Origin of the sequence: Kitasatospora sp. NPDC101235, assembly GCF_044767505.1 — a bacterium.
GTDB lineage: Bacteria > Actinomycetota > Actinomycetes > Streptomycetales > Streptomycetaceae > Kitasatospora.
Genome location: NZ_JBIWNZ010000011.1, coordinates 164348 through 220494, shown reverse-complemented (window position 1 = coordinate 220494; position 56147 = coordinate 164348). Strand labels below are relative to the sequence as shown.

The 56147-nt window shown below is 73.9% G+C and carries 52 protein-coding genes and 1 pseudogene (1 of these 53 cut by a window edge); 36 read left to right on the top strand and 17 right to left on the bottom strand.

Going from position 1 to position 56147, the window contains the following annotated elements; all coding sequences use genetic code 11:
* The 4 genes from ACIRRH_RS20450 to ACIRRH_RS20435 form a co-directional block, all read left to right on the top strand.
* Positions 1 to 617: the 3' portion of a TIGR03842 family LLM class F420-dependent oxidoreductase gene (locus ACIRRH_RS20450; protein ID WP_403069047.1), read on the top strand. 397 nt of this gene lie to the left of the window's left edge; the window shows 617 of its 1014 coding nt (coding positions 398-1014); its start codon lies off the left edge, out of view; it ends in the stop codon at positions 615 to 617.
* A gap of 140 nt (positions 618 to 757) precedes the next feature.
* The gene (locus ACIRRH_RS20445; protein WP_403069044.1) at positions 758 to 2314 is read left to right on the top strand and encodes an NCS1 family nucleobase:cation symporter-1; all 1557 of its coding nucleotides are present in this window, start codon (positions 758 to 760) and stop codon (positions 2312 to 2314) included.
* A 261-nt stretch (positions 2315 to 2575) separates the two neighbouring features.
* Positions 2576 to 2842: a GlsB/YeaQ/YmgE family stress response membrane protein gene (locus ACIRRH_RS20440; protein WP_403069041.1), complete on the top strand. Its 267-nt coding sequence runs from the start codon at positions 2576 to 2578 to the stop codon at positions 2840 to 2842.
* A 206-nt stretch (positions 2843 to 3048) separates the two neighbouring features.
* Positions 3049 to 3312 (top strand): GlsB/YeaQ/YmgE family stress response membrane protein, encoded by a 264-nt coding sequence (locus tag ACIRRH_RS20435; RefSeq protein ID WP_403069038.1) that lies wholly within the window; start codon positions 3049 to 3051, stop codon positions 3310 to 3312.
* On the opposite strand, the gene ACIRRH_RS20430 is transcribed toward ACIRRH_RS20435, so the two are convergent.
* The 5 genes from ACIRRH_RS20430 to ACIRRH_RS20410 all read right to left on the bottom strand — a co-directional run bounded on the left by ACIRRH_RS20430 (position 3279) and on the right by ACIRRH_RS20410 (position 7415).
* A complete protein-coding gene (locus tag ACIRRH_RS20430; RefSeq protein WP_403069036.1) occupies positions 3279 to 4268 on the bottom strand; it encodes an ADP-ribosylglycohydrolase family protein in 990 nt (329 codons plus the stop codon). The genes ACIRRH_RS20435 and ACIRRH_RS20430 overlap by 34 nt on opposite strands.
* A gap of 107 nt (positions 4269 to 4375) precedes the next feature.
* The gene (locus ACIRRH_RS20425) at positions 4376 to 4963 is read right to left on the bottom strand and encodes a TetR family transcriptional regulator (protein WP_403069033.1); all 588 of its coding nucleotides are present in this window, start codon (positions 4961 to 4963) and stop codon (positions 4376 to 4378) included.
* Positions 4964 to 5021: 58 nt separating this feature from the next.
* The gene (locus ACIRRH_RS20420; protein ID WP_403069214.1) at positions 5022 to 5957 is read right to left on the bottom strand and encodes an aldo/keto reductase; all 936 of its coding nucleotides are present in this window, start codon (positions 5955 to 5957) and stop codon (positions 5022 to 5024) included.
* 185 nt (positions 5958 to 6142) lie between these two features.
* Positions 6143 to 6427 carry a (4Fe-4S)-binding protein gene (locus tag ACIRRH_RS20415; protein WP_403069212.1) on the bottom strand — a complete coding sequence of 95 codons (285 nt, stop codon included), beginning with the start codon at positions 6425 to 6427 and terminating at the stop codon, positions 6143 to 6145.
* Between the two features lie 82 nt (positions 6428 to 6509).
* Complete coding sequence (locus ACIRRH_RS20410) at positions 6510 to 7415, bottom strand: class I SAM-dependent methyltransferase (protein WP_403069030.1); 906 nt, start codon at positions 7413 to 7415, stop codon at positions 6510 to 6512.
* 235 nt (positions 7416 to 7650) lie between these two features.
* On the opposite strand from ACIRRH_RS20410, the gene ACIRRH_RS20405 reads away from it, so the two are divergent.
* From ACIRRH_RS20405 to paaE, 8 genes are all read left to right on the top strand, one after another.
* Positions 7651 to 9081: a sensor histidine kinase gene (locus ACIRRH_RS20405; RefSeq protein WP_403069028.1), complete on the top strand. Its 1431-nt coding sequence runs from the start codon at positions 7651 to 7653 to the stop codon at positions 9079 to 9081.
* The gene (locus ACIRRH_RS20400; RefSeq protein ID WP_403069025.1) at positions 9078 to 9737 is read left to right on the top strand and encodes a response regulator; all 660 of its coding nucleotides are present in this window, start codon (positions 9078 to 9080) and stop codon (positions 9735 to 9737) included. Before ACIRRH_RS20405 ends, ACIRRH_RS20400 begins: the two co-directional genes overlap by 4 nt.
* 798 nt (positions 9738 to 10535) lie before the next feature.
* A complete protein-coding gene (locus tag ACIRRH_RS20395; RefSeq protein ID WP_403069023.1) occupies positions 10536 to 12125 on the top strand; it encodes a M20 family metallopeptidase in 1590 nt (529 codons plus the stop codon).
* A gap of 354 nt (positions 12126 to 12479) precedes the next feature.
* Positions 12480 to 13520, top strand: a complete 1041-nt coding sequence (gene paaA / locus ACIRRH_RS20390; protein WP_403069209.1) for a 1,2-phenylacetyl-CoA epoxidase subunit PaaA — start codon at positions 12480 to 12482, stop codon at positions 13518 to 13520.
* On the top strand, positions 13517 to 13834 hold the full coding sequence (paaB, locus tag ACIRRH_RS20385) for a 1,2-phenylacetyl-CoA epoxidase subunit PaaB (protein ID WP_359825581.1): 318 nt from the start codon (positions 13517 to 13519) through the stop codon (positions 13832 to 13834). The genes paaA and paaB overlap by 4 nt, the downstream gene beginning before the upstream one ends.
* A gap of 13 nt (positions 13835 to 13847) precedes the next feature.
* Positions 13848 to 14762: a 1,2-phenylacetyl-CoA epoxidase subunit PaaC gene (gene paaC / locus ACIRRH_RS20380; RefSeq protein WP_403069019.1), complete on the top strand. Its 915-nt coding sequence runs from the start codon at positions 13848 to 13850 to the stop codon at positions 14760 to 14762.
* A 23-nt stretch (positions 14763 to 14785) separates the two neighbouring features.
* Positions 14786 to 15355 (top strand): 1,2-phenylacetyl-CoA epoxidase subunit PaaD, encoded by a 570-nt coding sequence (gene paaD, locus ACIRRH_RS20375; RefSeq protein WP_403069206.1) that lies wholly within the window; start codon positions 14786 to 14788, stop codon positions 15353 to 15355.
* On the top strand, positions 15356 to 16543 hold the full coding sequence (paaE, locus tag ACIRRH_RS20370; protein ID WP_403069016.1) for a 1,2-phenylacetyl-CoA epoxidase subunit PaaE: 1188 nt from the start codon (positions 15356 to 15358) through the stop codon (positions 16541 to 16543).
* A 3-nt stretch (positions 16544 to 16546) separates the two neighbouring features.
* On the opposite strand, the gene ACIRRH_RS20365 is transcribed toward paaE, so the two are convergent.
* Together ACIRRH_RS20365 and ACIRRH_RS20360 are read right to left on the bottom strand one after the other, a co-directional pair.
* Entirely contained in the window at positions 16547 to 17701 is a 1155-nt protein-coding gene (locus ACIRRH_RS20365; RefSeq protein ID WP_403069013.1) for an NAD(P)-binding domain-containing protein, read from the bottom strand.
* A 125-nt stretch (positions 17702 to 17826) separates the two neighbouring features.
* Complete coding sequence (locus tag ACIRRH_RS20360) at positions 17827 to 18198, bottom strand: YbjQ family protein (RefSeq protein ID WP_063349920.1); 372 nt, start codon at positions 18196 to 18198, stop codon at positions 17827 to 17829.
* 126 nt (positions 18199 to 18324) lie between these two features.
* Between ACIRRH_RS20360 and ACIRRH_RS20355 the strand changes: the two genes are divergently transcribed.
* From ACIRRH_RS20355 to ACIRRH_RS20345, 3 genes are all read left to right on the top strand, one after another.
* Entirely contained in the window at positions 18325 to 19254 is a 930-nt protein-coding gene (locus tag ACIRRH_RS20355) for a hypothetical protein (protein ID WP_403069011.1), read from the top strand.
* Between the two features lie 202 nt (positions 19255 to 19456).
* Positions 19457 to 19948 (top strand): hypothetical protein, encoded by a 492-nt coding sequence (locus ACIRRH_RS20350; protein ID WP_403069008.1) that lies wholly within the window; start codon positions 19457 to 19459, stop codon positions 19946 to 19948.
* A 208-nt stretch (positions 19949 to 20156) separates the two neighbouring features.
* Positions 20157 to 20870, top strand: coding sequence for a peptidyl-tRNA hydrolase (locus tag ACIRRH_RS20345; RefSeq protein ID WP_403069005.1), 714 nt, complete (start codon positions 20157 to 20159; stop codon positions 20868 to 20870).
* A gap of 102 nt (positions 20871 to 20972) precedes the next feature.
* On the opposite strand, the gene ACIRRH_RS20340 is transcribed toward ACIRRH_RS20345, so the two are convergent.
* From ACIRRH_RS20340 to ACIRRH_RS20330, 3 genes are read right to left on the bottom strand one after another with little or no spacing between them, the layout of a single operon-like run.
* Entirely contained in the window at positions 20973 to 21716 is a 744-nt protein-coding gene (locus tag ACIRRH_RS20340) for a hypothetical protein (RefSeq protein ID WP_403069002.1), read from the bottom strand.
* Positions 21717 to 21745: 29 nt separating this feature from the next.
* Positions 21746 to 22543, bottom strand: coding sequence for an ABC transporter permease (locus tag ACIRRH_RS20335; RefSeq protein WP_403068999.1), 798 nt, complete (start codon positions 22541 to 22543; stop codon positions 21746 to 21748).
* The gene (locus ACIRRH_RS20330) at positions 22540 to 23457 is read right to left on the bottom strand and encodes an ABC transporter ATP-binding protein (RefSeq protein ID WP_403068996.1); all 918 of its coding nucleotides are present in this window, start codon (positions 23455 to 23457) and stop codon (positions 22540 to 22542) included. Before ACIRRH_RS20330 ends, ACIRRH_RS20335 begins: the two co-directional genes overlap by 4 nt.
* 199 nt (positions 23458 to 23656) lie before the next feature.
* Here ACIRRH_RS20330 and ACIRRH_RS20325 point away from each other — a divergent pair, with 199 nt between their 5' ends.
* Both ACIRRH_RS20325 and ACIRRH_RS20320 read left to right on the top strand, forming a co-directional pair.
* Complete coding sequence (locus ACIRRH_RS20325; protein ID WP_403068993.1) at positions 23657 to 25000, top strand: sensor histidine kinase; 1344 nt, start codon at positions 23657 to 23659, stop codon at positions 24998 to 25000.
* 59 nt (positions 25001 to 25059) lie between these two features.
* A complete protein-coding gene (locus ACIRRH_RS20320; protein ID WP_403068990.1) occupies positions 25060 to 25719 on the top strand; it encodes a response regulator in 660 nt (219 codons plus the stop codon).
* Positions 25720 to 25749: 30 nt separating this feature from the next.
* On the opposite strand, the gene ACIRRH_RS20315 is transcribed toward ACIRRH_RS20320, so the two are convergent.
* From ACIRRH_RS20315 to modA, 3 genes are all read right to left on the bottom strand, one after another.
* The gene (locus tag ACIRRH_RS20315; protein WP_403068987.1) at positions 25750 to 26826 is read right to left on the bottom strand and encodes an ABC transporter ATP-binding protein; all 1077 of its coding nucleotides are present in this window, start codon (positions 26824 to 26826) and stop codon (positions 25750 to 25752) included.
* A gap of 157 nt (positions 26827 to 26983) precedes the next feature.
* Positions 26984 to 27796, bottom strand: coding sequence for an ABC transporter permease (locus ACIRRH_RS20310; protein WP_403069204.1), 813 nt, complete (start codon positions 27794 to 27796; stop codon positions 26984 to 26986).
* 92 nt (positions 27797 to 27888) lie between these two features.
* Entirely contained in the window at positions 27889 to 28725 is an 837-nt protein-coding gene (gene modA, locus ACIRRH_RS20305) for a molybdate ABC transporter substrate-binding protein (RefSeq protein ID WP_403068985.1), read from the bottom strand.
* Between the two features lie 387 nt (positions 28726 to 29112).
* Here modA and ACIRRH_RS20300 point away from each other — a divergent pair, with 387 nt between their 5' ends.
* From ACIRRH_RS20300 to ACIRRH_RS20270, 7 genes are all read left to right on the top strand, one after another.
* Positions 29113 to 30180 carry an RNA ligase (ATP) gene (locus ACIRRH_RS20300; RefSeq protein ID WP_403068982.1) on the top strand — a complete coding sequence of 356 codons (1068 nt, stop codon included), beginning with the start codon at positions 29113 to 29115 and terminating at the stop codon, positions 30178 to 30180.
* Positions 30181 to 30301: 121 nt separating this feature from the next.
* Positions 30302 to 31714, top strand: a complete 1413-nt coding sequence (locus tag ACIRRH_RS20295; protein ID WP_403068980.1) for a cytochrome P450 — start codon at positions 30302 to 30304, stop codon at positions 31712 to 31714.
* Positions 31715 to 32094: 380 nt separating this feature from the next.
* Positions 32095 to 32958, top strand: a complete 864-nt coding sequence (locus ACIRRH_RS20290) for an MHYT domain-containing protein (protein ID WP_403068977.1) — start codon at positions 32095 to 32097, stop codon at positions 32956 to 32958.
* 107 nt (positions 32959 to 33065) lie between these two features.
* Positions 33066 to 35987, top strand: a complete 2922-nt coding sequence (locus tag ACIRRH_RS20285; RefSeq protein ID WP_403068974.1) for a nitrate- and nitrite sensing domain-containing protein — start codon at positions 33066 to 33068, stop codon at positions 35985 to 35987.
* A gap of 26 nt (positions 35988 to 36013) precedes the next feature.
* Entirely contained in the window at positions 36014 to 36394 is a 381-nt protein-coding gene (locus ACIRRH_RS20280; protein WP_224282477.1) for a roadblock/LC7 domain-containing protein, read from the top strand.
* Between the two features lie 143 nt (positions 36395 to 36537).
* Positions 36538 to 36867 (top strand): DUF742 domain-containing protein, encoded by a 330-nt coding sequence (locus ACIRRH_RS20275; protein ID WP_403069201.1) that lies wholly within the window; start codon positions 36538 to 36540, stop codon positions 36865 to 36867.
* Between the two features lie 106 nt (positions 36868 to 36973).
* Positions 36974 to 37546 carry an ATP/GTP-binding protein gene (locus tag ACIRRH_RS20270; protein ID WP_224282476.1) on the top strand — a complete coding sequence of 191 codons (573 nt, stop codon included), beginning with the start codon at positions 36974 to 36976 and terminating at the stop codon, positions 37544 to 37546.
* 207 nt (positions 37547 to 37753) lie between these two features.
* On the opposite strand, the gene ACIRRH_RS20265 is transcribed toward ACIRRH_RS20270, so the two are convergent.
* Complete coding sequence (locus ACIRRH_RS20265) at positions 37754 to 38125, bottom strand: hypothetical protein (protein ID WP_403068972.1); 372 nt, start codon at positions 38123 to 38125, stop codon at positions 37754 to 37756.
* A gap of 329 nt (positions 38126 to 38454) precedes the next feature.
* Here ACIRRH_RS20265 and ACIRRH_RS20260 point away from each other — a divergent pair, with 329 nt between their 5' ends.
* Both ACIRRH_RS20260 and ACIRRH_RS20255 read left to right on the top strand, forming a co-directional pair.
* Positions 38455 to 38997: an RNA polymerase sigma factor gene (locus ACIRRH_RS20260; RefSeq protein ID WP_403068969.1), complete on the top strand. Its 543-nt coding sequence runs from the start codon at positions 38455 to 38457 to the stop codon at positions 38995 to 38997.
* 87 nt (positions 38998 to 39084) lie between these two features.
* Positions 39085 to 40077, top strand: a complete 993-nt coding sequence (locus tag ACIRRH_RS20255) for a hypothetical protein (RefSeq protein ID WP_403068966.1) — start codon at positions 39085 to 39087, stop codon at positions 40075 to 40077.
* A gap of 179 nt (positions 40078 to 40256) precedes the next feature.
* Here the strand turns inward: ACIRRH_RS20255 and ACIRRH_RS20250 are convergent, their stop codons facing one another.
* Positions 40257 to 41672 carry a cation:dicarboxylate symporter family transporter gene (locus ACIRRH_RS20250; protein ID WP_403068963.1) on the bottom strand — a complete coding sequence of 472 codons (1416 nt, stop codon included), beginning with the start codon at positions 41670 to 41672 and terminating at the stop codon, positions 40257 to 40259.
* A 196-nt stretch (positions 41673 to 41868) separates the two neighbouring features.
* Between ACIRRH_RS20250 and ACIRRH_RS20245 the strand changes: the two genes are divergently transcribed.
* The 4 genes from ACIRRH_RS20245 to ACIRRH_RS20230 all read left to right on the top strand — a co-directional run bounded on the left by ACIRRH_RS20245 (position 41869) and on the right by ACIRRH_RS20230 (position 47637).
* Positions 41869 to 43701, top strand: a complete 1833-nt coding sequence (locus ACIRRH_RS20245) for an ATP-binding protein (protein ID WP_403068961.1) — start codon at positions 41869 to 41871, stop codon at positions 43699 to 43701.
* On the top strand, positions 43698 to 44426 hold the full coding sequence (locus ACIRRH_RS20240; RefSeq protein WP_403068958.1) for a response regulator: 729 nt from the start codon (positions 43698 to 43700) through the stop codon (positions 44424 to 44426). Before ACIRRH_RS20245 ends, ACIRRH_RS20240 begins: the two co-directional genes overlap by 4 nt.
* A gap of 227 nt (positions 44427 to 44653) precedes the next feature.
* Positions 44654 to 46102 (top strand): diaminobutyrate--2-oxoglutarate transaminase, encoded by a 1449-nt coding sequence (locus ACIRRH_RS20235; protein ID WP_403068955.1) that lies wholly within the window; start codon positions 44654 to 44656, stop codon positions 46100 to 46102.
* Positions 46099 to 47637, top strand: coding sequence for a pyridoxal phosphate-dependent decarboxylase family protein (locus tag ACIRRH_RS20230; RefSeq protein ID WP_403068952.1), 1539 nt, complete (start codon positions 46099 to 46101; stop codon positions 47635 to 47637). Before ACIRRH_RS20235 ends, ACIRRH_RS20230 begins: the two co-directional genes overlap by 4 nt.
* Before the next feature lie 64 nt (positions 47638 to 47701).
* Here ACIRRH_RS20230 and ACIRRH_RS20225 read toward each other — a convergent pair whose 3' ends face one another.
* Positions 47702 to 48499, bottom strand: a complete 798-nt coding sequence (locus tag ACIRRH_RS20225; protein ID WP_403069198.1) for an inositol monophosphatase family protein — start codon at positions 48497 to 48499, stop codon at positions 47702 to 47704.
* Between the two features lie 365 nt (positions 48500 to 48864).
* Here ACIRRH_RS20225 and ACIRRH_RS20220 point away from each other — a divergent pair, with 365 nt between their 5' ends.
* Positions 48865 to 49251, top strand: coding sequence for a VOC family protein (locus tag ACIRRH_RS20220; RefSeq protein ID WP_403069195.1), 387 nt, complete (start codon positions 48865 to 48867; stop codon positions 49249 to 49251).
* 8 nt (positions 49252 to 49259) lie between these two features.
* Here the strand turns inward: ACIRRH_RS20220 and ACIRRH_RS20215 are convergent, their stop codons facing one another.
* On the bottom strand, positions 49260 to 49625 hold the full coding sequence (locus ACIRRH_RS20215; RefSeq protein ID WP_403068949.1) for a DUF6191 domain-containing protein: 366 nt from the start codon (positions 49623 to 49625) through the stop codon (positions 49260 to 49262).
* A 134-nt stretch (positions 49626 to 49759) separates the two neighbouring features.
* Here ACIRRH_RS20215 and ACIRRH_RS20210 point away from each other — a divergent pair, with 134 nt between their 5' ends.
* From ACIRRH_RS20210 to ACIRRH_RS20190, 5 genes and pseudogenes are all read left to right on the top strand, one after another.
* Entirely contained in the window at positions 49760 to 50518 is a 759-nt protein-coding gene (locus ACIRRH_RS20210) for a dienelactone hydrolase family protein (RefSeq protein WP_403068946.1), read from the top strand.
* A 247-nt stretch (positions 50519 to 50765) separates the two neighbouring features.
* Entirely contained in the window at positions 50766 to 51113 is a 348-nt protein-coding gene (locus ACIRRH_RS20205; protein WP_403068943.1) for a hypothetical protein, read from the top strand.
* Between the two features lie 112 nt (positions 51114 to 51225).
* Positions 51226 to 53223, top strand: a complete 1998-nt coding sequence (locus ACIRRH_RS20200; RefSeq protein ID WP_403068940.1) for a serine/threonine-protein kinase — start codon at positions 51226 to 51228, stop codon at positions 53221 to 53223.
* Positions 53224 to 53445: 222 nt separating this feature from the next.
* Positions 53446 to 53763, top strand: a pseudogene (locus tag ACIRRH_RS20195) (GNAT family N-acetyltransferase); the annotation flags it as partial.
* A gap of 500 nt (positions 53764 to 54263) precedes the next feature.
* A complete protein-coding gene (locus ACIRRH_RS20190; RefSeq protein WP_403068937.1) occupies positions 54264 to 55901 on the top strand; it encodes a M4 family metallopeptidase in 1638 nt (545 codons plus the stop codon).
* Positions 55902 to 56147: the final 246 nt, after the last annotated feature.

Genomic DNA, 56147 nt, shown 5'->3' with positions numbered 1-56147 from the left:
GCACCGAGATGCACCTGCCGTGGGTCCGAGCCGGCGCGTCCCTGCCGATCTGGATGGGGGCGTACGGGCCGAAGGCACTGAATCTGACAGGGCGCCAGGCCGACGGCTTCATCCTCCAGCTGGCCGACCCGTACCTCACCGAGTTCATGATCAAGGCGGTGCGGGCCGCCGCCGTGGAGGCCGGCCGGGATCCGGACTCGCTCACCATCTGCGTCGCCGCCCCGGCCTACGTCACCGCCGACGACTCGCCCGAGGCGCTCGCCCACGCCCGGGAGCAGTGCCGCTGGTTCGGCGGGATGGTCGGCAACCACGTGGCCGATCTGGTCAGCCACTACGGCGAGCACTCCGACCTGGTGCCGGAGGCGCTCACCGACTACATCAAGGGCCGCCAGGGCTACGACTACAGCCACCACGGCCGGGCCGGGAACCCGGACACCGCCTTCGTCCCGGACGAGATCGTCGACCGCTTCTGCCTGATCGGCCCGGCGGAGCTGCAGCGGGCCCGGTTGGCGGAGCTCCGCTCGCTCGGCGTCGACCAGTTCGCCGTCTACGCCATGCACGACGCCATCGAGACCACCATCGACGCGTACGGGACGCACGTCATCCCGCACCTGTGACGCCCACCCGGGGCGCCCGGCGCGGGGCGTCCCGACTGTTCCATCGATCGTGAACCAGCCTGAGAACCTGCCCGTGGACCCGACTGTGAACCCCATCTGAGCCGAGCCGCGGATTCGCCCGCGGTGGACGGGAGTTGTTCATGACCGACACCGAGACCAGCGGCGGCAGACAGTGGCATCACCCCGACGGCCGGGTCGAACTCGACCCGGTCACCGGGGAGCTGCCCCCCAACGGCTTCACCAGCGACGACCTGCGGCCGGTCCCGGTGGCGCGGCGCACCTGGACCACGTACAACTTCCTCGCGCTCTGGGTCGGCATGGCCCACAACATCCCCTCCTGGACCCTGGCTTCGGGCCTGGTCGCGCTCGGCATGGACTGGAAGCAGGCGGTGCTGACCATCGCGCTCGCCAACCTCGTCGTGCTGGTTCCGATGCTGCTCACCGGTCACGCCGGCACCAAGTACGGCATCCCGTTCCCGGTATTCGCCCGCGCCGCCTTCGGGCTGCGCGGCGCCAACCTGCCCGCCCTGCTGAGGGCGGCGGTGGCCTGCGCCTGGTTCGGCATCCAGACCTGGATCGGCGGCGAGGGCATCTTCCTGCTGGCGGGCAAGCTGTTCGGCGAATCCTGGCGCACGGCAGGGGAGTTCGGCGGCTACCCGTGGACGCAGTGGCTCTCGTTCCTGCTGTTCTGGCTGATCGAGATGGCCGTCATCGCGCGGGGGATGGAGGCGCTGCGACGGTTCGAGAACTGGGCGGCGCCGTTCGTCATCGTCGGTGCGCTCGCGCTGCTGGCGTGGATCACCGTCAAGGCGGGCGGGTTCGGGCCGCTGCTCGACCAGCCCTCCAGGCTGGGGTGGGGCGGCGGCTTCTGGAAGGTCTTCTTTCCGGCACTGATGGGCATGATCGGGTTCTGGTCCACGCTCTCGCTGAACATCCCCGACTTCACCCGCTTCGGCGGCAGCCAGCGGGCCCAGATCCGAGGGCAGGCGCTCGGCCTGCCGACCACGATGACGCTCTTCGCGTTCCTGTCCGTGCTGGTCACCTCGGGCTCCGAAGCGGTCTACGGGGTGCCGGTGTGGGACCCGATCCAGCTGGCGGCCAGGATGGAGAACCCGGTCGGCATCCTGTTCGCGCTGCTGACCGTGCTGGTCGCGACGCTGTCGGTGAACATCGCCGCCAACGTCGTCTCGCCCGCCTACGACCTCGCCAACCTGTTGCCGCGCCTCGTCACCTTCCGCACCGGGGCGCTGGTCACGGGGGTGGTCGGGATCGTGATCTTCCCGTGGCGGCTGATCTCCGACCCGCACGTGTACATCTTCACCTGGCTGGGCGTGGTCGGCGGCCTGCTCGGCACGGTGGGCGGAGTGCTGATCGCGGACTACTGGGTGCTGCGGCGCACCCGCCTCCGGCTCGCCGAGCTGTACCGGCCGGGAGGGGCGTACTGGTACGCGGCGGGCTGGAACTGGCGGGCCGTCGCGGCGCTGCTGGTGGGTGGCGTGCTGGCCGTCGGCGGCTCGTACTCCACCCTCGACGTCAACGGCGCGAAGCAGGGCCCGTTCCCGGCGGACGGCCTGATCCCCGTCCTCAAGCCGCTCGCCGACTACGGCTGGGCCGTCGGGCTGACGGCGGCGGCCGTGGTGTACCTGGGGCTGAGCGGGGTGTTCGGGAGGGGCGCTGCGGAGGAGGGGGAGGACTGACGGATGACGGCGAACAGCTGACAGATTTCGAAATCTGTCAGCTGTTCGCTGTTCGTCGTCGCCTGTTGCTCGTCGCCCGGCCGCTGCCGCCGCCCGTTCGACGGCGGTGAGGGCCTTTGCCGCACCGCCCTCGGTGGCCGGTTCGCCAGGTGGCGGAGTCGGGTGAACCGGGTGCGGAACCGGAGGGCGGGGCGGTGGCGTCTTCGCGGGCAGAGCGGACGGGGCGGGGCCCGTCGCGCCTCGGACGGGAGGGGCTGACCGATGAGCATCGTCGCGTGGATCGTGCTGGGCCTGCTGGCGGGTGGGCTGGCCAAGCTGCTGCTGCCGGGGAAGGACCCGGGCGGCCTGATCGTGACCACTCTGATCGGCATCGCCGGGTCCTTCGTCGGCGGCTGGATCGCTTCGCACTTCCTGCACCGCTCGGTCACCGCGCACTTCTTCGAAGCGGCGACCTGGGTGTCGGCGATCGGCGGCGCCCTGGTGCTGCTGATCGTCTACCGTCTGCTGTTCGGCAACTCGCGCCGCTGACAGGCGAGTCCACCGCGGCCCCGGAGCCCCGGGCGGGCGGCGGGACCGCGCCGCAGGCGGGTCCGCCGCCCGGAGCGGCAGCGCCCGGGTGGCCGGTTCGACGCGGTCCTGCCGGGTGCTGGAACGGTGCGGGGTCCTCGTACGTCCTTCCGGTCGGACCCGGGGGCTCGGCGGGGTCGTCACACCGATGACGCAAGGGGCGGCGGATGAGCTGGATGGCGTGGATCGTGCTGGGCCTGGTGTCGGGGACCCTGGCCAGGATGGCGATGTCGAGGGGTGAGCGCGGTCTGATCAGCAGCACCCTGATCGGCATCACCGGCTCCTACATCGGCACCTGGATCGTTCTGCACTGGATGCACGGGACGGTGAAGGTGGGCTTGCTCGACGTCACGACCTGGGTGTCGGCGATCGGCGGCGCGATGGTCCTGCTCCTCGCCTACCGGGTGCTCCGCTTCATCGCACGGCGCTGACCGCCGGGCGCTGGACCGCCCGGAGTTCGCGGTTGCCGGTCGTCGGTCCGGGGCACCCCGGCGACCCGGAGCGGGAGTTGCTCGCGCGCGTCGACCCAGCCGGGCGGCACGTCCGCGAGCCCGGTCCTGGCGGCGACCACGCCGGCGGCGATGGCGCAGGTGGTGTCCATGTCGCCCCAGCCCTCCAGGGTCTGCCAGATGGTCTCGGACAGCGAGTCCAGGTGCCCGGCCGCGGACCAGAGGGCGAACGGCACGGTGTCCGGGGCGGAGATCAGCGCTCCCGAGCCGAGCACGCTGGCGGCGTGCCGGACACTGGTGTGCTCCGGCAGCCGGGCGGCGATCCGCAGCCCGGAGCGGACCTCGCTGTCCGGCAGGCGTTCGGCGATCTCGGTCAGCAACTCGGCCCGGCCGGGCGGGTTTCCGCCTCGGCTCCGGACCGCCAGCGCCGCCGCGAGCGCGACCGCCACCGCCCCGGCGATCGCCTCCGGGTGGAAGTGGGTGGTGAGCGCCTGCAGTTCGGCCTGCCGGACCACCGTGTCGAGGTCCTCGGCGAACCAGGCCCCCAGCGGGGCGACCCGCATCGCGGCGCCGTTCCCGTACGAGCCCTGGCCCTCGAACTGGCCCGCGGTGATGGCGCGCCAGTCCCCACCCGCGCCGATCCCGCGCAGCACCCGGTGCATCGACGGGCCGTACTTGCGCCCGTACTCGCGGGCGTACTCGGCGGCGAACTCCCGGGCGAGCGCGTCCGGTCGGACCTCTCCCGCACTGTGCAGGTGACGGACCAGTACGAGTGCCATGGCGGTGTCATCGGTCCAGTGCCAGGGCGCGGGCCGGACCAGCCGGGCGGCCAGTGCGGCGGGTGCCTCGTCCGGCGGGACCGAGAACCACCGGTCGCCGAAGGCGTCGCCGAGGGCGAGTCCCTCCAGGCTCTCCAGGACCGGGCCGGCCGCACACATGTCATCCTCCAGGTGAGATCAACTGTGCGCGGCAGTCTGCCGGACGGGCGAGGCTCCGGCGAGCGGATTTCCTCCCGACCGCCAACCCGCCAGAAACTGACTGACCGTCACTTCACCTTCAGGCCGCCGAGGACGAGCTTCCAGACGGCCTCGAACCGGTCGTCGGCCCCGGGGGCGGACCAGGTGGACGCGTAGGCCGGATCGTGGAAGGGGCCGGTGGCGTCGAAGACGGCGCGGGCGGTGTTGCGGATGTGGGCGAGCTTGAACTCCTTGTCCTCCATGCCTTCCTCGACGATCTGCGCGATCTGGTCGACCAGGGTGCCGACATGGGTGTCCACCAGGCCGCTGTTCTCCTCGACCAGCACCATGTAGGTGGCGAACAGCTCCGGGTCGTCCAGCGCCTTCTTCCGCTTGGCCGTGAACAGCGTCGTCAGCCAGCGGTGCAGCCGCTCGGAGGCGGGGCCGCCCTCGTTGGAGATGGTTGCCAGCTCGTGATGGGCCTGGTCGAGCCAGCGCTGGGTGACCGCCTCGCGCAGCGCGGCCTTGCTGGGGAAGTGGCGGTAGACGCTGCTGTGGCTGACACCGAGGATGCGGGCGACGTCCACGACGGTGGCCTTGGCCGGGCCGAACCGCCGGAGGACGTCCTCCGCCGCGATCAGGATCTGCTCGGCGGTGAGTGTGCTGTCCGTGGTCACGGGGAGGTCCGTCCTTAGGGTCGTGCGGTCGGGTCGTGCGGCGATGGTGCCGGAGCGGTCAGCGCTCGCTGTCCAGGTGGGCCATCTGTGCGGCAGCGTACCGGTCACCGGCGGCGGAGCCGGCGGGTACGGCGGCCTCGATGGCGGCGAGGTCGGCGCTGGTGAGAGCGACGTCGAGTGCGCCGAGGGCCTCGCTCGGCCGGTCCCGGCGGCGGGCGCCGACCAGCGGGACGACGTCCTGCCCGCGCGAGGCCACCCAGGCGATGGCGACCTGGGCGACGGTCGCACCCCTTGCCGTGGCGATCTCGCGCAGGGCCTCGACCAGCGCCAGGTTGTGGGCCAGGTTCTCGCCCTGGAAGCGCGGGCTGTGGCTGCGGAAGTCGGTGCCGCCGAGGGCGCGGTCCCGGTCCCAGTGGCCGCTGAGCAGGCCGCGGGAGAGCACCCCGTACGCGGTGATGCCGATGCCGAGCTCGCGGGCGGTGGGCAGGACGGTGGCCTCGATCGAGCGGGAGAGCAGCGAGTACTCGATCTGGAGGTCGCTGATCGGGTGGACGGCGGCGGCCCGGCGCAGAGTGTCGGCGCCGACCTCGGAGAGTCCGATGTGGCGGACGTAGCCGGCCTGCACCAGGTCGGCGATGGCGCCGACGGTCTCCTCGATCGGAACGTTCGGATCCAGGCGGGCCGGGCGGTAGACGTCGATGTGGTCGGTGCGCAGGCGGCGCAGGGTGTAGGAGAGCGCGTTCTTGGTGGCGGCGGGGCTCGCGTCGTAGCCGAGCCACTGGCCGTCGGGGGTGCGCTGGGCGCCGAACTTCACGCTGATCTGCACGCGGTCGCGATCGCGGCCGCGCAGCGCCTCGTGGATCAGCAGCTCGTTGTGGCCCATGCCGTAGAAGTCGCCGGTGTCGAGCAGGGCGATCCCGGCGTCGAGCGCGGTGTGGATGGTGGCGATGCTCTCGGCCTCGTCGGCCGGGCCGTACAGGTCGGACATGCCCATGCAGCCGAGGCCGAGGGCCGAGGTGACCAGCCCGGTGGTGCCGAGGGTGCGCCGGGCGGGGCGGGTGTTCGTGGACACGGGTGCTCCAGGGGGCGGGTGCGGTGCCGGGAACCGGGGGCAGGGTGACCCGGGTGCCACTATGGCACGACAGCGAACAGATTTCAAAATCTGTTCGCTGTCGTCTGTTATCTGAAAGTTGAAATCTGTCGATTGTCATTTGTTCGGGTTGGCGGCTCCGGGTCAGCCGGCCCCGCAGGCACCAGACCAGTCGCTGTGCGGCTGCCGCCGCTGAGCCCGCAGCCGCACAGCATCGCCCGTGGGGTCTCGCGCACCTCGCCGTCGGCGTCCGCCTCGGGCGCCGACGCGTCCGGGCTGATCCACGGGCGCCGCTCGGTGACGAACACCGTCGGCAGGCCGTGCACGCACTCGGCGGTGTGGCGGCAGACGTCCGCATCGAGGGTGACCGCGATGCCCGCGCCCTGATGCGTCCGCCCGCCGCCGTCCTTGTCCCCGCCCCGGCCCTTCTCGTTGTCCGGGCCCGGCCCCGGTCCATCATCGAGCGACCGGGGCCGCCCCGCTCATCGATTCGGCCGAGGTGGTCTTCGTGCCCCTCGTGCTTATGGCCCCGGCCGCGTCCCGGTCCCTCGCCTTCGCCGCGTCGGCCGCCGTCGCCGTGTCCGCCGGCTCGACGGCCGGGCTCCCGGCCGACCCCCAGGCCTCGCGTCCGCCTGGCGACCGCAGCAGGTAGGCGCGGGCGGGCGGCACATTGCGCCACGCCGTGCGCTCGCCGAGACCGTACGCCTCCTCGAACCGTCGCAGCAGCCGCACCACCGCCCGGTGGCGGGCGCCCCGGCGGGGGCCCGAGGTGAGGGTGCGCGCCGTCGTCGTGCCGAGGTACCCGAAGTACGTCAGCTCCCCGCCGGGCACCAGCAGTCGCAGGTAGAGGTCGAGGATGTCGCGCACCTGCGCGGGCTCGAAGTTGGTGAACGGCAGCCCGGACACGATCACGTCGTACCGTTCCGGGAACTCGTCCGTCCAGGCCCCCTCCGGCGTCGGCGGGTGGCATTCCGGAAGCTCCTCGACCCGGCAGGCCGACAGTCGCAGCCCGACACCGGGGCGGCGCGCGGCCAGTACCGGGTCCTCCCGCAGCCGGTCGGCGAACCGCGGGTTGGCCTCGACGACGTGCAACCGGTCGCCCGGTCGCAGCACTTGGGCCAGCCGACGGGTCACCACGCCGGTGCCGGCGCCGACCTCCAGCACCGAGATCGGACGGTTCGGGCGGCTGGTGACCGGCACCACCAGCGCGTTCACCAGCTCCGGGCCGCTCGGGGCCAGCGCGCCGGTGTCGTGGAAGGTGCGCAGCGCCTCGGCGAGGAACAGCAGGTGGTCCCCGCCGGTGGGCGAACTGTACCGGGGGGAAAGGGATTCGGGACGGTGGTGGAGTCGCTCGTTGGTCATGCCGTCGACGCTAGGCAGGGTGGAGGAGCCGCGAATCGGCCGGTCAGCGACGCTGACCCCCGACGAAAGTCGAGGGTGCGGTTACCCGGAAGACAGAGGCGTTGCGCGGCTGAGCGCCCCTAGCATCGAGCCCGACATGCCGAACGCCGGAGGTACGAAAGGCCGGACATGCCGAACGCCGGACGTGCGGAAGGCCCTCGGAACGAGGGAAGAGGAAAGGGAAAGGAGGAACGTCATGCGCAGAAGTGTGCTCGGCTGGTACGGGCCGGACCACCGGGCCGGGACCGACACGTTGCTGCTGCTCGGTCTGCTCGGCCTCACCACCGAGGAGGCCCTGGTCCAGTGGGCGCACTCCGACGGCCCGTTGCGCCTGCCCCGTACGGTCGTGGCCGCGCTCGCCTCGCTGTCGCTCGTCTTCGCCCGTCGCTACCCGGTGGCCTCGGCCGTGCTGCCGGTGCTCACCGGCGGGCTGTTCAACCGGGCCTTTCCCGGCCTGTTCAGCGTCTTCCACCTCGCCTACCTCGGCCGGAGCGGCCCGGCGATGGCGGGTGGCGCGGCCATCGCGGTGGTCAGCGCGACGGGTGCGGATTCGCTGGTCGGCTGGGCCGGCACCACCGGGTCCCAACTCCTGGTCCAGGCCGCCATGCTGGCGGTCGGCCTGTGGCTGCACGGCAGACGGGTGCTGATCCGCACCCTGCACGAGCAGGTCGACGTGCTGCGCCGCGAGCGGGAGCTGCGTGCCGAACAGGCCCGGGCCGCCGAACGTGCCCGGATCGCCCGGGAGATGCACGACGTGCTGGCCCATCGGCTCAGCCTCCTGGTGCTGCACGCCGGGGTGCTGCGCGACCAGGCCAGGGCCGGTACCGTCGCCGCCGACCCCGACCGGCTCACCCACCGTCTCGAACTGCTGCGCACCACCGCCGCCCGCTCGCTCGACGACCTGCGCGACGTCCTGGGCGCACTGCGGGCGGACCCACCGGCTCCGCCCGCCACGGGAGGCGAGCCGTCCGTTCCGGCCGACGCCGGGCGCGTCCCGGCGCCCGCCCTGCGCGACCTGACCGAACTCGTCGGCGAGGCGACCCAGGCCGGTCAGCGGGTCGAACTCGCCCTCTCCGGAGACCCGGAGACCGTCCCGACCACCCACCGGCTGGCCGTGCACCGGCTGGTTCAGGAGGCACTGACCAACGCCCGCAAGTACGCGCATGCCGCGCCCGTCGCCGTCCGTGTCGGCTACGGGGCGCCGGCGACGACGGTCGAGGTCCGCAACGGCCCGGGCGAGGCGCTGCCGGACGGGCCGGGTACCGGCGGCGGGTACGGGTTGGTGGGGCTGACCGAACGGGTCGGAGCCCTCGGCGGCCACCTCGACGCCGGCCCGGACGGCAGCGGCGGCTTCCGGCTCTCCGCCCGGTTACCCGCGCCGGACCGCCGGCCGCAGGCGGTGCCCGACCCGGCTCCTGCCGGTGGCGACGGTCCGGCTGCACAGCCGGGGCGAGCGCTGCCGCGGCCGGATCAGGGGAGACGAGGGGCGCGGCAGTCGCAGGAAGGGGGGCAAGGGGCGCAAGGGGTGCAACAGCCGGCGCCATCGAAACAACCGAAGCAGGAACCGAAGCAGGAGCCTGAGCAGGAACCGAAACAGGAACCGACGCAGCCGAAGGGCGCCGCATGATCCGAACAATGGTGGTCGACGACGATGCGCTGGTGCGCCTCGGCCTGGTCGATCTCCTGACCCAGGACCCGGCACTCACCGTGGTCGCCGAGGCCGCCGACGGGCTGCAGGCCGTCGAACTCGCCGGCAGCCGGCGGATCGACGTCGTGCTGATGGACATCCGGATGCCGCGGCTCGACGGGATCGCCGCCACTCGGCGGCTGCGTGAACTCCCCGGCGGCCCGCGGGTCATCGCCCTCACCACCTTCGACCTGGACGAGTACGTGTACCAAGTGCTCGCGGCCGGGGCGGACGGCTTTCTGCTGAAGGACACCCCGCCCGCGGAGATCGCCCGGGCCGTCCACGTCGTCGCGGGTGGTCAGGGGATGCTGCACCCGGCGGCCGCGCGGCGGCTGATCGACCGCTACCACCGGGTCGGGGCGCCCCGGTCGGTGGCCGCCCGCAACCGGGTCGCCGGGCTCACTCCGCGGGAGACCGACGTGCTGCGCGAACTCGCCGACGGGCTCTCCAACGCCGAGATCGCGGGCGTGCTCGGGATGCGCGAGAGCACCGTCAAGGCGCACGTCAGCCGGATCTTGACCGGGCTCGCGGTCGGCAACCGGGTCCAGGCGGCGCTGCTCGCACGGGATGCCGGGCTGGTGGGCGACGGTGGCTGAGGACGGCTGGCCGAGGCCGGCTGTGCCCGGACCGGGCACGGGGGTTCCGACCGTCCGTGCCCGTCCGTGCCCGAGCGTCCTCCCGCTGTTCCCGGGTACCGCCCGGTCGTGCCCCGGGGGTGGCGGCCGAGGCACGTCGGGGCTCGGTGGGGTACGTCGGGGCACGGCATCGGCCGGTGTTCATGCGGGCGTTCCCCGTATTTTCCCCCGGAGTCGGAGCGAGCGTCGGAGCGGGCTTCCCTGAGCCGCCGCGTGCCCCCGGTTCGTACCGCATGCTGAGCGGCTGTCACCCATCCGGCGTGGAAATGCCGTGCCTTGGCCGTTTGCGCTGCCGAACTCGGGCGGCGGGTCCATGGTGGAGATGGGCGCGATCCGGCGACCGCGCCCGCGCGCCGATCCAGGCCCGCGCGCCGAGCGCCCGCGCCGATCGTGGACGGGCGGCCTCCGAAGCGGGGCCCGGTACCGGCACGCTGGGAGCAGGGCCACCTCGCAGGAAACCGAACGGTTCTTCTAGGCTCACATCTCGGCTTCCCTGCGGCGGTCCGGCCACTGCGCCCGCCGCCAGGAGGCCGCCGTCCACGGGGCTCCGGGCGGACCGGGGCCACCGGATCGAGCGAGGAGGACGCACATGCCAAGCACGCCGCCCAACCGTTCCACCGTACTTGGGCCAGACGGGCCGATTCGGTGGGCCGCTCATCATGCCGGCCGGCCGGCGGGGTCCGGCCGGGCCTGGTACCCGGGCGGGAGTGGTCGGCCGGTAAGGCCGCTGAATACCGGCGGCGGCCGCGGAGGCGAGCGTTGAGTCCCCAGACCGTCGGGTCGCCGGCCGTGCCGGGCGCCGCAGCGGAACCCGACGGGACCCCGGTCGCCGTCCCGGTCGCCGTCCCGGCCGCCACCGACAGCGAGGTCCTCGCCGCAGCCGCCACGACCACCGCAGCCGGCACGGCAACTGCCGCTGCGGACCCGGCAACTATGGTTCCGGCTGCCTCGGTTCAGGCCGCCGCAGCCGCGGCCGGTGCCGCGAAGACCGCCGTGGCCAGGACGGCCGTCGCGAAGACCGCAGCCGCCAAGTCCGCTCTCACGAAGTCCGTCCTCACCAAAACCGTCGTCGCGAAGACGGCGGTGGCGAAGCCCGCTGTCGCGAAGCCCGCGACAGGATCGGCCGCCGCCGGCACCCCTGGGACCGCCGCCCCTGGGACCGCCACCGTCACCACGGCGCTGCCGGGTGCGCCGCAGGCGTTCAGCACCCGTGCCCGCACCCTTGCCGGAGCCGTCCGGCGCCGCTGCGCCGACCTGGCGCGGATCGAGTCACCGAGCGGAGATGCTCCCCGACTCGACGCCCTCGCCGAGGAGTTGGCCGCCGGCTTCCGGGCCACCGGTGCCACGGCGCGGCGCGAACCCGCACCGGCCGGTGACCACCTCGTGCTGGAGTGGGAGGGCCGGGACGAGTCCCTGCCGCACCTGCTGATCGTCGGGCACCACGACACCGTCTGGCCGGTCGGTACCCTCGCGGACTGGCCGGTGACCGAGGAGGGCGGCCGGCTCACCGGTCCAGGCGTGGTCGACATGAAGGGTGGACTCGCCATCCTGGAGGGCGCGTTGGCGCTGCTTGCGGACCTGGGCGAGCGCCCGCACCGGACCGTCCGCATGGTCGTCGTCTCCGATGAGGAGGTGGGCAGCCCGGACGGGCGGCGCCTGGTCGAGCGCCAGCTTCGTGGGGCCGCAGCGGTACTGGGGCTCGAACCGCCGCACCCTGACGGTCGGTTGAAGACCGCGCGGCGCGGCAGCACCCGGGTGAGGCTCACTGTGACCGGCCGCGAGGCGCACGCGGGCAATGACGCCCACGACGGGGTGTCCGCGGTCGACGAGCTGGTGGACCAGCTCGTGCTGGTGCGCGACCTCGCAGGCCAGCCCGGTACCGAGCTCAACGCCGGCCGGATCAGTGGTGGTTCGCGTGCCAACGTGGTCGCCGGCCGGGCCGAGGCCGAGCTGGGGCTGCGCTTCTCCACCGCCGAGGCGCAGCGCCGTACGCTCGACAACCTCGCCCGGCTCACCGCGCTGCGTCCGGGGGCCCGAGTCCGTACGGAGGTGCTCTCCAGCCGTCCTGCCTGGCCGGAGCGGACCGGCAACCCGTTGCTGCGGCACGTGCGTTCGCTGGCCGCGGCGCTCGGGCAGCAGCTGGACGGCGCCCCGGCGGGCGGGGCGGGGGACACCAACCTGCCGGGCTCGCGCGGGCTGCCGACCCTGGACGGCTTCGGTGCGGTGGGTGCCGGGGCCCATGCGCGGCACGAGCACATCCGGCTCGACCAGATCGCCCCCCGGATCGCCCTGCTGGCGGCGCTGCTCGCCGTGCCACTGCCGAGACTGCGCGACCGCGCGGAGGGATGATCCCGCGGTGAGTCGCTGACGGCCGACGGCTGACAGCCGGCAGCCGTCAGCAAGCGGCAACAGCAGCCGACGGCAGCCGACGGCAGCCGACGGCAGCCGACGGCAGCCGACGGCAGGCGGCCACGAACGTGCGGCCGCGAACAGGCGACAGCGGACGGACAACTGCAGACGGGCGACAGCGAACAGATAACAGCCGACAGATAACAGCTGACAGATTCTGAAATCTGTCAGCTGTTATCTGTTTCGCACCTTGCCATCCCTCCGTCCCGCTGCGCAGAATGGTACCGACCGAACGGTCAGTCGGTTGGTTGGCGTCGAGGCGACCGACCGGGCAGGAGACGAGAGGGGACCGTGGTGACAGCAGAGGTGGCCGAGGCGGTCCCCGCGCAGACGCCGGAGGAGCGGTTCGAGGCGGTCGTCACCGCCGAGCAGCGGATCGAGCCCAGGGACTGGATGCCCGACGCCTACCGGGCCACCCTGATCCGCCAGATCGCCCAGCACGCCCACTCCGAGATCATCGGCATGCAGCCCGAGGGCAACTGGCTGACCCGGGCCCCGTCCCTGCGCCGCAAGGCCATCCTGCTCGCCAAGGCCCAGGACGAGGCCGGCCACGGCCTCTACCTCTACGCCGCCGCCGAGACCCTCGGCGTCGACCGTGCCGAGCTCACCGAGAAGCTGATCTCCGGCCGGCAGAAGTACTCCTCGATCTTCAACTACCCGACTCTCACCTTCGCCGACGTCGGCGTGATCGGCTGGCTGGTCGACGGCGCCGCGATCTGCAACCAGGTCCCGCTCTGCCGGTGCAGCTACGGTCCGTACGCCCGCGCGATGGTGCGGATCTGCAAGGAGGAGTCCTTCCACCAGCGCCAGGGCTACGAGCTCCTGATGACGCTGATGCGCGGCACCGAGGCGCAGCGCCGGATGGTCCAGGACGCGGTGGACCGCTGGTGGTGGCCGTCGCTGATGATGTTCGGCCCCTCGGACGCCGACTCGCCGAACACCGCCCGCTCGATGGCCTGGCGGATCAAGCGGCACAGCAACGACGAGCTGCGCCGGCGCTTCGTCGACATGACCGTCCCGCAGGCCGAGCACCTGGGCGTCACCCTCCCGGACCCCGAACTGCGCTGGAACGAGGAGCGCGGTGGCTGGGACTTCGGCGAGCCGGACTGGTCCGAGCTGACCAGGGTCATCCACGGCCAGGGCCCCTGCAACGCCCAGCGGATCGAACGCCGCCGCGCCGCCCACGAGGACGGTGCCTGGGTCCGCGAGGCGGCCGTCGCCTACGCGGCCAAGCGCGCCGCCGAGGCCGCCACAGTCACCGAAGCGACCGAAGGCATCGAAGCCACCGAAGGCAGCGAAGCCGTCGAAGCCACCGAACAGGAGAACGGAAAGTGACCGACCCCCAGGTTGGCTCCCCGGCCGGGTCCAAGGCCGGCTGGCCGCTGTACGAGGTGTTCGTGCGCCCCCGGCGCGGGCTGAACCACGTCCACGTCGGCTCGTTGCACGCCGCCGACGACCGGATGGCCCTGCTCGCCGCCCGTGACCTGTACACCCGCCGCAACGAGGGCGTGAGCCTCTGGGTGGTCCGCTCCGACGCGATCACCGCCTCCACCCCGGACGAGCGCGACCCGTTCTTCGAGCCCAGCGGCGACAAGGTCTATCGCCACCCGACCTTCTACGACATCCCCGAGGATGTCCCGCACATCTGACGGGGGAGCCATCGTGCACGACCACACCACCTCCACCACCGGCGCCGGTGAGGACGACCACGTCTACCTCAGCCTCGCCGACTCCGCCCCCGGCCCCGAGGGCGAGGGCCGCTGGGCGTACGGGACGGGCTTCGCCGACCCGCTGCTCGGCGTGGACACCGCGCTGCCCGCCGGTCTGGACGGCACCGACCTCGCCGCCTACTGCCAGATGCTGGGCGACGACGCCCTGGTCCTCGCGCAGCGGCTGATCGAGTGGTGCACCCGGGCACCCGAACTCGAGGAGGAGGTTGCGCTCGCCAACCTGGGCCTCGACCTGCTCGGCCAGGCCCGGCTGCTGCTCACCCGGGCCGGCCAGGCGGACGGTACCGGCCGTACCGAGGACGACCTGGCGTACTGGCGCGAGGAGCACGAGTTCCGCAACGTCCGCCTGGTGGAGACGCCGAACGGCGACTTCGCGTACTCGATCGCGCGGCTGCTGCTGTTCGCCACCGCTCGCGGCGCCCTGTACGAGGCGCTGAGCGCTCACCCCGACCCGGTGCTGGCCGCTGTCGCCACCCGGGGGGTCAAGGAACTGGCGTACCACCGGGAGTACGCGACCGCCTGGACGCTGCGCCTCGGCGACGGCACGCCGTACTCCGCCGGGCGGATGCAGGCCGGGCTGGATGCCGTCTGGCCGCTGCTGGAGGAACTGTTCACGGCGCACCCGGTGGAGCTGCGGGCGGGCGTCGACCCCGCGACCCTGCGCGACCCGGTGCTGCACTCGCTCACCGCCGTCCTCGCCGAGGCCGGACTGACCGTGCCGGACGTGCCGCCGCTGGCCACCGTCCTCGGCCGGGCCGGCCGGGACGGCGTGCACACCGAGGCGCTCGGCCCGCTGCTCGCCGAGCTCCAGGTGGTGGCCCGAGCCCACCCGGGGGCGACATGGTGACGGGCGACGTCGCTACGGGCGACATGGTGACGGGCACGGCGGACCCGACGACCCGCGACCTGGCCTGGGCGGTCGCCGCGGCCGTCCCGGACCCGGAGCTGCCCATGCTCACCCTGGCCGACCTGGGCGTCCTGGCCGAGGTCGAGGCGGAAGGCGGCAGCGGCACCGTGACCGCCTGGCTGACCCCGACCTACTCGGGCTGCCCCGCGGTCGCCGAGATGGCCGCCGACGTGGACCGCCGGCTGCGCGCGGCCGGGTACCCCGACGTTCGGGTGCGGCTGCGGCTGGACCCGCCGTGGTCCACCGATCTGATCACCGCCGAGGGCCGCCGCAAGCTCGCCGAGGCGGGCATCGCCCCACCGCGCCCGACCGTCGCCGCCGCGGCCGGACCGGTGGCGCTCACCCTCGGCCCGATCCGCACCGGAACCGCGACCGGGGCCGGAACCGCGGCCGTGACCGCGTCCCCCGTGCCCTGCCCGCACTGCGGTGACGCCGACACGGAGGAGCTGTCCCGCTTCGGTTCCACCGCCTGCAAGGCGCTCTGGCGCTGCCGGGCCTGCCGCGAGCCGTTCGAACGCGTCAAGGAGATCTGAATGCCCGCCGCTTCCCCCGCTGCCGCCTCCGCCACTCCCGCTTCCGATGCCGGGGCCACCTCCGGATCCGCCCTCGACATCGAGGCGCCCGGCGTCCGCCCCGCCCGCCGTCCGACCTTCCACCGGCTGAGGATCGACCGGGTCGAGCGGCTCTGCGAGGACGCCGTCGCGGTGACCTTCGCGGTGCCGGACGGCCTGGCGGAGAAGTACGCCTTCCGCCCCGGGCAGACCCTGACCCTGCGCAAGCTGGTGGACGGTTCCGACGAGCGCCGCTCGTACTCGATCTGCGCTCCGGTCGGCGGGCCGCTGCGGATCGCCGTGCGGGAGGTGCCCGGCGGGCTGTTCTCGCGCTGGCTGGTGCGCGAGGCGAAGCCGGGCGAGGAGGTGGAAGTCCTGACGCCCTCCGGCCTGTTCACTCCCGAGCTCGGCGTCCCGGCCGACCACGTGCTGCTCGCGGCCGGATCCGGCATCACCCCGATGCTGTCGATCGCCGCCTCCGTGCTGGCCGCCGACCGCAGCTCCACCGTCACCCTGCTCTACGGCAACCGGCGCAGCGACACCGTGATGTTCGCGGACGAGCTGGCCGACCTGAAGGACCGCTACCTCGGCCGCTTCCAGCTGGTCCACGTGCTCTCCCGGGAGACCAGGGACGCCGAGCTGCTCAGCGGCCGGCTGGACCCGGAGCGGGTGCGCGCGCTGCTGGCGGCGCTGGTGGACGTCGGGAGCGTCGGGCACTGGTGGCTGTGCGGCCCGTTCGGCATGGTCGCCGGGGCGAAGGACCTGCTCGCCGAACTGGACGTGCCGGGCGAGCGGGTGCACCAGGAGCTGTTCCACGCCGAGGACGAACCGCTCCCGGAGCGCGACGAGGACTGGGACCGGACCGACGGCTCGTCCGACGGCGCGTCGGGCGCGCAGAGCGAGGTCACCGTCGTCCTCGACGGCCGCGGCAGCACGCTCTGCCTGCCGCGCGACCGCTCGATCCTGGACGGCGCCCAGCGCTCCCGCCCCGACCTGCCGTTCGCCTGCAAGGGCGGGGTGTGCGGCACCTGCCGCGCCCTGGTCACCGAGGGCGAGGTGGAGATGCGCCGCAACTTCGCGCTGGAGGAGAAGGAGCTGGCCGCCGGCTACGTCCTCACCTGCCAGGCCCGCCCGCTCACCGACCGGGTGACGGTCGACTACGACCGCTGAGCCTCAGACGCCGGCGGGCTCCATCGCCGGGTCCCCGGGCGTCGGTTGTTCGGGCGTGAGTTCACCGAGCGCCGGCTCCCCGGGCGTCGGCCTCCCGGGCGTCGGGTCGCCGAGCAGCTTGACCAGGTCGTTGACGGCCGCGCGTCCGGCCCGGTTGGCGCCGACGGTGCTGGCGGACGGGCCGTAGCCGACCAGGTGGACGCGGGGGTCGGCGGTGGCGCGGGTGCCGGTGAGCGCGATGCCGCCGCCGGGGGAGCGCAGCCCGAGCGGGGCGAGGTGCCCGACCTCGGGCCGGAAGCCGGTCGCCCAGACGATCGCGTCCACCGCCAGCTCCTCATCGCCCCACGCGACCCCGTGCTCGGTCAGGTGGTCGAACATCGGCCGGCGGTGCAGCGCGCCCAGCTCCTCGGCGCGCCGGTAGGCGACGGACGGGCCGAGCCCGGTCACGCTCACCACGCTGCGCACGGGAAGGCCCTGCCGGACCCGCTCCTCGACCTTGGCCACCGCCGCACGCCCGTACTCGGGGGTGAACGGCCCGTCGTGGTAGACGGGTTCGGAGCGGGTGACCCACACCGTCTCGCCGACCGCCGCCACCTCCGACAGCACCTGGATCGCCGAGGCGCCGCCGCCCACCACCAGCACGCGCTTGCCCGCGAACTCCTCGGGACCGCGGTACTCGGCATAGTGCAGCCGGCGGCCCGCGAAGTGGCCCGGGTAGTGCGGGAGGAAGGGACGCGTCCAGGTGCCGGTGGCGTTGATCAGCGCGCGGGTGGACCAGGTGCCGTGGTCGGTCTCGACCAGCAGCCGGGAGTCGGGGCTCCCGGACTCGGCGCGGACGGTGCGCACCGTGACCGGGCGTACGACCGGGAGCGCGTGCCGGGCCTCGTACGCCGCGAAGTACTCCGGCACCACCTCGCGCGCGGGGGCCTCGGGGTCCGGCGGCGGGAGTTCGGCGTCGGGGAGGTCGTGGACGCCGTGCACGGTGGCCATCCGCAGGGACGGCGAGCGGTGCGCCCAGGCGCCGCCGGGTGCGGCGTTGGCGTCGAGGACGACGAAGCCGCCGCCGACGCCCACCCGGTAGGGGGCGAAGCCGCGGCGGCGCAGGTGGTAGGCGGCGGACAGGCCCGCCTGCCCGGCGCCCACCACCAGGACGTCCACGCGTTGCGGAACGCTGTTCGTTGCACCGTAAACAGTCACGCCCGTGAAACATCGGAACCCCGGAGGCTGTTCCCGCCGGGGTTCCGCCAGTGGGACGTGAACGGGGGCGCGTGACCGGAGGGGCGTCAGGCGGCCGGGGAGATCACCGCGGCGGTGCCGTAGGCGCAGACCTCGGTGCCGACGTCGGCCGCCTCCGTGACGTCGAAGCGCATCATCAGGACGGCGTTGCCGCCGCGCGCCTTGGTCTGCTCGATCAGGCGCTGCATCGCCTCGTTGCGGCTCTCGACCAGGGTCTTCGTCAGGCCGCGCAGCTCGCCACCGATCAGTGACTTCAGACCGGCGCCGATCTGGCTGCCTATGTGGCGGCTGCGGACGGTCAGCCCGAAGACCTCGCCGATCACGTGGTCGACGCGGAAACCGGGGATGTCGTTGGTGGTCACGACCAGGACGTCGGCGTTCGGGCCCTGCCCGCCGCCGTACTCGTTGATGTCTGCCATGGGACGCATCCTGCCAAAGTTCCTGCGTCCGAGTGAGCGAGGCGGGGCCGGGTGGTGGCCGAGAAGGCATCCGGAAGCTGGTCCGGACCGGTGATCGGGGGACCGAAAGGCCGTACCGTTAGCCCCATGGGCGAGCGAAGCGATCATCCACAGGGGCCGGGCGCGGCGGAGGACTCCGGCGCGCAGGAGATCGAGGCGACGGTGGTGCTGGGCCTGCGGATCACCGACTGGCCGGCCCTGCGCGCGGCCGCGATCAGGGCCGTCGAGGAACTGGACTTCGAGGGCATCGACCCGGCCGGCCAGCGCCGCGAACTGCTGCGCGAGGTCGCCGAGGACGCCAACGCGGCGCTCGGCGCGCTGCTGCATCCGGACCGGCTGGTGGCCGCCATCCCCGGGGTCGAGGCGATCGGCGGCACGCTGGAGATCAGCGTCACCGAGGACTTCACACCCGACTTCGCCGACCTGTTCCCGCTGGAGGGCGACGAGGAGGAGGGCGGCGCGGGCGCGGACTGGACGCTCACCCCGCGCACCGCCTGCCTGCTCCACGCCCAGCTGATCGGCCTGGCCGACGCCGCGTACGACGACTTCGACGAGCACGGGGACGAGCCGGTCGTCGACGACGAGGACACGGACTGGACGGTCTTCGCCCGGCTTCCCCAGCGCACCTGGCGGATGCACCGGGGCTGGCGCCGCGCGATGGCCCGCGCCTTCGACGACCTCGCCGACGACCTCGCGCTCGGCGAGTGGCCGCTGCCGCGCTGCCTGGCCGAGGAGCTCGCGCTGCGGATGGCCCTGGTGGACGCCCGGGCCCTGCTCGTCGCGCAGCCCGAGTCGGTGGCGGACATGATGGGCGACCTTCCGGCCGACCTGTACGACTACGACTGGGACGGCTGCCGCGACGAGCTGTTCGGCGTCTACGGGCCGGACGACGGCGACCCGGAGCTGGGGGCGGAGCAGCGCACGGAGGCGCTGCTGGCGGCCACCCACCCGGAGGGCTGGTTCCTGATGTACGAGGACGCGGAGGAACGGGACCCGCAGCGCGGCTACCGGCGCTGACGGGACGTTGCGCCGCCGGGACCGGGCCGGCCGGCCAGCCGGACGGGTCGTGCGGGGCGCCGGGCTCCGTGGCCGCCCCCCGGGCCGGGCGGTCCGGCGAATCGGCGGTTAGGCTGCGGACATGTCCGATGTGCCCGGAACACACGATATGTCCCCCAGTGGCTCCGGCGAGGCTTCCGGAAGTCCCGATGGTCCTGAGGGTGTGGACGGGACGGATGGGGCCAACAGGGCGCCGGGCGGTGAGGAGGAGGCGGCGCTGGCCCGGATCGCGCTCGGACTGGACGGGGCGCAGGCGGCGCAGCGCGGCCGGACGGCCGAGGCCCGGGCCGGCTTCGAGGCACTCTGGGAGGCGCTGGGGGATCAGGACGTCTTTCACCGCTGCGTCGTCGCCCACTACCTGGCCGACCTGCAGGACGACCCGCGTGCCGAGCTCGAATGGGACCGGCGGGCCCTGGCCGCCGCCGACTCGCTCGGCACCGGGCGTGCCCGGACGTACGAGTCGGCCCTCCAGGTGCGGGCCTTCTACCCCTCGCTGCACCTCAACCTGGCCTCGGACCATCTCAAGCTCGGCGAGCCGGACCTGGCGCGCGACCAGCTCGAACGGGCCGTGTGCAGTCTGGACGCGCTGCCCGAGGGCGCGTACAGCGCGAGCATCCGGACGGCGGTGGACGAGCTGCGGCAGCGGCTGAGGTGAGTACCGAGGTGAGCGCCGGGGCGAACGCTGCGGTGAGCGCTGTGCTGGTCGGGGCGGTGGTTGCGGCGGTGAAGGCCGAGGTGAACGGGGCCGGCCGAGTCGGTCGGGGCGGGGCTGGCATCCTGGACTGGTGACTTCTCCTTCCGATGCTCCGACTTCCGCTTCTGTGACCCCTTCTGCGACGACCTCTTCTGCGACCCCGGACTCCGTGTCCCCCGCTCCCGTGGTCGACCCCGGCGACGCCCCGGATCGCGAGGACCGCGACGAGCGGCCGCAGTACGTGCTGCCGCTGGTCGTCCGGATGGAGCGGGCCACTCCGCCGGGCCGGACGGACGCGCTGGAGACCTCGGCGCGGGCGGTACTCACGCTGCTGGCCGACCCGCGGGTGACCGAGGCCGACGGCGAGTGGGCGGAGCGGGTCGCGGCCTGGGAGGACGCCCGGATCCGCAAGGTGGTCCGGCGGGCTCGGGGCGGGGAGTGGCGTCGCGCGGGCGAGCTGCCGGGCGTCACAGTGCACGGGCGGGAGGCCGAGGTGCGGGTGTTCCCGCCGATCCCGCTGGACGGCTGGCCGAAGGGCCTGGCCAAGCTCCAGGTGTCCGGGACGGATCTGGAGGAGACGGCCGAGGCCGGCGCGCCCGAGCCGGGGCTGCCGGTGCTGTGGCTCAATCCGGAGCTGGAGATGAGCGCGGGAAAGACGATGGCGCAGACCGGCCACGCCGCCCAGCTCGCCTGGTGGCGGCTGGACGACGCACAGCGCAAGGAGTGGGCCGAGGCCGGCTTCGCGCTGGCGGTCCGGACGGCCTCGCCGGAGGTGTGGGAGGAACTCGTCCGCAGCGGGCTGCCGGTGGTCCAGGACGCGGGCTTCACCGAGATCGCGCCGGGCAGCTGCACGGTGATCGCGGAGCACCCGGCGCTGCGGTGACGGGTGTGGCGGACGGCAGCTGACAGGCGACGGGGAACAGGCGACAGCGAACAGATGACAGATTTCGAAATCTGTCATCTGTTCGCTGCTCCTTGCCGGCCGTCAGCTGTACTCGTACCGCCGCATCGCCCGCAACCCGCCGTAGACCGCCGGCGCTGTCCAGAGCGCCATGATCAGCAGCCCGGTCCAGTGGCCGTAGTGGATGCCCGGCTCGGTCTGGGTGCGCATCGTGTACAGCCCGGCCCGGTCGGGCAGGAACTGGCCGAGCTCGCGGACGCCGGGGATGGCGGCCAGCCAGGTGGTGCCCAGGAACACCATCGGGGTCAGCAGGCCGAGCGCGGCGCTGAACTTGCCCAGCATCGCGGTCAGTCCGAGGCAGAGCAGCACCATCATCGGGTGGTACAGCACGCCGGCCAGGAAGCTGCGGGCCAGGCCCGGGGTGGAGAGGTCCAGGCCGACGGTGGTGCCGACGGCCAGGAACGAACCCGCCGTCGAGGCCAGCCCGAGCAGCAGGCCCAGCCCGGCGCCGAGCGCGAGCTTGGCGCCGTACAGTCGGCCGCGCCGGGGGACGGCGGTGAGCGAGGTGCCGATCATGCGGGTGTTGAACTCCTGCCCCATCAGCAGGATGCCGAGGCAGGCCACCGCGACGTGACCGAAGAGCAGTCCGTAGAAGATCCCGCCGGCCGGGTCCTCGCCGGGCGTGTGGTCCTTCGCCCCGTAGGCGGCACTGACGGCCGCAGTGATGCCGACCGTCAGTGCCAGGGCGACCAGTGGGGCCGCCCACTGCGAGGGCAGAGTGGTGAACTTGATCCGTTCGGCGCGCAGGGCGTCGGTCATCGTGCTCATGCTTCCTCCCATCTCCCGTTCGCCCGACGTCACTTGGTGCGCCGCAGGGCGCGCAGGCCGCCGTATGCGGCCAGCGCCGTCCAGAGCGCCATGATCAGCAGTCCGGTCCAGTGGCCGTAGACGACCTGCGGGTCGTCGGCGTACCGCAGGGCGTACTGGCCGGCCCGGTCGGGCAGGAACTGGACCACTCGGCGGACCCCGGGCACGCCGCCGAGCAGCGGCGAGAGCAGGAAGACGGTCGGTACCAGTACCCCCATGGCGGCGGTGAGGTTGCCGAGCAGCGCGGTCACCCCGAGGCAGAACACCACGAGCAGTGCCTGGTAGAGCACGCCGGCGACGGCGCTGCGGGCGAGGGCCGGCCCGTCCCAGGCACCCGGGGCGGTGGCCGCGTACCCGGCGAAGGAGCCCGCCGTGCCGAGTGCACCGACGACGAGGCCGACCAGTGCGCCGAGCGCGAGCTTGGCGCCGTACAGTCGGCCGCGCCGGGGGACGGCGGTGAGCGAGGTGCCGATCATGCGGGTGTTGAACTCCTGCCCGATCAACAGGATGCCGAAGCAGGTCAGGGCCGCCTGGCCGAAGTTGAGCCCGTAGAAGATTCCGACGCTCGGGTCGTCGGTGAGGTTGTGGTCCTTTCCGCGGAGGGCCGCGCCGACGGCTGTGGTGACCCCGGCGGTGAACACCAGGGCGAGCAGCGGGGTGACCCAGAGCGAGCGGAGGGTGGTGAACTTGATCCGCTCGGCGCGGAAGGCATTGACGGCGGGGGTCACGGCGGAAGTTGCGGCGGGGGTCACGGCAGGCGTCACGGCCGGGGCCGTCGGCGCGTTCATGCGGCGGCCTCCGCGCGGTACTCGACGCTGTCGGCGGTCATCCGCATGAACGCTTCCTCCAGGGAGTCCTGTTGCACGGCGATCTCGTACAGCACCACGCCGGCGGCGGCGGCGAGCGCGGCGATCCGCTCGGGTTCGGCGCCGCTCACCTCCCAGGCGCCGCCGTCGACTTCGGTGGCGTCGAGGCCATGGCCGGGGTCACCGAGCAGGGCGGCGAGCTTGGCCGGGTCGACGGCGCGGACCCTGATCCGGGTCCGGCCGTGGCGGTCGATGAACTCGGAGGTGGCGGCGTCGGCGAGCAGCCGGCCGCGCCCGATCACCACCAAGTGGTGGGCGGTGAGCGCCATTTCGGTCATCAGGTGGGAGGAGACCAGCACCGCCCGTCCCTCGGCGGCCAGGTCGCGCAGCAGGGTGCGGATCCAGCGGATGCCCTCCGGATCCAGGCCGTTCACGGGCTCGTCCAGCAGCAGCACCGGCGGGTCGCCGAGCAGCGAGGCGGCCACCCCGAGACGCTGGCGCATGCCGAGTGAGAAGCCCCGGATCCGCCGTCCGGCCGCGTCCGCCAAGCCGACCTGGCCGAGCACCTCGTCGACCCGTCGCGCAGGCAGCCCGTTGCTCGCGGCGAGCCAGCGCAGGTGGCCGTGCGCGGTCCGGCCGCCGTGCAGCGCCTGGGCGTCCAGCAGCGCTCCGACCGTCCGCAGCGGGTCGGGGAGTTCGACGTAGGGCCGGCCACCGATCAGGGCGTGTCCGGCAGTCGGCCGGTCGAGACCGAGGACCAGGCGCATGGTGGTGCTCTTGCCGGCGCCGTTCGGGCCGAGGAAGCCGGTCACCACGCCGGGTCGGACCTCGAAGGTCAGGTCGTCGACGACGCGCCGGCCGTCGTACTCCTTGGTCAGGCCCTGGATCTCGATCACGGCTCGCTCCCCTCGTCTCGTCGTCGGTGGTCTCCGCCGGTGCTCGCCGTGGTCGGCCCCGGGCGGTGGCTCCATTCGACCGGAGCGGGCCGGTGCGGCGGATCCCGCCGGGGCGGGGAGCCGCCTCCCTCCCGGGAGGGAGAGCACGGGCGACCGGAGCGGGAGCCGGGAGCCGGGGGCGACCTGGCAGGATGGCCCGATGTCCAAGGTCGCAGCGCTCAGGAGAGTGGTGTCCGGAACCGTCGTGCCGGGGAGTGCGGTGTCCAGGCTCGTCACGCCGCTGCTGTCCGGCGTCACGTACGCGCGGCTGCTGCACCTGCTGGTCGGGTGGATCTTCGCCGGCGTCGTGCTGATGATCTATCCGGGGACGTACCACAAGAGCCTCGGCGAAATCCTGATGGCGAGCATCCCGCTGGACTTCGTGCTGCTCGCGATGGTCGCCCTCATCCCGGCGGTGCGGCGCGCCGAGGGGGTGCAGGCGCGGCTGCTGCTGGTGCCCGAACGGGAGGAGGACATCGCCACCGAGCCCTCCCGAACCTGGGCCGACCGGCGGCGTACGGCGGGCTGGTTGATCGGCCGGGTCGGGCTCGGTGAGGTGGCCGGGTTGGTGCTGTCCTCCGGCGCCGCCGCGTGCTACGACCGGCTGACCGGTTCGGACGGGCTCTTGTACCTCCCGCTCTCCCCGGTGCTGGTGCTCGGTTTCGGCTGGTTCCTGGTGTTCGCCGGGCGAATCCAACTCGCCATGGCCGTACGGCTGCTGGGTCCCTCACCGGCGGAGCGGCTGGCCGAGGCCGAGCTGCGGGCCGAACGACTGTTGGAGCGCAACCGGTTGGCCCGGGAGCTGCACGACTCGATCGGACACGCGCTGACGGTGACGGTCCTCCAGGCCGGGGCGGCGCGCGAGGTCGGGGGCCCGGCCTTCGTCGCCAGGGCGCTCGAAGTCATCGAGGAGACCGGCCGGCAGGCCATGGAGGATCTCGAACGGACCCTCGTGCTGCTGCGCGAGACCCCGGCCGGGGCGAACGGCGTGGCCACCGAACAGCCCGGGATCGACCAGCTACCCGCACTGTTCGACACCGCCCGGGCGGCCGGCAGCCCGGTGGAGGCACGGGTCGAGGTGCGGCCGGGGACCCTGCCCGGAGTGCTCTCCCGCGAGTCGTACCGGATCGTCCAGGAGGGCGTCACCAACGCGCTCAAGTACGCACCCGGCGAACCGGTCGACATCCGGATCGCCGTACGGGAGGGCCAGTTGGAGCTGCGCTGCGCCAACCGGCTGCCCTGCGCCGGACGTTCACCGGCGGGCCCGGCGCGGCCCCCGGCGAGCGGGGCGGGCAGGGGCGCAACGCGCAAGGGCGGCAAGGGGCTGCGCGGCATCCGTGAGCGTGCCACGCTGCTCGGCGGGGAGGCAACGGCGGGGACGACGGCGGGGGCGACGGCGGCCTCGGCGACGGCGGCCTCGTCGGCGTCGGCGGCAGGACCGACCGGGGAGGGGACGGTGGAGTGGGTGCTGACCGTCCGACTGCCCCTACGCTTGGGCTCGTGACGAACGATCTTGATGCGGCCGGTTCCGATGCAGCAGGCCGTGGCAGGGGAACCGCCGGGATGACGGACATCCTGCTCGCCGACGACGAGGAGCTGGTCCGGGCCGGCCTGCGGGCCGTCCTGGAGGCGCAGGGGGACCTGCGGGTGATCGGCGAGGCGGCCGACGGCGCGGAGGCGGTCGCCCTGGCCCGCGCGCTGCGCCCGCAGGTGGTGCTGATGGACGTCCGGATGCCGGTGCTGGACGGCCTGGCGGGCACCCGCGAGCTGCTGCGCCCCGGAGCACCGGGGGAACGCCCCCCGCGGATCCTGGTCGTGACCACCTTCGAGAACGACGACTACGTCTACCAGGCGCTGCGCGCGGGCGCCGACGGCTTCCTGCTCAAACGCGCCCGCCCTGCCGAGATCGCCCACGCGGTGCGGCTGGTGGCGGCGGGCGAGTCGCTGCTGTTCCCGGCCGCGATCCGCCGCCTGGCGGCCGGGCACGGCAACCCGAGCGCCCGTGCAGCCATGGAGCGGGCTGCGCTGACCGAGCGCGAGGCGGAGGTGCTGCGACTGGTCGCGCGCGGCCTCAGCAACGGGGAGATCGCCGAGAAGCTGTTCCTCGGCGTGCAGACGGTGAAGACGCACGTCAGCAGCGTGCTGGCGAAGCTGGGCGCGCGGGACCGCACCCAGGCGGTGATCGCTGCGTACGAGTCGGGGTTCGTCGAACCGTCGGAGTGACCCCGCCGAGGTGATGCCTCCGGCGGGCTGTCAGGCCGGGTAGGCGTGGGTCTGGGTGGCCTTGACCGAGGCCCAGACCGCGACGCCCGGCGCCAGTTCCAGCTCGGCGACGGCGGCCGGGGTGAGGTCGGCGGCCATCGGCAGCTCGCCGGCGAGCTCGGCGCGGACCTGGTCGCCGTGCAGGTCCAGCCCGGTGACCTCGGCCTTCCACAGGTTGCGCGCGCCGGTCTGCGGGCGTTCCCGGTACAGCGTCACGGCGGAGGGCGGGAAGGCGACGAAGGCAGGCCCGTCCAGCTCCTCGGTGGTGGCCAGGACCGTTCCGTCCGGGAGCGTGACCCGGGTGCCCTCGGCCCGGCCCTGGTACAGGTTCAGCCCGACCAGCCGGGCGATGTAGTCGGTGCGCGGGCGCCGGGCGACCTCCGCGGGGCTGCCGGACTGCACCTCCTGCCCGTCCTCGATCACCACCAGCCGGTCGGCCAGCACCATGGCGTCCAGCGGGTCGTGCGTCACCAGCACCGCCACCGCCTCGAACTCGGCCAGGTGTCGCCGCAGTTGGGCCCGTACGTCGAGCCGGGTGCGCGCGTCCAGGGCGGCCAGCGGCTCGTCCAGCAGGAGCAGCCGGGGGCGTACGGCGAGGGCGCGGGCGAGCGCCACCCGCTGGGCCTGGCCGCCGGAGAGCCGGCCGGGGCGGACCGAGGCGTGGTCGGCCAGGCCCATCCGCTCCAGCCAGCCGGCCGCCTCGGCCCGTGCCTCGCGCCTGGGGCGGCCCTGGCAGCGCGGGCCGAAGGCGACGTTGTCGAGCGCGCTGAGGTGCGGGAACAGCAGGTAGTCCTGGAACACCACGCCGACCGGGCGCTCCTCGGCCGGGGTGTGTACGCGCTGTGCCGGGTCCTCCAGGAGGCGGCCGTCCAGGCGCAGGTGGCCGCCGGTGAGCGGGAGCAGTCCGGCGAGGGCGCGCAGGGCGGTGGACTTGCCGGCGCCGTTGGGGCCGAGCAGCGCCACCACCTCGCCGGGGGCGGCGGTGAGGGCGAGGTCGAGGGCGAACGCGGCGCGCTCGACCCGCAGACGGGCGTCCAGGGCGGGGCCGGAGAGGTTTTCGGTGCTCATCGGGGCAGCGTCCAGGTGTCCGGGGGAGTGTCCGAGAAAGTGGCCGGGGGCGCGTCCGCAACCGCGCCCGAGGTGATGCCCGAGAAGGCTTCCGAGGTGGCGCGTACGGGCGAGATGGTGCCCGAGGTGGCGCCCGAGGGGACGCGTGCGGACGGGGTCATGGCGTCGACAGCCAGCGGTCGCGCAGGCCGACCAGGACGGCCACGGAGACCACCAGGAGCACCAGCGACAGCGCGATCGCCGCCTGCGGGTCGGACTCCATGGCCAGGTAGACGGCCAGCGGCATGGTCTGGGTGCGGCCCGGGAAGTTGCCCGCGAAGGTGATCGTCGCACCGAACTCGCCGAGCGCCCGGGCCCAGGCCAGTACGGCCCCGGCGACGATCCCCGGAGCGATCAGTGGCAGGGTGACCCGCCGGAACGCGGTCAGCCGGGAGGCGCCGAGGGTCGCGGCGGCCTCCTCGTAGCGGGGGTCGGCGGCCCGCAGCGCGCCCTCGACGCTGATCACCAGGAACGGCATCGCCACGAACGCCTCGGCGATCACGACCCCGGTGGTGGTGAACGGCAGTGTGATGCCGAAGGCCGAGTCCAGCCAGGAGCCGACGATGCCGCGCCGCCCGAGCGCCAGCAGCAGCGCCACGCCGCCGACCACCGGCGGCAGCACCAGCGGCAGGGTGACCAGCGTCCGGATCACCCGCCGGCCCGGCAGCTCGGTGCGGGCGAGCAGCCAGGCCAGCGGGACACCGAGGACCAACGACACCGCGGTGGCCGCGGTCGCGCTGATCAGTGACAGGCGCAGCGCGTCCCACACGGCGGTGCTGGTGAGCTGCGCGGACAGCCCGCTCCACGGCGCCCGGATCAGTAGCCCGACCAGCGGCAGGATCAGGAACGCCAGTCCGAGAAGCGCCGGGAGCAGCAGGGTGACCGGGACGCGGTGCGTGCCCGGGCGGCGGCGCGGGCGGCGGCGCGGCAGGGTCTGTGCCGGTCCTGCCGGGCCGCTGCCGGTGGTCCGCGACTGGTGGTCCCGGTCCGGGCGGTTCTCCCCGAGGCCGGCGGTGCGGTCGCTCACGGCGCCTGGAAGCCCGCCGCGGTCAGCACCTGCTTGGCCTCGGGTGACTGGACGTACGCGACGAAGGCGGCGCCGCCGTCCTTGTTCGGTGCCTTGGCGACCGCGGCGATCGGGTAGTCGTTCACGGCCTTGTCGGTCTCGGGGAAGTCCACACCGTCGATCTTCGCGGCATCGGCCTGCACATCGGTGCGGTACACCAGGGAGGCGTCGACCTCGCCGAGTTCGACCTTGGTGAGCGCGCCCTTGACGTCCTGCTCCAGGGTGACCGGGGTGAGGTCGACGCCGGCGGCCTTGAGCGCGGTCTGGGCGGCGGCGCCGCACGGCACCTCCTTGGCGCACAGGGCGACCTTCACGCCGGAGGCGGTGAGGTCCTTGAGGCCCGCGACGTGCTTGGGGTTGCCCTTGGGGACGGCGATGGTGAGCGTGTTCCTGACGAAGGTCGTCGGCTGTCCGGCGGCGCCGCCCGCGTCCGTCACGGTCTTCATGGTGGCCGGGCTGGCGGCGGCGAACACGTCTGCCGGGGCGCCGGAGTTGATGCTGGTGGCGAGGCTGGAGCTGCCGCCGAAGTTGAAGGTGACCTTGGTGCCCGGATTGGCGGCCTCGAACTTCTTGCCGAGCTCGGTGAAGGTCTCCTTGAGCGAGGCGGCGGCGAAGACGGTGATGGTGCCGGAGGCCTTCGGGACGCCGCTGCCGGCGGCGGAGGCGTTCGAGGAGGCCGGGGAACCGGAGGACTTGCCGCCGTCGCTGCCGCAGGCGGTGACCCCGAGGCTGAGGGCGAGGGCCGCAGCGGCGGCGACGGCGAGTCTGCGGGTGGCGGGCGTACGGGTGCTCATCGGTGCTTCCCCTCCGGGGTGCGCGCCGGAAGGGGCGCGAGGGACTGGTCGCAGGTGCGGCCATTACGGCGATCATAGTGCCGCAAATGCGAGCGATAAATCCCCTGCCGGTTTGCACAGGAGGGGGCAGGCGCGGGCCTCCGGTCTGCTGTGGGATGGCTCGAACGGGCCTGGCGGGGGCGGCCCGGTGCGGGCAGACGGCGGCGGGCGGCGGGCGACGGGGGCGGTGCGGGTGGCGGGGGCGGTGCAGGTGGTGGGGGCGGTAGGGGTGTGCGGAAATTGCGTCGCGCCGTGGGCGGCCGGGCGGCCAGAGTGGTCGCCGTCCGTACACGCGGCCGGGTCGGTCGGATGCACCGCCGTGGCCGAACCAAGGGGAGGAGTCCGCCCATGTCCACGCTGCGCGTCACCGCCGAGAAGCTGATCATCCTGGAGCACCCGAACGCCGATGCCCTGGAGCTCGCCCAGGTCGGCCTCTACCGGGCGGTGGTCGCGAAGGGCATGTACCGGACCGGAGACCACGCCGTCTACATCCCGGAACAGTCCGTCCTGCCCGAGCAGTTGATCGAGGAACTGGGACTGACCGGCAAGCTGGCCGGCGCCCAGGCGAACCGGGTGAAGGCCGTACGGCTGCGCGGCGAGCTGTCCCAGGGCATCGTCTGCCGGCCCGTCGCGCTGGCCGGCACCGACCTGGCCGCCGCGGCCGAGCGCGGCGAGGACTTCGCCGAGCTGCTCGGGGTCGTCAAGTGGCAGCAGCCGGTGCCGACGTCGATGAGCGGTGACGTGGTCAGCGCGCCGGACCTGCTGCCCTGGGTGGACATCGAGAACCTCAAGCGCTATCCCGACGCCTTCGAGCCGGGCGAGCCGGTGGTGCTGACCGAGAAGCTGCACGGCAGCTGCTGCCTGGTCACGTACCTCGCCGCCACCGGTGAGGTGCAGGTGTCGTCCAAGGGCATCGGCGCGCAGGGGCTGGCGCTGGCCGAGGACGTGCGCAACCTGTACTGGCGGGCGGTGCGCGCGTACGACATCCCGGCGGTGGCGGCCCGGCTGGCGGAGCGCCTCGGGGCCGAGCGGGTCGGCATCTTCGGTGAGGTGTTCGGCGAAGGCGTGCAGGACCTGGGCTACGGCGCCTCGGCGCGCGCCGAGCGGCCCGGCTACGCGGCCTTCGACGTGTCGGCCCTGGTGGACGGACAGCTGAACTGGCTGTCGGCGGCCGAACTGCTGGACGGGGAGGTGCCGCTGGTGCCCGAGCTGTGGCGCGGGCCGTTCGACCCGGAGACCGTGCTGGGGTTCGCCCGGGGCAAGGAGACCGTCTCAGGACGTGAACTGCACCTGCGGGAGGGCGTGGTGGTGCGGCCGGTCACCGAGCGCTGGAGCCCGGTGCTCGGCGGGCGGGCGATCGCCAAGGTGGTCGGCGACGCTTACCTGACCCGTAAGGGGGGCACCGAATACGAGTGAGACGGGTCCGGATCCGGCCTGGCAGGTCGGCCCGGCCGGCGGGTCCGGGCGCGGCTCCTTTCGGGTGCCGGCTGCCCGTCGGTAGGGCCGGCGGGCGCATCCCTGGACAGAAGGAGTGCCGATGGCCGCCGAAGTCGTCCCCGTTGCCGTTCCCGTCCGCGCCCCCGTGCCCGCCCCCACCTCCGCGATACCCGTCCCGGCCGGGAACCGCCTGGTCGGATCGCTGTTCGACCTCACCCGCCGCCCACTGCGCAGCTACCTCGCGGCCCGCCGCGACCACGGCGACGTGGTGCGCTTCCAGGCCGGGCCGCCCGGGCTGCGGGCCGACTTCTACGGGGTGTTCTCGCCGGACGGCGTCCGCCAGGTGCTGGCCGGCGAGGCGGCCAACTTCCGCAAGGAGAACTCCTTCTACGACGAACTGCGGACCAGCGTCGGCAACGGGCTGCTGACCAGCCAGGACGCCGACTACCAGCGCCAACGCCGAATGGTGCAGCCGCTGTTCACCCGGCGCCGGGTGGACGGCTACGCCGACGCGCTCGCGCAGGAGGCGCAGTCGCTCACCGAGCGCTGGCGGGCGGTGCCCGGCGGGGTGGTGGACGCGGCCGAGGAGATGTCCCGGTTCGCGTTGCGGGCGGTCGCGCGCATCCTGTTCGGCGCCGACGTGGAGGAGGCGGTGGCGGTGGTGCACCGCAGCTTCCCGGTGCTCGGCGAGTACGTGGCGGAGCGCGGCTACGCTCCGGTCCGCCTCCCGCGCACCTGGCCGACCCCGGCCAACCGGCGCGGTGCCGAGGCCCAGCGGGCGCTGTACGGGGTCTGCGACCGGATCATCGCCGAACGGGCCGCGCGCGGCGGCGGCAACGAGGGCGTGGACGACCTGCTCACCCTGCTCGGGCGGGCTCGCGACGACAACGGCGATCGGCTGGACCCGGGCGAACTCCGCGACCAGGTCCTGGTGTTCCTGCTCGCCGGGCACGAGACCACGGCCACCGCGCTGGCCTTCGCGCTGCACCTGCTGGCGATCCACCCCGAGCACCGGCGGCTCGCCCGGGAGGAGGCGCGGACCGTCCTGGCCGGGCGGGCGCCGACGGCGGCGGACCTGGACGCACTGCCGTACATCACCCGGGTGCTGAAGGAGGCGATGCGGCTCTACCCGTCGGCGGCCCTGGGCGGGCGGCGGGCGGTCGCGGAGACCGTCATCGACGGGTACGTGATCCCGGCCGGGGCGCAGGTCGTCGTCGCGCCGCTGGTCACCCACCGGCACCCGGAGCACTGGGCGGACCCGGAGCGGTTCGACCCGGACCGCTTCCTGCCGGAGGCCGAGCAGGCACGGCACCGCTACGCCTGGTTCCCGTTCGGCGGCGGGCCGCGGGCCTGCATCGGGCAGCACTTCTCGATGCTGGAGGCGGTGCTGACGCTGGGGGTGCTGCTGCGGGACTTCGAGGTGGAGGCGGTGGACCGGCGGGTGGCACTCGCCCAGGGGATCACGCTGCGGGCGGCGAGCCCGATGCGGATTCGGGTGACGGCGGCCGGCTGACAGGCGGCAGACAGCCGGGTAAGTAGCCGGGTAGGCAGTCGGCAGGTGACAGAGCTCGACGGACGGAGTTCAGCGGACAGATAACAGATTTCAAACTCTGTTATCTGTCCGCTGTCGTTCGCGTGCCGTCACCTGCGGGTTGTTCGCCGCTCGCCGCCCACTGGGCAGACGACAGGGCCATTCGAACACACCGCCCCCGTCCTGCGGGCAGCTTTTCAGATCTTTGTCTGGCCGATTCCGGCCCCTCGATAGCGTCCCAGGCACCCCAGGACGGAAGCGCACATGCGAGTGGCATATGCCTTCGTATGCAGTCCGCCCGGCCCGGGGAGCCCGGGCGCACCGCGTACCGCCCCGGGCCCGACCGGTCGACCGGAGGTCCCATGGGCACCCTGAACCATCTCAGCCTCGGCTGGCTGACGCCTGCCCTCTCGTACCTGATGGCCTGTGCCGGCGCCGCCCTCGGGCTGCGCTGCACGCTGCGAGGCCTGGCCGCGAGCGGCCCGGCCCGGCGGAACTGGCTGATGACGGCCGCCGCCGCGATCGGCTCCGGCATCTGGACCATGCACTTCGTCGCCATGTTCGGCTTCACCGTCGACGGCACCGAGCTGCGCTACAACGTCCCGCTGACCGTCCTCAGCCTCGTGGTCGCGGTGCTGGTCACCGGCCTCGGCCTGACCGTGGTCTGCTACGGCCGGCACCGCGGTCTCTCCCTGCTGTCCGGTGGCGTCACCACCGGCCTCGGCGTTGCCGCGATGCACTACCTGGGAATGGCCGCCGTCCGGATGCACGGCGGGCTGCACTACGACGCCGCGACGGTCGCGCTGTCCGTGCTGGTCGCGGTTGGCGCCGCCACCGCCGCGCTCTGGGCCGCCGTCACCATCCGCAACGTGTACGCGGCCGCGGCCGCCGCGATGGCCATGGGCCTCGCCGTCAGTTGCATGCACTACACCGGCATGGCCGCCATCCACGTCCGGCTGGAGCCGACCCGGACCGGTCTCGGCGGGGCCAGTCCGATGGAGTTCGTCTTTCCGCTCGCCGTCGGCCTCGGCTCGTTCCTCTTCCTCGCCTCGGCGTTCGTGGCGCTCTCACCGACCGCCCAGGAGCGGGCCGGCTACGAGGAGGCGGGCGAGCCGGTCATCGAGGACCTCTCCGGCACGCCCCCGCAGGCCGAGCCCGCCCGGCCCGAGACCGCCCCGGCCGAGGCCGGGCACCTCGGCGCGCAGTGGCACGACCACGCCGCCTGAGCCGCACCTCCAGGCCGCCCGAACCGCACGCCCACCCCGCCGGTGCCCTGCCCGCCCCGCCCGCGCCTCCACCTCCCGCTTCCCCCCGCCCGAAAGGCTCCTCACCCATGCGAGATGACCGCGGTGCCGCCCCCGGTACCCGTCGGGGTGCCCATGCCGGCCCGCCCGCCCGTCCGCCGCGCCCCGGCCCGTGGCTGCGTGGACTGCGCCCCCGGACCGTCCGCGCCCGGATCATCGCCCTGCTGATGGTCCCGGTCGTCTCCGTCATCGCCCTGTGGGGATTCGCCACGGTCACCACCGCCCAGGGCGTCTGGGACCTGCTGCGCCAGCGCGACGCACAGCGCACGCTGCTCACCCCCGTCGCCGAGACGGTCGCCGGGCTGCAGGCCGAACGCACCGCCGTCGGCCAGCTGCTGGCCGCCCCGGCGACCGCCCCCACCGCCGCCCGGGAGAGCGCCCTGCGCGAGGCGGCGGCGGTCACCGACCGGGCGCTCACTCCGCTGTTCCCGGACGCCCGCCACCCCGACCGGGGCTACAACCGTGCCGACGCCCAGGGCCTGGCCGGTGACGCGGCCGCCCGGCTGGACGCCCTCGGCAGCTCGCTCGCCGCCCTGCCCGTACTGCGAGACCGGGTCCTGGCCAGGAGCGTCGGCTGGCCCGAGGCGTATGCCGCGTACGGCGAGGCGGTGGACCGGGCGCTCGCCGCCGCCGGTGCCGTCACGCCCTTCCAGGACCGCCAGGTGGCCGCCGACGCGCGGGTGCTGCTGGAGCTGGCCCGGTCCCGCGAGCTGCTCGCCCGTGAGGACGCGCTGCTGCGCGCCGCCCAGCTGTCCGGCGGGCTCGGCGACGACCAGCTGCGGGAGTTCTCCGGCGCGGCCTTCGCCCGGCGCGAGTTCGAGCAGGGCGCCGCCGCCGACCTGGGTCCCGTCGACCGGGAGGCGCTGCTCGCCGTCACCGGCGGCCAGGACCACCGCGAGCTGGCCGGGTACGAGGACAAGGTGCGGACGGCCGCCGACGGCCGGGCGGCGGTCGCGGCGGTGCCGGCCGACCGCTGGGCGATGGTCGCAGGCAAGGTGGCCGGCGCCCTGCGAACCGTCGAGGACCAGGCCGGACGGATCGCCGCCGAGCGCCAGGACCCCTACGCCCTGGGCCTGTTCACCCCGGCGGGGACGGCCGTGCTGCTCGGTCTGGTCGGCGTGGTGGCCTCACTGGTGATCTCGGTGCAGATCGGGCGCGGGCTGGTCACCGAGCTGATCGGCCTGCGCAACTCCGCACTTGAGCTAGCCGGACGCAAACTCCCTGCGACCATGCGGAAGTTGCGCGCGGGCGAGGAGGTGGACATCGAGACCGAGGCGCCCGGACCGGTGGAGCGGGGCGACGAGATCGGCCAGGTGCACCGGGCGCTGGGCACCGTCCAGCGGGCGGCCGTCACGGCGGCGGTCGAACGGGCCGAGGTGCTCTCCGGGGTCTCCGGGGTGTTCGTCAACCTCGCGCGCCGCAGCCAGGTCCTGGTGCACCGCCAACTCACGCTGCTGGACGCGATGGAGCGCCGCACCGAGGACCCGTCCGAGCTGGCCGACCTGTTCCGGCTGGACCACCTCACCACCCGGATGCGCCGGCACGCCGAGGGCCTGATCATCCTCTCCGGCGCGGCCCCCGGCCGGGGCTGGCGCCGGCCCGTCCCGCTGGTGGACGTGGTGCGCGCGGCCGTCTCGGAGGTCGAGGAGTACGCCCGGGTCGAGGTGCACCCGCTGCCGCGGGCCGCCGTGGTCGGCCACGCCGTCGCCGACCTCACCCACCTGGTGGCCGAACTCGTCGAGAACGCCACCGGGTTCTCCCCGCCGCACACCCGGGTGCACATCCGGGGCGAACGGGTCGGCAACGGCTTCGCGCTGGAGATCGAGGACCGCGGCCTCGGCATGGGCCCGGAGGTGCTGGCCTCGGCCAATCGCCGGATCGCCGCGGCCGAGCAGACCGACCTCTTCGACAGTGACCGGCTCGGCCTGTTCGTGGTCAGCCGGCTCGCCCGACGGCAGGACGTCAAGGTCTCGCTGGTGACCTCCGCGTACGGCGGCACCACGGCGGTGGTCCTGCTTCCGACCACGCTGCTGGCCGACGAAGCGGCGGCGGTGGATCCGGAGGACCTGCGGTACGGCTTCGAACCGGTCGCGCCTGCGCCGCCCGCAGCGATGTCGGGTGGCGCGGCGGTCGGGGCGGGGCCCGCGGAGCCGGTGTTCACCGAGCGGGTGCAGCAGGGCGGCCCGGAGCGGGAGTTCGCGCCCGTGCACGGTCACGCGGAGGGTCCGACGGGCGGTCCGAGCAGCGACCCGAGCGGCGGTTCGACGGGCAGCCCGACCGGCGATCCGAGGTACCGGGAGCACCCGCGGGGCAGGGGAGATGACGGGCTTCCGGCGGCGGGTGGGCCGCCGCCGGAGGGCGGGGCGCTGCTGCCGTTCGGCGCCCGGGGCAGTGACCCCGGGCCGGTGCGCCGCACCCCCTTCCGGGCCTCCGGCGCCCGGGCGGCCGGTCCGGCTGTGGACGGGGGCGCGGGTGCGGCCGCCCGTCCGCAGTCCGGACCGCCGCAGCCGTACGGCGCGGCGCCGTACCGTACGGAACCCCGTTCGGAGCCGGTGCCCGGGCCGGGCTCGGACGGTCACCGATCGGACGGTCACCGCGCAGACCCGGGCCCCGAGGAGTTGCCGCGCCGGACCCGTCAGGCGAGCCTCGTGCCCCAGCTGCGTGAGGCCCCGGCCCGTCCGACCACGCACAGCCGTCGTACGGCTGCCGCCGCCTTCCCTTCCGGCTCTGGTTCCGGCTCAGGCTCCGCCGAGCCCGGCTCCGGCGACGGATTCGGCGCCGCGGGCCGCAGCCCCGAGGAGGCGCGGGCGGCGATGTCCGCCTTCCAGAGCGGATGGGCACGCGGCCTGTACCCGGAGGGCCGGCGGGACGGACAGCCCGCCGACCCCCCGCAGCCGCCGCGGGCGCGCCAACCCCAACCCTCGTCCCGACCCGAAGGAGAGCGTCCGTGATCGCCACCACCCACCGCGCGGGGGAGATGAACTGGCTCCTCGACGAGCTGGTCCAGCGCGCCCCCGAGCTCCGCTTCGCCGTGATGCTCTCCGCCGACGGCCTGGCCGTGGGCACCTCGGCCGGCCTGGCACGCGAGGACGGAGAGCATCTGGCGGCCGTCGCCTCCGGCTTCCACAGCCTGGCCAAGGGCGCAGGCCGGCACTTCGACGCGGGTGAAGTCCGCCAGACCATGGTCGAGTTGGAGGGCGGCTACCTGCTGGTCGCGGCGGCCGGGGAGGGCACCTGCCTCGCCGTGTTCGCCACCGCCCGGGCCGACCTCGGTCTGATCGCCTACGAGATGGCCAGACTGGTCCGCCGGGTCGGGGAGCACCTGGGCACCCCGCCGCGGGCGGTGGGCGGCCGGTGAGTCCGGTGCCCCGTCCGTACCGGGGGCGACATCCGGAGCACCCGAGGGCCGAACCCGACGGGCGCCCCCGCAACCCGCTCGCCGCCGCCCACCGGGCCCGCTGGTACGACGACGACGCCGGGCCGCTGGTCCGCCCGTACGCGATGACCCGGGGGCGCACCGGGGGCGGGGAGCAGCAGTTCGACCTGATCGCCGTGGTGCTCACCGAGCTGCCCGACCCGGCACTCGTGCCGGACGCGCCCGAGCCGCCGGTCGGCCCGGAACAGGCGCGCATCCTCGCGCTGTGCCGGGGCACCGCGCTGTCCGTGGCCGAGCTGGCCGCCGACCTCGACCTGCCGGTGGGCGTCGTGCGGGTGCTCCTCGGTGACCTGCTGGCGGCCGGGCTCATCCGGGTCCGCCGTCCCGTCCCGCCCGCCCTGCTCCCCGACGAGCGCATCCTCCAGGAGGTCATCCGTGGACTTCGTGCACTCTGACCACCCGTCCGTACCGGCCGGGCTGTCCGAACCGCCCGATCCCTTCGGCCCGTCCGATCCGTGCGGCGGGCCGGATCCGTTCGACGCCGAGGACCCCGAAGACACCGTGCTCGCGCTCAAGATCCTGGTGGCGGGCGGCTTCGGTGTCGGCAAGACGACGCTGGTCGGCGCGGTCAGCGAGATCCGCCCGCTGCGCACCGAGGAGAGGCTGACCGAGGCCGGACGCGAGGTGGACGACCTGGACGGAGTGGAGCGGAAGACCACCACCACGGTGGCGATGGACTTCGGCCGGATCACCATCCGCGAGGGACTGGCGGTCTACCTGTTCGGCACCCCGGGGCAGGACCGGTTCTGGTTCCTCTGGGACGAGCTGGCCCAGGGGGCGCTCGGCGCGGTGGTGCTCGCCGACACCCGCCGGCTGACCGACTGCTTCCCGGCCGTCGACTTCTTCGAGCACCGGGGCATTCCGTTCGTGGTAGCGGTGAATCGTTTCGCCGGGACGCGGGAGTTCGGCCCGGAGGAGGTCGCCCGCGCGCTGGACCTGGACGCCGGCACGCCCGTGCTGCTGTGCGACGCGCGTCGCAGGGCCTCGGGCAAGGAGGTGCTGGTCAACCTGGTCGAGCACGCGGGCCGGGTGCACGCCGCCCGGCTGCTCGCGGACGCCTCGCCGGTGGGCTGAGGTGGCGCCGGGAGGACCGGCGGGCGGACAGCGTGCGACTGACAACTGACAGCTGACAGATTTCGAAATCTGTCAGCTGTCAGTTGTCATCTGTCAGTCGTCGATCGTCGGCTGCCGTCTGCTGCCTGTCGCTCGTCACCCGCCCCGGTCGGCGGCTGGGTGCGTCGGGGGTTCGGTCGGGGGTGCACCTGCGGCCCGGTCAGTGGCTCAGCTGCGCCACTGGAACACGATCTTCGTCCAGGTGGATCCGGGGCACTTGCCCCAGACCGACCAGGCCTGCGGTCGCGCGCCGATCCACAGGCCGGTGGTGTGCGAGCCGTCGGCGCAGTAGGTGATGGTGCGCAGCTGCCCGGAGTGGACGTAGCAGTAGCCCTCCCAGCGCCAGCCGTAGTCGGCGGTGATGGCGCAGCGGTAGGCCTCGGCCGCGATGGTGTTCCCGGCCGCGGCGGTTCCGGGGGTGACGGTCTGGTCCTGGATCGCCGCTGCGGCGGCCGGCTGGGTGGTGGCCCCGAGCGCGCCCAGGGCGGCCGCGGTGGCCAGCCCGAGCGTGGCGATCTTCCTGGCGATGCAACCTCGCACGGTCGTTCTCCTTGCTGAGGGTTTCTCGTCGGGTGGAGTGTCCTGGCCGTCGGGATGTCCGTACGGAGGTCAAGTCCCGCCTCCCGCACGACCGGTGACGTGTTGCACACGAATGACTGCGCACAGTGAGACGACGAACTATGATGTGACCTGTGTCACAAGTCATCCGGTTGGCTCGCGGCCCATGCGGCCAGGCCGGACCGGGTGCTCGGGTGCCGATTTCCGGGGAGAGCGGCATGACGGACTGCAGCGGTCGGAATGCGGGCGGCGGACGGGAAAAGGGCTTCGGCCCGAGCGGGAGCGGCGGTCAATCGGCCGAATTCAACCGGGTGTTCATGGATCTGCTGCCCAGGCTCCACCGGGCGGCAGCCTCCCTCGCCGGCGGTCCGGTCGGCGCCGGGGACGTCGTCCATGACGCGTACCTCCGGATCGCCCGCCGACCGGAGCGCTTCCTCGGCCACCCGCAGCCGTACGCCTACGCGTTCACCACGATGGTGAACATCCTGCGCGACCAGTGGCGCCGGGAGCGCCGGCAGGTGTCGATGCCCGAGGTGCCGGAGGCGGGCGACGCCGACGAGCGGGGCCAGGGGGCGCCCGATCCCCGGGCCGGCGGGATGGTCGAGTTGCAGGCGCGCTGGGAGGTGCTCCGGCTGCTGGGCTTCCTCACCGTCAAGCAGGCCCGTGCGGTGGTCCTGGTGGACCTCGACGGCTACAGCGTCGACGAGGCCGCCGAGCTTCTCGGGCTGCACCGCAGCACGCTGGCCGTCACCCGGCGCCGCGCCCACGGCCGGCTGCGCGCCGTCCTCCAGCGGGAGCGCGAACGGGAGCGGCAGGCGGGGCGCGAACGGGAGCGCGAGCGCGGGCGGAGCTGAGGGCGCCGGTGTCAGGGGCACCGCCCCGACGCACCGAACTGACGGCAAGTCAGCTGATGCGCCACCCCGGCCCGTACCCTGCGAATCGTGATCACGCACGAGGACGGCCGCCTGCGCGCACTGGCCGACGACGGCCGCTGGCCCGAGCTGCTCACCGCCTACCGGCAGGGCCGGGCGGCGGCCGTGGCGGAGGCGGGGGAGGAGGCCGCGGCCGCGCTGACAGCGCCGCTCGGCCACCTGATCGCCTACGCGGCGCCGCCCGAGCTGGCCGTCCGGCTCTTCGACCGGGACGGCGGTGCGGGAACGGCTGCCGGGGTGGCCGACCACGACGCCGGCCCGCTCTGGGAGGTGCTGGCGACCCGGCACTCCTGGTCGCGGCTGGCCCCGCTGCTCGGCCCGGCCGGGGTGCGACGGCTGGTCGCGCACACCCGGGCGCTGCTCGGCGAGGACCTCTCGCACGAGGCCGAGCCCGATCCGGAGGGCGTGCCGCTGCGCCTGGAGCCGTGGGAGGCGGCGGGCTGGGACGAGGCGGCCCGGGTGCGCGAGTACCTGCCCGGCGGGGGCGCGCGCAGCGCACTCCTGACCCTGCCGGCCAGCCGGGAGGGCCTGGGCGAGGTGGGACTTCCCCCGGCGGGGCGGTCGGGTGGGCGGCCGGACGGGCCGCGGGTCACCCGGGCACTGGCCGGGCTGGGCGCGCTCGCGCCGTGGGCGGAGACGGCCTGCGTCCGCGGCCAGGCCCCGGCGGCGGCCGCCTTGGTGGCCCGCGACCGGCGGGTGGTCGGCGGCCACCTGCCGTTCGCGCTCGCCTACCCGGCGCTGGTGCGGGCCGCCGCCGTGGGGCGGACCCAGGGCTGTGCGCACGGGCGGCTGGGGCTGTGGAGGGCCCTGGCCGCGATGGCCGGGGTGGGCGGTCCGGACGGGACGGGCGGGGTGGACCGGGGCGAGGTGAATGCGCTGGTGGCCCGCATGCGCTGCTTCACCTGGCAGGAGCCGTCGGCCGGGCTGCATCATCTGCACGTCGCGCTGGAGGATCCGGCGAGCGGGGTGGCCTGGGTGGTCAGCGGCTCCCAGGAGCTGTGACGGGCCTGGAGTCCGGTCGGGAGTGGAGCCCGGTCGTGCCCGGAGTCCCGTCGGGCCCGGGGCGCCGGTCCGGCGGAAGAGCCCGACCGGACGGGAAGACGAGGACCCCCGGTCCGGCGCCTTTCCGGGGGTTGGACAGGAGGCGCCGGACCGGGGGAGTGCGAGGGTCGCTGCCGGGCTCAGACACCGGCGGGGGCGACGCCCTGGGTGGGGACGGCCTCGGGGGCGGAGGCCGTGGAGTCGTCCGACGCGGAGGCGGGTCCGGCGGGCCCGCCGTGGGCGTCGACCAGCGTCAGCTCGTCGAACGGCAGCTCGCCGGCCAGCACGCGCCGGGCACGCTCGGCGTCGAGCTCGCCGGTCCAGTGTCCGATCAGCAGGGTCGCGACGGCGTTGCCCGCGAAGTTGGTGAGCGCGCGGGCCTCCGACATGAAGCGGTCGATGCCGACGATCAGGCCGACGCCGTCCACCAGCGCGGGCTTGTGCGACTGGAGCCCGCCCGCGAGCGTGGCCAGTCCGGCGCCGGTGACCCCGGCCGCGCCCTTGCTCGCGATCACCATGAACACCAGCAGCGAGAGCTGCTCGCCGAGCGACATCGGCTTGTCCATCGCCTCGGAGATGAAGATCGAGGCCATGGTCAGGTAGATGGCGGTGCCGTCGAGGTTGAAGCTGTAGCCGGTCGGCACGGTGATGCCGACGACCGGGCGGCTGACGCCCAGGTGCTCCATTTTGGCGATCAGTCGCGGCAGCGCGCTCTCGGAGGAGGAGGTGGAGAGGATCAGCAGGAACTCGCGGCCGAGGTACTTCAGCAGCGCGAACACGTTGACCCCGGCGACCAGGCGCAGCAGCGTGCCCAGCACCACGACGACGAACAGCACGCAGGTGACGTAGAAGCCGATCATGATGACGGCCAGGCTCTTCAGCGCGGCGGTGCCGGTGGCCCCGACCACGGCGGCCATCGCCCCGAAGGCGCCGATCGGCGCGACCCACATGATCATCGACATGACCCGGAAGACCAGCCGCTGCACGTGCTCGATCCCGCGCAGCACCGGCGCGCCGGCCTGGCCCATCGCCTGGAGTGCGAAGCCGATGAGCAGGGCGACCAGCAGGGTCTGGAGCACCTTGCCCTGGGTGAGGGCGGAGAGCAGGGTCTCGGGGATCATCCCGAGCAGGAAGTCGGTGGTCGACTGGGCGCCGCCGGCGGCCGCCTGGGCGTGGCCGGACTTGGCGAGCGCGGCGGTCAGGTGGAGGCCGCCGCCGGGCTCCAGGAGGTTGCCGACGACCATGCCGATGGCCAGCGCGACGGTCGACATGGCGAGGAAGTAGCCGATGGCGAGGCCGCCGACCTTGCCGACCTTCGCGGCCTTGGTCACCGAGCCGATGCCCAGGACGATGGTGCAGAAGATCACCGGGCTGATCATCATCTTGATCAGGTTGACGAAGCCCGTGCCGACCGGCTTCAGCTCCACGGCGAAACCGGGGGCGGCCAGGCCGACCACCACACCCGCGATCACCGCGCCGATCACCGCGATGTAGAGGTAGTGGGTCCTGTCCTTGGGTCTGGGTCCCGCCGCCGTGGCGGCTCCAGCGATCGACATCTGCGGCTCCCTTGCCGTGCAGTCCTGGCGGCCCCGGGGGATGGGCCGCTCCGACTATGGGCCCGGAGGTGACACAGGTCACGTTTGCGTTCATAGAGTTCATGAACGGTGCGAGGGGTCCGGATGGCGGGCCCGCGAACGATGCGGGCCGGACGGGCTCTGGGGCCGTCCGGGAGCGTGGTGCACACTGGCAGGCATGTCCCCGCACACCGCCCCCACCGTCCCGCGGCGCCGCTCGCGCCGGCCGACGGGCCGCGGGCCCCGGCGGTTGCCCCGAGGCCTGGTCCGATGCCTCCCCCGGCGACTCGTCCGGAGCCTGGCCGGGCAGCTGTTCGTGGTCCAGGTGGTGATCGTCGCCGCCGTGGTCGCCGGCGGCGCGGTGCTCGCGTACCTCTTCACCGCCGACCGCACCGAGGATGCCGCCCGTCGCCAGGTCACCGCGGTCGCGCACGCCGTCGCGGACTCGCCGTCCGTCCGGGCCGCGGTCGCCGGTCCGGACCCGACCGCGGTGCTCCAGCCGTACGTCGAGCAGGTGCGGGCCGACACCGGGGTCTCCTTCATCACCGTCATGGACACCGACGGCGTGCGCTGGACCCACCCGCTGCCCGAGCAGATCGGCCGGACCTACCTCGGGCACATCGACTGGGCGCTCGCGGGGCAGACCCGCAGCGAGACGTACACCGGCACGCTCGGCCCGTCGGTGCGGGTGGTCACCCCGGTGTGGGACGACCGGCACCGGGTGGTCGCGCTGGTCAGCGCGGGCCTCACGGTGGAGTCGATCTCCGCGCAGCTGAGCGGTCCGCTGCTCGCCCTGGTCGGGGTGGCGGTGGCCGCGCTCGCGGTCGGCGGCGTCGGCACCTACCTCGCCAACTCCCGGCTGCGGCGGCACACCCACGGGATGGGCCCGGACGAGCTGAGCCACCTCTACGAGTACCACCAGGCCACCCTGCACGCGGTGCGCGAGGGGCTGGTCCTGCTGGACCGCTCGCACCGGGTGGTGCTGTGCAACGACGCCGCCCGTGAACTGCTCGGTCTGGCAGGCGACCTGGACGGCCGCCCGGTGGCGGGGCTGGGCCTGCCGGAGGCGCTGCTGGCGGCCGTGCTGGGGGAGGAGCCGGTCCGGGACGAGGTGCACCTGACCGCCGAGCGGGTCGTGGTGCTGAACACCTCCACCATCGGCACCGGAGCCGGTCTCGGCCGGGTGGTCACCCTCCGGGACCACACCGAACTCCAGGCGCTCAGCGGCGAGTTGGACTCCGTTCGCGGCTTCACCGAGGCGCTCGGCGCGCAGGCGCACGAGGCCGCCAACCGCTTGCACGCGGTGGTCTCGCTGATCGAACTCGGCCGGCACGAGCAGGCGGTGGAGTTCGCCACTGCCGAGCTCGAACTCGCCCAGCAGCTCACCGACCGGGTGGTCGCGGCGGTGAGTGAGCCGGTGCTGGCCGCGCTGCTGCTCGGCAAGGCGGCCCAAGCCGCCGAACGGGGCGTGGAGTTGACCCTCACCGAGGACAGCCGGATCGACGACGGGGTGCTGCCGCCCGGGCTCTCCGCGCGAGATCTGATCACCGTGCTCGGCAACCTGATCGACAACGCCGTGGACGCCGCCATCGCCGGTGCGGCCGGGAGTACCGTCCCGCCGGAGGTCACCGTCACGGCGCGGATCGCCGGCCGCCGGGACTGCGGCGGTCGGGACTGCGGCGGCGATGGTGCGGGGGCGGACGGTGACTGCCTGCTGCTGCGGGTCGCCGACACCGGCGCGGGGATCGCCCCGGGCGCGGTCGAGGACGTGTTCCGGCGGGGCTGGAGCACCAAGCAGGACGGGCACGGGCACGGGCTCGGGCTGGCGCTGGTCGCCCAGACCGCCCGGCGCAACGGCGGCACCGTCGAGGTCGGGCGGGAGCGCGGCGCGGTGCTCACCGTGCGGCTGCCGCTGGGCGGGCAGCCGGCAGGGCCCGCCGGCCAGGCGGGGGAGTCCACCGGCGAGCCGCGGGAGACCACCGGCCGGGAGCAGGAAGGGGCCCTGGTGTGAGCAGCGCCGCCGACACCGCCGCCGCGACGGGGATCTCCGTCCTGGTGGTCGAGGACGACCCGGTGGCCGCCGCCGCGCACACCCTGTACGTCCGGCGGGAGCCCGGCTTCCACGCCGCGAGGACGGTCCACAGCTGCGCCGACGCGCTGCGCTTCCTGGACCGGGCCCGCGCCGCCGGGACACCCGTCGACCTCATCCTGCTGGACCTCTACCTGCCGGACGGCCACGGGCTCCAGCTCTGCCGCACGTTGCGCGCGACCGGCCACGGCGCCGACGTCATCGCGGTGACCTCGGCCCGCGACCTCGCCATGGTCCGGCAGGCGGTCTCCGCGGGCGTCGTGCAGTACCTGCTGAAACCGTTCAGCGCGGCCGCCCTGCACGACCGCCTGGAGCGCTACGCCCGCTACCGGGACAGCCTCGGGCGCACCGGCGAGGCGACCGGGCAGGAGGAGGTCGACCAGGCGCTCGCCCTGCTCCGCACGCCGGAGCGCACCACCCTGCCCAAGGGGTTGAGCGCGCCCACCCTGGACGCCGTCGCCTCGGTGCTGCGCGAGGCGGCCACCGGGCTGTCGGCAGCGGCCGCGGGCGCCGCCGCCGGGGTCTCGCGGATCACCGCGCGGCGCTACCTGGAGCACCTGGTGGAGACCGGGTGCGCGGTGCGGGAGCCGCAGTACGGGAGCGTCGGGCGGCCGGAGCTCTGCTACCGGTGGCGGGGGCGGGGCTGACAATCGATGGGGCCAGGGCGTGGCGGTCGGTGGGGCCGGGGTGTGGCGGTCGGTGGGGCCGGGGCCGGCGGGGGTTTCGGGGCTCCGCGCCGTGACCTTTCCGCGCGGCGCTCGTTGGGGGAACCGGGGGAGGTTCACTCGCTCGGGTGGTTTCGGGGCCCCGAGGGCATTCCGCCAGGTCAGGATCAGTAAAGTTAGGCTTACCTAACTTCCTCTGGGGGTCTCCCGTGTCGCTCGCTGCCGTACCCGTCCAGGCCGCCTCCGGAGCCCCGGCCGCCGGTGAAGCCATCCTGCGCCGTCAGCGCGTCCGCGAGTCCGCCGCCAGAACGTACGCCCGCTCCTTCCCGATCGTCCCGGTCCGCGCCAACGGCATGACCGTGGAGGGCGCCGACGGACGGCGCTACCTGGACTGCCTCTCCGGCGCCGGCACACTCGCCCTCGGCCACAACCACCCGGTGGTGCTCGAGGCGATCCGTCGCACCCTCGACAGCGGCGCCCCGCTGCATCTGCTCGACCTCGCCACCGCCGAGAAGGACGACTTCACCAGCGCGCTGTTCGACAGCCTGCCGGCGGAGTTCGCCGCCCGCGCGCGGGTGCACTTCTGCGGACCGGCCGGGACGGACGCCGTCGAGGCCGCGCTCAAGCTGATGCAGACCGCCACCGGCCGCTCCGGCGCGCTCGCCTTCACCGGCGCGTACCACGGCATGACCGCCGGTGCCCTCGCGCTCACCGGCAACGTCGCCGTCAAGGAGCCGCTGCCGAGCGGTGGCGAGGTCGCCCGGCTGCCCTACCCGTACGGCTACCGCTGCCCGTTCGGGGTCGGCGGCGAGGCGGGCGCCGACCTCGCCGCGACCTACGTGGAGCGGCTGCTGGACGACCCCTCGGGCGGCGTGGTGGCGCCCGCCGCGATGATCCTGGAGGCCGTCCAGGGCGAGGGCGGGGTCGTCCCCGCGCCCGACGGCTGGCTGCGCGCGATGCGCCGGATCACCGCCGAGCGCGGCATTCCGCTGATCGTCGACGAGGTGCAGACCGGAGTCGGCCGCACCGGCGCGATGTGGGCGATCGAGCACAGCGGCATCGTCCCGGACGCCGTGGTCCTTTCCAAGGCCATCGGCGGCAGCCTGCCGCTCGCCGTCGTCGTCTACCGCGAGGACTACGACGGCTGGCGGCCCGGCGCCCACACCGGCACCTTCCGCGGCAACACCCTCGCCATGGCCGCCGGGGCCGCGACGCTGCGCCACGTCGCGGCCAACGGACTGGCCGAGCGGGCCGCCGTCGTCGGCGAGCGGCTGGCGGCCCGGCTGCGTGAGCTCGCGGCCGAACTACCGGTGATCGGCGACGTACGCGGCCGGGGGCTGATGCTCGGGGTCGAACTGGTCGACCCGGCGGCCGCGCCCGACGCGTGCGGCGCCCGGCCGGCCGACCCGGCGCTCGCGGTGCGCGTCCGGGAAGCGTGCCTGGCGCGGGGGCTGATCGTCGAGCTCGGCGGGCGCCACGACGCGGTGCTGCGGCTGCTTCCGCCGCTGACCATCACCGACGAGCAGGTGGCGGCGGTACTGGAGCGGCTGGCGGAGGCGATCGCAGCGGCCTCCTCCGCACGCGGGCCGGAGGGCGGGGCGGCTGGCGGAGCGGTGCAGGGGCCGACGAGTCCGTCGGCGGTTCGGGGGCAGCGATGAGCGGGCCCGGCCCCGGCCCCGCGGGGCTCCCCGGGGACGGCACCGCCCGGCTCTCCGGGGACGGCTTCGCCACGGACGCCCTGGCGGGCGGCGCGGCCGGGCCGGGTGCGCTCGGGCCACTGCTGGCCACCGTCCTCGACTCGCTGGAGACGGGCACCGCCATGCGCTCAGGACCGCTTCCGGCGGGCAGTCCGGCCGAGATCGCCGCACTCGTCGACGACGCGCTGGCCGCCAGCGAAGGACCCGGCGCGCTCGCCCGGCTCACCGAACTGCTCGCCTACGGTGCCGCCGACCCCGCCGATCCGGCCTGCGCCGCGCACCTGCACTGCCCGCCGCTCGCCGTCGCCGCCGCGGCCGACCTCGCGGTCAGCGCCCTCAACCCCTCCCAGGACTCCTGGGACCAGGCCCCCGCCGCCACCGCCCTGGAGAGCGCACTGCTCGCCGAGATCGCCGGGCTGGTCGGCTACGACCCGGAGCGATCCGCCGGCGTCCTCACCTCCGGCGGCACCGAGTCCAACCTCATGGGGCTCATGCTGGCGCGCGACCAGAAGCTCGACGGCACCGTGGAGTTGGACGGCATCCCGGCCGGCGTCCGGCCGTGCATCCTCGCCTCCGAGGCCGCGCACTTCTCCGTCCAGCGCGCCGCCGCCCTGCTCGGCCTCGGCGAGCGGGCCGTCATCCCCGTCCCGGTCGACCGCGGACTGCGGATGCGGGAGGACGAACTGGAACGGGCGCTGGCCGAGGCCGGCCGGGCCGGACGGACCCCGATCGCCGTGGTCGCCACCGCCGGCACCACCGACACCGGAGCCATCGACCCGCTACCCGCCACCGCCGACCTCGCCGGACGCTACGGCGCCTGGCTGCACGTGGACGCCGCGTACGGCGGCGGGGCGCTGCTCTCCGACCGGCTCGCCCCACTGCTCGACGGCATCGCCCGCGCCGACTCGGTCTCCCTCGACTGGCACAAGATCGGCTGGCAGCCGGCCGCGGCCGGGGTGTTCCTGGTGCGCCGCGCCGAGACCTATACGTCGCTCGCCCGCCGCGCCGAATACCTCAACCCGGCCGACGACGAGCAGGCCGGCTACCCCAGCCTGCTCGGCCGCTCGCTGCGCACCACCCGCCGGGCCGATGCCTTCAAGCTCGCCGTCACCCTGCGCACCCTCGGACGCGACGGACTCGGCCGGCTGGTGGACAGCTGCCACGACCTCGCCCGCGCCGCCGCGGACGCCGTCCGCACCGACCCGGCGCTCGAACTCCACGCCGAGCCCGTGCTCACTGCCATCCTCTTCCGCTACCGGCCGCCCGGTGTGGCGGACGAGGCGGCGCTGGACGAGACGAACGGTCGCCTGCGGCGCCTGCTGCTGCGCACCGGCCGGGCGGTGATCGGCCGCACCGAACTTCCGGGCGACGGCCCGGGACGGGTCCGGCTGAAGCTCACGCTGCTGAACCCCCACACCACGGTGGGGGAGGTCTGCGCGCTGCTGCGGGAGGTGGTGGGCGCCGGCCACGAGGTGGCGGGCGGGCGGGCGGGGTAGGGCGGGCGGGGTAACGGGTGTGCGGTCAGGTGTGCGGTGGTTCCCGGCGTGCAGAGCCCCGGGGTCAGTCGCCCAGGAGGATCGACCGGGTGAGCTCCCAGGTGTCGGGGTCGGCGGCGACCAGGAGACCGTCCTCGCAGCCGGGGGCCTCCGGGCGGTAGGGGGCGCCGTCCAGGCGGGCGGAGACGCCGCCGGCCTCGGTGACCAGGAGTGAGCCGGGGGCGTGGTCCCAGGGAAGGGTGCGCCAGTAGAGGATGAAGTCGAAGCGGCCCTCGACGATGTCCGGGTACTCGATCCCGGCGGCGTGCCGGCCGGGGGAGATCTCGCCGAAGACCGCGATGTTGTCCTGGAGCTGGCGGCGGTGCTCGGCGTCGAGGTAGCGGCTCTTGACCGAGCCGCGCAGCTTCGCGGCGTCCTTCGGTGCCGGGGGGCGGGTCAGGCGTACACCGTCGCGCCAGGCGCCGGAGCCCAGTTCGGCGCAGTAGGTGGTGGCGGTGGCGGGCTGCCAGATCCAGGAGGCGACCGTCCGGCCGGAGCGGACCAGGGAGCACATCACGGCGTACTCGGGGCGGCCGGCGACGAAGTTGGCGGTGCCGTCCACCGGGTCGACCAGCCAGACGGCGGGCTCGTCGTGGAGGGCCAGGGCGAGCGACGGGTCGGCGGCGACCGCCTCCTCGCCGACCACGGGGACGGGCAGCAGCTCGTGCAGCCGGCGGGCGATGATCGCCTCGGCCTCGCGGTCGGCGACCGTCACGACCTCACCGGGAGCCTTCTCCATCACCTCGCCGGCGGCCAGCGCCCGGAAGCGCGGCTCCACCGCCTCGGCCGACGCCTCGGCGAGTATCTCCGCCACCTTGTCCATCAGCACGTTCGCGCTCCCTTCGCTGCAACCACTCTCCCACGAGTGGAGTAAGGGGGCGGCGGCGGACCGGGTGGTGGACGGTGGACGCACGGCCGGAGGCGGACGGTCGACGGCGGGCGGCGAACGGGGTTCAGCCGACGGACTTCAGATGACGGCCGACGGCTAACAGCTAACAGATTTCGAAATCTGTCATCTGTCATCTGTCATCTGTCAGTGCCTCCTCGCCGCCGCCATGGCCGTCCCGCCCGCGGGCCTCCGGCGAGGAGCGTCTGCGGCGGGCCTGACGGCCCGTCCACAGCCCTGCCGCACAGCATGGTTCGCTGTCGGTGGCATCGGCTATGGTCACCGGCGTGATCGATTCCACCATGCGGGTCCGGATCGCCCGCCCCTCGCGCGACCTCGCGGCGGCCGAGCGCTTCTACGTCGGTGGCCTCGGCCTTGCCGTGCAGTGGCGCAGCACCGAGCGGGTGTCCGGCAAGCACGACCTGCTGATGGTCGGCCCGCCCGACGGCAGCTGGCACTTCGAGCTGACGCACGACCCTGAGCGGCCGCTGGAGCCCACCCCGACGGTGGATGACCTGTTCGTCGTCTACCTCGGCACCCCGGTCGGCGAAGCCCTGGTCGCCCGGCTGGAGGAGGCCGGGGGCACTCGGGTCGAGGCCCACAACCCGTACTGGGACGAGTGCGGCGTGACGATAGCCGACCCGGACGGCTACCGGCTGGTCCTCTGTTCCCGCACCTGGGGCGCCTGAGCGCCCGTCTACCGCGGCGCCTGACCAGCCGTACCCGTTCGGCTTCCCGCGCGTGGCGCGGGTCCGGGCGCCCGTCCCCCGGCCCCGCCGGGCAGCACCGCCACACCCCGGTCCAGGTCCACGCCGAGGTGCGGCGGCGCTCCGGCCTGCGCGTCGTCCCGCTGCGCGAGTTGCTCCCGCTTCTGCTCGACCTGCACCTGCTTGCCCGGGCTGAACAGCGCGTGCAGCTCCTCCAGCCCGCCGACGCCCGTCCCGGCCCCGGGTCCGCGTCCTCGCGGCCGCGACGAGGACTCGCCCCAGACCTGCCACGCCGCCAGCAGTACGAGCCCCAGCACAGCCGCGACCGCCGCCGCCACACCCACGATCAACCCCATGCCCGCTCAACGCGGCTGCGAGGCCGCGGTGTTCCCTCCGGGCGAAACACGGGCCCACTGTGGCGAAAGCGCTTGGGCAGGCGGCGGGCCCACCGGATACGCTGCCGGACGAACCGGAAGGAGCGTCCCTCACCATGCCCGTGCGCGGAACCCTCGTGGACATCCCGACGGCGGACGGCACCGCCGACGCCTACCTCGCCCACCCTGACGACGACCGGGCCCACCCGGGCGTCATCCTCTACACGGACGCCTTCGGGCTCCGGCCGCACATGGAGAGCATGGCCGACCGCCTGGCAGCGGCCGGATACACCGTGCTCGTCCCCAACCTCTTCTACCGCAACGGTCGCGCGCCGGTCATCGAACTGCCGGAGCTCATCGACGTGGACCAGGCCGGCGAACTCTTCGCCAGGCTCGTCCCGCTGCTCAACACCCTCACCCCGGAGGTGACCGCCCGCGACGCGGACGCGTACCTGCGCTGGCTCGCCGAGTCCCCGCTGGTCCAGGACGGCCCGGTCGGCCTGACCGGATACTGCCGCGGAGCCCTGCTGGCGCTGCGCACGGCCGCCAGCCACCCCGACCGGATCGCCGTCGCGGCGGGATTCCACGGCGGCAGCCTCGCCACCGAGAGCCCGGACAGCCCGCACCTGGGCGCCGACCGGATCACCGCCGAGCTGTACTTCGGCCACGCGGACGAGGACCCCGCGCTGCCGCCCGAGCAGATCGACCGGCTTTCCGCGGCCCTCACCGCCGCCGGCGTCCGGTTCCGGGCGGAGGTCTATGCCGGCGCCCTGCACGGCTACACCCAGGCCGACACCAGCCGCTACGACGCGGCGGCCACCGAGCGACACTGGGAGGCGCTGCTCGGTGTACTGAAGCGGGCCCTGCAGACCTGAGGCCGGCCGATCGGCGGACCGGCGGACCGATTCTCCTGCCGACCGGCTGACCGGACACCTGCTCGGCCGGTCGCAGGCCGTTCCCGGCCAGGGCCGGGCGAACGGGGGCGAACGACGGATCCAGGGGGAACGCACGTGAACACCAGCCGGGGCGGGTGGGGGAAACCGGCCGGGCCGGGCCTGCGGGGCGTCCAGGAGGCCATCGCGCGGGCGCTCGGCGAGCACCTGCCCGGCGGCGTGCGCACCGGTGAACTGGACCGCGGGGGGCGGGCGTTGCGCTGGTCGGAAGCAGCGGCGGACCATCCTTGCCGAGCAGCGGCTGACCGCCGTCGCCGTCCCCGAGATCCGACGGCGCCGAGCCGTGGCGCCGCCGCCCGAGGTGCCGCTGGTGGTCCTGAGCGCGACCCAGGGGCTGCCCAGGGCGATGCGCGTCCGCTGGACCGCCCTGCAGAGGGGCATCGCGACGAACGCCGTCCGGGGAGCGCACGGCTCGGTCCAGGGCGCCGGTCACGCCATCCAGGCCGACCGGCCCCAGGCGGTCGTCGCGGCCGTCCGAGAAGCAGCGGACCGCGTCCGATACTTCCTCAAAGACTGACAACCCGTGCCCAATTCCTTTTCGGGCCTGCACTGCTGAGCCCGCGACACGCTCTGGCACACTGTGTGCCGACGACCTGCCGGGGCGGGTCACGACACGGGGGAGCAGGGGTATGAGCGGGGCGGGCACCGTGCTCGGCGGGCGGTACGAGCTGGTCGAGAAGATCGGCGGCGGCGCCATGGGCTCGGTCTGGAAGGCCGAGGACACCGTGCTGGCGCGGCGGGTCGCGGTCAAGATCCTTCGCTCGGAGCTGCTGGAGGACGACACCTCCGCCCAGCGCTTCCGCCGCGAGGCCCGGCTGGTCGCCGCGGTCGACCACCCCGGCGTGGTGGGCGTCCACGACTACGGCGAGAGCGGCGGGGACGGCGAGGAGCGCTGCGCCTACATCGTCATGGAGCTGATCGACGGCCGCCCGCTGGACCGGGTGCTCAAGGACAGCGGCCCGATGACCGTCGAGCGCACCCTCGGCCTGGTGGCCGGCGCCCTGGACGCGCTGCACGCCGCGCACCAGCGGGAGATCGTGCACCGGGACATCAAGCCGTCCAACCTGATGGTGCGCGCCGACGGGCGGGTGGCCATCACCGACTTCGGCATCGCCCGGGCCCTCGCCAGCACCAAGCTCACCGCCCCGTTCTCGATCATCGGCACCGCGCTCTACATGTCCCCGGAGCAGGCCGAGGGCGCGGACCTCGGGCCGGCCACCGACCTCTACTCGATCGGCGTGGTCTGCTACGAGCTGCTGGTGGGTGAGCCGCCGTACTCCGGTGAGGGGCCGCTCCAGATCGCGCTCAAGCACGTCAACCAGCCGGTGCCGGAACTGCCGGACACCTTCCCGGCGCCGGTGCGGGCGCTGGTCGCCCGGGCGCTCGCCAAGAAACCCGAGGAGCGGTACGCGGACGCCGCCGAGATGGCGGTGGCGGCCCGTGCGGCGCTCGCGGGGGAGGGCGTCGCGGGAGGCGAGCAGGCGGCCGGGAAGGCCGGGGTGGCCGACAGTCGGACCATCGCGCTCCGGCCCGGTGCCGGTGGGGCGGCCAAGGGCGGCGTGGCGGAGCCGGTCAAGGGTGGTAGTGCGGCGGATCGGGCCAAGGACGTCGCCGTCGAGCCGGCCGGGGCGGGGGCCGTGGTGGTGCCCGCCGCGGGCGGCACACCGGTACCGGCCGAGGTCGCGAAGGTGGAGCCGCAGGCGCCGACCGAACCCGGCCGCCGGCGGCCGCGGCGCACTCTGCTGGTGCCCATCGTCATCCCCGTCGTCATCTCGATGGGCACGGCGACCGTCCTGCTGATCGACCGCGGTTCCGGCGGCTCCGACGCGGCCCTGCCGCCTGCTGTCCAGCCGACCGTGGTGGTCACCGCCCCAGCGAACCCGGGCACCGCGGCCTCGGCGGCCACCACCACGCCCGCCACCCCGGCGCCGACCGACACCCCGGCGGCCACTCCGGGCCCCGACCAGCCGGCGCCCGGCGCGGCCCAGAACCAGCCTCCGGTTCCGGTACCGGTCCCGGACCCGGCCGCAGGTCAAGGCGGCAGCGGTAGCGGCGGCTCGGGCGGCAGCCGGACCGGTGGTGCGGGCACGGCTGCGGGCGGGTCGTCGGGCGGTCAGGCGAGCCGGCCCGGCGGCGGCAACCCGCCCAACCCGCCCGCCAACCAGAACCCGCAGCCGCCGGCTACAAGCGGCACGGGCAACACCCCGCAAGGTTCGAATAGGCCGCCGTCCTGTGAGGGAAGCAGCTGGACCAACATCGTCAGCGTGAAGGACGGCCGTACGATCGGGATGCGTGACGACAACCTGAACGGCGACAACCCGATCGTGGTCGGCGGTCACGCGCAGTACGGCTGGGTGCGCTCGACCAACCCCGGCTCGTGGATCCTCTTCAACGCCTGCAACAAGGGCGGCCCGCTGATGGTCCAGACCATGGACGGGAAGGTGGTCCTGAACAGCGGGTTCAGCTTCCTCACCAACTGGACGGTCCGCACCGGAAGTTCGGCGGGTTCGTACACCCTGGGCGACTACCAGAACCAGAGCTGCATGACCAACAACGGCCCCGGCAACGCGGTCACCATGGTCACCTGCACCCCCGGCAACACCGCCCAGGAGTGGCGGCTCCAGTAAGGAAACCCGTGGGGCGGGCGGGGCCAGCGGGCGGAGAGTGTCCGAGGGATGGAAATCGCGGCGCGGGGTGCGGGTGGCCTGGGAGGCTGCCGGGACCACCTCCGTCGTCGTGAAGGAGGAGCCGTGGGCTCCAGTGCCGTCGTACCGCCGTTGCTCGAAGGGCCGCTGCTGGAGGGCGAGTTCATCCGGCTGGAGCCGCTGGAGCCCGGACACGCGGCCGGCCTCGCGGCCTCCGCGCAGGGGAGCGGGCTGAACACCGAGGCCAAGTACCTGCTGTTCCGGCACGCCTTCGAGGCGTGGGGTGTGGCCCGGGTCGACCTCAAGACCGATGCCCGCAACGGCCGTTCGCGGGCGGCGATCGCGAAGGCCGGGGCGACGTTCGAGGGCGTGCTGCGGAACTGGTCGCGGTCCTGGGCGCCGGGGGAGGCGGGGAAGCTGCGGGACTCGGCGGTCTTCTCGATCACGGACGAGGAGTGGCCGTCCTGCCGGGCCGGTCTGGAGCTGCGGCTCGCCGAGCTGCGCTCCGGGAGGCCGCGGTGACGGCGCCGGGCGACTGATTAGCAGGCACCTTCCCCTTGGGCAAGGGGAGTCCGGTGGCGGAACCTCGCCACCTCGGTGTCAAGGAACCGTATGGAGTCTTCTACACGCATGTAAAAGTCGATCGAAGGCCGGCCGGCCCCGCGAGTCGAATCGGCGTTCGGTGGTCGAGCGTCCGTCGGCGCAGGCGGTCGGCCGTCGCTCGGGCTGGAAGCCCTTGGTCGGATGTGGTGAATTGCCCCGGTTTGGCGGTCGATTGGGAGTCCTTTACCCAATGGCGGGACCCGGCCAATCGCTGAAGCAGACCTGTCAATGCACCTGCTGGATTGTCATGCTTCTGTTCATCCCCCGGCGGTAGCCCCACCCCCACCCCTTGGTGGCGAGCCGCTCGACTGCGCGGGGTTCTCGCACGTCAGTGCCCGTCCCGCCCCACAGGTGCCGACCCGGCTCCCCGGGACGCGGTGCGACCGCGTCCAGACGCGGTTTCCCGGAAGGACTCGTACGTGAAGCGTAAGCTCGCGGCCGTCGCCGTACTCTCGGCCACGGCCCTGTTGACCGGTGTGATCCAGGTGAGCACCGCCGCCCAGGCCGCTCCCACCCCCTCGCTGCAGGCCCAGGCCGCCCAGCAGCACGCGACCGTGCTCAAGCTGGCGGCCGGCCAGGCCGGACCGCTGGCCAAGGCGCTCAAGCTCGGTGACAAGGAGCAACTGGTCGCCAAGGACGCCGTGGTGGACAAGGACGGCACCCGCCACCTGCGCTTCGAGCGCACCTACGGGGGCCTGCCGGTGATCGGCGGCGACCTGATCGTCCACCAGAAGGCCGACGGCTCGGTGAAGGCGGTCGACAAGGCGGTCGCCGCACGGATCGCGCTGCCGAGCCTGACCCCGGAGATCGCCGCCGACCGGGCCGTCGCGCAGGTCACCGAGTCGGTCAAGGCCACCGTCGGGGTGACCACCGACGCGGACGAGTCGCCGCTCACCGAGGTCCACCAGGCCGGCCAGGCCGAGCTGGTGGTCTGGGCCATCGACGGTGCTCCCCGTCTGGCGTACCGCACCACGGTCACGGGGCTGCGCGCCGACGGCACCCCGAGCCGCCAGGTCCTGGTCACCGACGCCGCCGACGGCCGGATCCTCGCCACCCACGAGACCATCCAGACCGCGGCGGGCACCGGCAACGGTGTCTTCGTCGGCCAGGTCCCGCTGACCACCACCCAGAGCGGCTCGGAGTACCGACTGCAGGACGCGAGCCGCGGCGGTCAGTCCACCAGTGACCTCAACAACGGCACCGACGGGACCGGCTCGCTCTTCGCCAACACCAGCAACAGCTTCGGCGACGGAACCGTCAACAGCCGCGAGTCCGCCGCCGTGGACGCCCAGTTCGGCGCCGCCACCACCTGGGACTTCTACAAGAACACCTTCGGGCGCAGCGGCATCCGCAACGACGGCGTCGGCGCGCTGAGCCGGGTGCACTACGGCTCCAACTACGTCAACGCCTTCTGGGACGACAGCTGCTTCTGCATGTCGTACGGCGACGGCAGCAACAACACCGCGCCGCTCACCGAGATCGACGTGGCCGGCCACGAGATGAGCCACGGCGTCACCGCCGCGACCGCCAACCTCAACTACGCGGGCGAGTCCGGCGGCCTCAACGAGGCCACCTCGGACATCATGGGCACGATGGTCGAGTGGTACGCCAACCTTCCCTCCAACCCGCCGAACTACTGGATCGGCGAGCTGATCAACCTGCGCGGCGACGGCAGCCCGCTGCGCTACATGGACCAGCCGAGCAAGGACGGCGCCTCGGCGGACTACTGGGACGCGAACGTCGGCAACCTGGACGTCCACTACTCGTCCGGGGTGGCGAACCACTTCTTCTACCTGCTGTCCGAGGGCAGCGGTGCGAAGACGATCAACGGGTTCAGCTACAACAGCCCGACGTACGACAACTCCACGCTCGCGGGCATCGGCCGGGACAAGGCCGCGCAGATCTGGTACCGCGCGCTGACCACCTACTTCACCTCCACCACCGACTACGCGGGCGCCCGTGCGGGCACCCTCAGCGCGGCGGCGGACCTGTACGGTTCGGGCAGCGCGGAGTACAACGCGGTCGCCGCCACCTGGACGGCCGTCAACGTCAACTGAGCCTGTTCCAGGGGGGCTTCGGGCTTGAGCCAGGCCCGGAGCCGAACCGGCCCGGGCCTGGACCGATCAGGCCCGGCCCGGGAGCGCGTCGAGGCCCCGCCGGGCCGTGGGTGCCGGCCGGCGGGAGAGTACGGCGGGGGCGACGGTGAGCGGACCACCGTCGCCCCCCCCCGGGGTACCCCGAAGATAAGGCAAAAAAACCCCACATTGAACGTACCTTACGGAACCGGGGGGCGGGGGGGGCGG

What these genes read in the sequence shown, in the direction of transcription:
- ACIRRH_RS20445 (WP_403069044.1), top strand. Translation starts at nt 758, where the DNA reads ATGACCGACACCGAGACCAGCGGCGGCAGACAGTGGCATCACCCCGAC.
- ACIRRH_RS20440 (WP_403069041.1), top strand. Translation starts at nt 2,576, where the DNA reads ATGAGCATCGTCGCGTGGATCGTGCTGGGCCTGCTGGCGGGTGGGCTG.
- ACIRRH_RS20435 (WP_403069038.1), top strand. Translation starts at nt 3,049, where the DNA reads ATGAGCTGGATGGCGTGGATCGTGCTGGGCCTGGTGTCGGGGACCCTG.
- ACIRRH_RS20430 (WP_403069036.1), bottom strand. Translation starts at nt 4,268, where the DNA reads ATGTGTGCGGCCGGCCCGGTCCTGGAGAGCCTGGAGGGACTCGCCCTC.
- ACIRRH_RS20420 (WP_403069214.1), bottom strand. Translation starts at nt 5,957, where the DNA reads ATGGGCATGTCCGACCTGTACGGCCCGGCCGACGAGGCCGAGAGCATC.
- ACIRRH_RS20410 (WP_403069030.1), bottom strand. Translation starts at nt 7,415, where the DNA reads ATGACCAACGAGCGACTCCACCACCGTCCCGAATCCCTTTCCCCCCGG.
- ACIRRH_RS20405 (WP_403069028.1), top strand. Translation starts at nt 7,651, where the DNA reads ATGCGCAGAAGTGTGCTCGGCTGGTACGGGCCGGACCACCGGGCCGGG.
- ACIRRH_RS20400 (WP_403069025.1), top strand. Translation starts at nt 9,078, where the DNA reads ATGATCCGAACAATGGTGGTCGACGACGATGCGCTGGTGCGCCTCGGC.
- paaD (WP_403069206.1), top strand. Translation starts at nt 14,786, where the DNA reads ATGGTGACGGGCACGGCGGACCCGACGACCCGCGACCTGGCCTGGGCG.
- paaE (WP_403069016.1), top strand. Translation starts at nt 15,356, where the DNA reads ATGCCCGCCGCTTCCCCCGCTGCCGCCTCCGCCACTCCCGCTTCCGAT.
- ACIRRH_RS20360 (WP_063349920.1), bottom strand. Translation starts at nt 18,198, where the DNA reads ATGGCAGACATCAACGAGTACGGCGGCGGGCAGGGCCCGAACGCCGAC.
- ACIRRH_RS20355 (WP_403069011.1), top strand. Translation starts at nt 18,325, where the DNA reads ATGGGCGAGCGAAGCGATCATCCACAGGGGCCGGGCGCGGCGGAGGAC.
- ACIRRH_RS20340 (WP_403069002.1), bottom strand. Translation starts at nt 21,716, where the DNA reads ATGAGCACGATGACCGACGCCCTGCGCGCCGAACGGATCAAGTTCACC.
- ACIRRH_RS20335 (WP_403068999.1), bottom strand. Translation starts at nt 22,543, where the DNA reads ATGAACGCGCCGACGGCCCCGGCCGTGACGCCTGCCGTGACCCCCGCC.
- ACIRRH_RS20325 (WP_403068993.1), top strand. Translation starts at nt 23,657, where the DNA reads ATGTCCAAGGTCGCAGCGCTCAGGAGAGTGGTGTCCGGAACCGTCGTG.
- ACIRRH_RS20320 (WP_403068990.1), top strand. Translation starts at nt 25,060, where the DNA reads ATGACGGACATCCTGCTCGCCGACGACGAGGAGCTGGTCCGGGCCGGC.
- ACIRRH_RS20315 (WP_403068987.1), bottom strand. Translation starts at nt 26,826, where the DNA reads ATGAGCACCGAAAACCTCTCCGGCCCCGCCCTGGACGCCCGTCTGCGG.
- modA (WP_403068985.1), bottom strand. Translation starts at nt 28,725, where the DNA reads ATGAGCACCCGTACGCCCGCCACCCGCAGACTCGCCGTCGCCGCCGCT.
- ACIRRH_RS20300 (WP_403068982.1), top strand. Translation starts at nt 29,113, where the DNA reads ATGTCCACGCTGCGCGTCACCGCCGAGAAGCTGATCATCCTGGAGCAC.
- ACIRRH_RS20295 (WP_403068980.1), top strand. Translation starts at nt 30,302, where the DNA reads ATGGCCGCCGAAGTCGTCCCCGTTGCCGTTCCCGTCCGCGCCCCCGTG.
- ACIRRH_RS20290 (WP_403068977.1), top strand. Translation starts at nt 32,095, where the DNA reads ATGGGCACCCTGAACCATCTCAGCCTCGGCTGGCTGACGCCTGCCCTC.
- ACIRRH_RS20285 (WP_403068974.1), top strand. Translation starts at nt 33,066, where the DNA reads ATGCGAGATGACCGCGGTGCCGCCCCCGGTACCCGTCGGGGTGCCCAT.
- ACIRRH_RS20280 (WP_224282477.1), top strand. Translation starts at nt 36,014, where the DNA reads ATGAACTGGCTCCTCGACGAGCTGGTCCAGCGCGCCCCCGAGCTCCGC.
- ACIRRH_RS20275 (WP_403069201.1), top strand. Translation starts at nt 36,538, where the DNA reads ATGACCCGGGGGCGCACCGGGGGCGGGGAGCAGCAGTTCGACCTGATC.
- ACIRRH_RS20250 (WP_403068963.1), bottom strand. Translation starts at nt 41,672, where the DNA reads ATGTCGATCGCTGGAGCCGCCACGGCGGCGGGACCCAGACCCAAGGAC.
- ACIRRH_RS20245 (WP_403068961.1), top strand. Translation starts at nt 41,869, where the DNA reads ATGTCCCCGCACACCGCCCCCACCGTCCCGCGGCGCCGCTCGCGCCGG.
- ACIRRH_RS20230 (WP_403068952.1), top strand. Translation starts at nt 46,099, where the DNA reads ATGAGCGGGCCCGGCCCCGGCCCCGCGGGGCTCCCCGGGGACGGCACC.
- ACIRRH_RS20225 (WP_403069198.1), bottom strand. Translation starts at nt 48,499, where the DNA reads ATGGACAAGGTGGCGGAGATACTCGCCGAGGCGTCGGCCGAGGCGGTG.
- ACIRRH_RS20220 (WP_403069195.1), top strand. Translation starts at nt 48,865, where the DNA reads ATGCGGGTCCGGATCGCCCGCCCCTCGCGCGACCTCGCGGCGGCCGAG.
- ACIRRH_RS20215 (WP_403068949.1), bottom strand. Translation starts at nt 49,625, where the DNA reads ATGGGGTTGATCGTGGGTGTGGCGGCGGCGGTCGCGGCTGTGCTGGGG.
- ACIRRH_RS20210 (WP_403068946.1), top strand. Translation starts at nt 49,760, where the DNA reads ATGCCCGTGCGCGGAACCCTCGTGGACATCCCGACGGCGGACGGCACC.
- ACIRRH_RS20200 (WP_403068940.1), top strand. Translation starts at nt 51,226, where the DNA reads ATGAGCGGGGCGGGCACCGTGCTCGGCGGGCGGTACGAGCTGGTCGAG.